Below are 56,419 nucleotides of genomic sequence, written 5' to 3'. Positions count from 1 at the left end.
GCTGCTCTCCACCCTGCTGGCCATCGTGGTGGCGATTCCGCTCGGGGTGATCCAGGCGGTACGCCGCAACCGCTGGCCGGACTACGCCATCACCTCGCTGTCGCTGCTGGCGTACGCCACCCCGATCTTCTTCATGGGGCTGATGCTGATCATCGGATTCTCGCAGGTCTGGCCGATCCTGCCGCCGGAGGCGCCGCAGGGCTTCACCGTCGGCGAGGTGCTGGCCGACCCGGCCGGGCTGGTGCTGCCCACCGTCACCCTGGCGATCGTCACCATCGCGGTCTACTCGCGCTACGTCCGCTCCTCGATGGTCGACAACCTCAACGAGAACTACGTCCGGACGGCCCGCAGCAAGGGACTCTCCGAGCGGCGGGTAGTGGTCCGGCACACCCTGCGCAACGGCCTCTTCCCGGTCATCACCCTGCTCGGCATGTACCTGCCGGCGCTGTTCAGCGGTGCCCTGGTGGTGGAGTCGCTGTTCAACTTCCCGGGCATGGGGCACCTGTTCTGGCAGGCGGCGCTCAAGCGCGACTTCCCGATCCTGCTCGGCGTCACCCTGATCCTCTCGGTGGCGACCGTACTCGGCGCGCTGATCGCCGACCTGCTCTACGCCGCGGTCGACCCGCGGGTACGACTCCGGGGGAGCACCTCGTGACCACCCTGACCGAGCTGGCCGCCACCGGCCCGGTACGCGCACCGCAGCCGGTCGCCCCCGACGACGCCCCGGTACGCGGCCTGTGGCGGCAGGGGGTGGCGGTCTTCTGCGAGAACCGGCTGGCCCTGGTCGGCCTCGGCCTGTTCGTGCTGCTCGCCGGGGTCTGCTTCCTCGGGCCGCTCTTCTACCACACCGACCAGGTGCACACCGACCTTACGCAGGTGCACCTGGCACCCGGCGCCGGGCACCCGCTCGGCACCGACGGGGTCGGCTACGACCAGCTCGGCCGGCTGATGCTCGGCGGGCAGACCTCGATCGTGGTCGGGCTGGCGGCGGGGATCCTGGCCACCTTCCTCGGCACGGTCTGGGGCGCGGTCGCCGGTTTCGCCGGCGGCTGGGTGGACGCCGCGATGATGCGGGTGGTCGACGCGATGATGTCGATCCCGTCGCTCTTCCTCTTCATGCTGCTGGCCGCGATCGTCACGCCGAGCGTGCCGATGCTGATCCTCATCATCGGCGCCTTCGCCTGGCTCGGCCCGGCCCGGCTGGTCCGGGGAGAGGCACTGAGCCTGCGCTCCCGGGAGTACGTCCAGGCGATGCGGGCGATGGGCGGCACCGGCAGCCGGGCGGTACGCCGGCACATCGTGCCGAACGCCATCGGCACGGTGATCGTGAACGCGACCTTCCAGGTCGCCGACGCGATCCTCTACGTCGCCTACCTGTCCTTCCTCGGCCTCGGTGTCCCGCCGCCGGCCGCGAACTGGGGCGGGATGCTCTCCGACGGGCTCGCGGACACCTACAGCGGCCACTGGTGGCTGCTGTATCCGCCCGGAATCGCCATCATCCTCATCGTGCTCGCCTTCAACTTCATGGGCGACGGGCTGAGGGACGCCTTCGAGGTCCGCCTCCGGCGCCGCTAGGGGAGGTAGGGAAATGAGCGCACCGATCAGCTCGACCGCCGGGGCCGCGCAGGCGTCCGACCGGTCCGGATCGCTGCTGGAACTGCGGCACCTGCGTACCGACATCGCGCTGCGACGCGGCACGGTGCACGCCCTGGACGACGTCAGCCTGGCGGTCCGGCCGGGGGAGACCCTCGGCATCGTGGGTGAGTCGGGCAGCGGCAAGACGATGACCGCACTGTCGGTGATGGGCCTGCTGCCATCGGGCGGCGAGGTGGTCGGCGGAGAGATCCTCTTCGAGGGCCGCGACCTGCGGTCGCTGCCAACCGACGAGGTACGCCGGATCCGTGGCGTCCGGATGGGCATGGTCTTCCAGGACCCGTTGACCTCGCTGAATCCGACGATGCGGATCGGCACCCAGGTCGCCGAGCCGCTCCGGGTGCACCAGGGGACCGGCAAGGCGCAGGCCCGGGAACAGGCGATCGACATCCTGCGCCGGGTCGGGATGCCCCGCCCGGACAAGGTGGTCGACAACTATCCGCACGAACTCTCCGGCGGGATGCGGCAGCGGGTCGCCATCGCGATGGCACTGGTCTGCTCGCCCCGGCTGCTGATCGCGGACGAGCCGACGACCGCGCTCGACGTGACCACCCAGCGGCAGATCCTCGAACTCATCGACGACCTGCGGGAAGAGTTCGGGATGGCGGTCGTGCTGGTAACCCACGACCTGGGCGTGATCGCCGGTCGGGCCGACCGGGTCGCGGTGATGTACGCCGGCCGGGTGGTCGAGACCGCCAGCACCGGCGAACTGTTCCGGTCGCCCCGGCACCGCTACACCGAGGCGCTGATGGAGGCGCTGCCGGAGGCGGCGACCCGGGAGCCGGACGCCCGGCTCTACAGCATTCCCGGCCTGCCACCGGACCTGTCCCGGCCGCTCACGGGCTGCAGGTTCGGGCCCCGCTGCCGGCATGCGACCGAGGACTGCCGGAGCACCGAGGTCGCGCTGACCACCGGGCCGCACCAGTACGCCTGCCTGCACCCGGTGACCGTGTCGTCAGCCCCGGTGCCCGGGTCGCCCGCTGCCACCACCACCGCCGCGCCGCCGACCGCCGTCACCGCCGCGCCGCCGACCGCCGTCACCGCCGCGCCGCCGACCGCCGTCACCGCCGCGCCGCCGACCGCCGGCCCTGGCGAGGCGGGTACGTCGGTCGTGGCGGCCCAGCCCCGGACGGGTGCACCGGCACCGGCACCGCGTCCGGTCGGGCCGGTCGGGACAACGGAGTCCCGGCCGGCAGCACCGGCACCTATCCTGTCGATCCGCGAGCTGGTCAAGGACTACCCGGCGAACGGTGGCGGGCTGTTCCGCCGGGCCGCCGGCCGGGTGAGCGCGGTCGCCGGGGTGTCGCTGGACGTCCAGCCGGGCGAGACGTTCGGGCTGGTCGGCGAGTCCGGGTGCGGCAAGTCGACCGTGGGCCGCCTGGTGGTCGGGCTGGAGCGGCCGACCGCCGGGCAGGTCGTGCTGGACGGTACCGACATCGCGAGCCTGGACCGACGGGAACGCCGCCGGATGCACCGGCAGGTCCAGTTGATGTTCCAGGACAGCTACGCGGCCATGAACCCGCGGATGCGGGTCGACGCCATCCTCGCCGAGCCACTGGAGATCCAGCAGGTGGGCGACGGGACGGCTCGGCGGGCCCGGATCGCCACCCTGCTCGACCAGGTGGGGTTGTCACGACGAGTGCTGGAGCGCTATCCGCACGAGTTCTCCGGTGGCCAGTTGCAGCGGATCGGGCTGGCCCGGTCGCTGGCCCTGCAACCCCGGCTGATCGTCGGGGACGAGCCGGTCAGCGCGCTCGACGTGTCGATCCAGGCGCAGGTGCTCAACCTGATGCGGGACCTGCAACGCGAACTCGGCCTGGCGTACGTCTTCATCAGCCATGACCTCTCCGTCGTCGACTACATGTCGGACCGGATCGGGGTGATGTACCTCGGCAAGCTGGTCGAGGTCGGTCCGGCGCACGAGGTGGTCCGGTCCGCCCGGCACCCGTACACCCAGGCGCTGATCGACGCGGTCCCGTCCGCCAGCCCCGATGCCGCCGCCGCTGACCGGGAGACCATGACGATCCGGGGTGAGCTGCCGAGCGCGGTCAACCCGCCCACCGGATGTCGGTTCCGCACCCGCTGCCCGATCGCGGCCGAGATCTGCCGGACGGAACCGCCGTTGACCGGCGGCGTTCACCAGGTCGCGTGCCACTTCCCGCTGCGCCCGGAGTCGAGCGCGGCGACCGCCGGGGCGGGCGCGGCCGGATAGCGAGCCACCCCGAGCTGGTCGGCGTGACCGGGTCGGCGGCGCCCGGACAGCCGGACCCCGACCTGGTCACCGGTGGCCGGGTCGGGCGGCCGGACCGCCCGGCGGCCGGTCAGCGATTGTCCGGATCCGGGCGTAACGATCACGACCCCATGTCAGGCGGTCGGGAAGCCGTACCGGGCGGCGTGCTCGGGGTCGGCGGGGTCGATCTGCCGGATCCCCTCGTCGGCGAGTCGCTTGTTGACCTCGTCGAGGTGGTCCCGCACCAACCGGGCCTCCTCCTCGGTGACCCGGCCCCGGTGCGGCTTGCCGGCGTGCTCCAGGGTGGCGTAGTCGACCCGTTCCCGGCTCGCCTTGGCCGGGCGTACCCGTTCGGCGGTCCGCAGCAGTTGGGCCATTGGCACGTCGGTGGCGAGCGAGTCGAACTCGCTGGCGGTGAGCACGACCCGGCGGGGAGCCTCGCCCGGCTGGCCGTCGTGGATCTCCACCACCGCGACGTCGAGCGCCGCGTCGTCGATGCTCTCGACCTCGGTCGGCTCGGCCTCCAACTGCACCGGCCCGGCGACCAGGTCGGGGTGGTCCAGTACCACGATCCGGACCACCTCGTCGGCGGACTGGACCACCTTGCCACTGAAGTCGGAGACGTGAACCGTCCGCTTACCCATGCCTGCGCTATCTCCTGTCCGGGCGAGGGCCGCCTGACACCAGCTCCTCGGCAGGTGACGGCCAGCAACAGAAATTACCCGACAGGTGTGCGAACCGCCCGGTGGGGCCGGGGCGTGTCCGTAGATGACACCGCGGTGCTGGGCTGAGCAGGGCCACTGGTTGACTATTCGCCCTGCTTGACACCAGAAGGTCGTTCTTCGTTGCCACACGCGCCTGCTTCGCGTGGCGGGCGGACCTCAACTCTTGACGGCTTCTGCGATCAGCAGGGCGGCCTGGGCGGGCGTGAGGTGCGTGGTGTCGATGACCTCGGCCTCGCCAGGCAGCCACGTGCGGGCCGCCTCGGCGTAGGGCTCGAGGTATTTGAGGCGGAACGGGGAGGGGACGGAGTGTTCCCCCGCGATACGCCCGCGGAGGGTGTCCTGGTCGGCGTGGAGGACGAAGTGCCTGACCGGGATGGCATGCTGGGCGAGGCCCGTGCTGATCTCGCGCCAGTACTGCTCGACCAGGACCGTCATGGGCATCACCAGAGTGCCGCCGGTGTAGTCGAGTACGCGGCGGGCGGTCTCGACGACGAGTTGCCGCCACGGCGGCCAGTGCTGGAAGTTGTCCGTCTCGGGCAGCCCTGGCGTGATGTCCATGAGTGTCTCGCCGACCTTCTCGGCGTCGAACACCCGTGAGTCCGGGAGCAGTTGCTGCACGAGTGCACTGGTCGTCGTCTTGCCTGCCCCGTGGGTGCCGTTGAGCCACACGATCACGGGACCCGACACTACATGTAGCGCTTTGCGGGCCGCGAGAACGGGCACGGCAGAAATCCGGTACGGCTTCGGCGTTTCCCGCGGTGGTGCCAACCATCGAGATCAGGTGCGGCCCATCTCGAAAAGTTGCATACGGCTGGTGGGCGGATCGAGTGGCCCGCCGGGTGACCCTCCGGTGGCTAAGATGACGTTGATGACAGCCGCCATTCGCGCCCAGCTCTGCCGATCACTCACGGTGACCCGCGTGGTGGCGATACTGGTCGGGCTCGTCGGGCTGATCTTCATGCATCAACTCGTTGGTACCCCGATCGCGGATGGTCATCACTCATCGCCTGCCGCGGTTGAGGACATGCCTGCCGTGGTTGGGGACCTGGAGGGTGCCGGGCTCCAGTTGGCGGGTCTGGAGACTACGAGTGCCGTTCTCGCCGGCCCGGACACACACTGTCCTCCCGAGGACCCCCACTGCCCAGGGCCGCCGCACGGGCACCCGGGGCAGGTATGCCAGGTCACCACACCGGGTCATGGCCAGGTTGCGCCGGTGCCGGCCCTTCTCCCGGCTCCTGGCACGCTGCCGGTGCCGGTCGCTGTGTTGTCTCCACAGACGGCGGCGAGTGAGGCCGCCGGAGGCAGCGGCTGCGGTCCCCCGTCGCTGGCCGAACTGTCCCTCTGGCGCGTGTAGGCCGACTCCCGGCCCGGTTACCGACCCGCCTGATCAGCAGGCGGGTTTGTCGGGCATCTCGTCGTGACTTTGAACGGCTATCAGGGAGTCGATAACCCATGCGTATCAACCGACCCATCATGCGATCCGTCGTGCTGACGGCCGCCGCGATCGGCGCTGTCGCCGTCACCGCCGCCTGCGGTGGTGACGGGCACGGCAGCGGTCACACCGCCGAACGGCCGGCGGCCACCGCGACCAGCGCACCGGTCTCCACGACCGGACACAACCAGGCGGACATTGCCTTCGCCCAGGGCATGATCCCGCACCACCGGCAGGCCGTGCAGATGGTCGAGCTGGCGGAGCGCCGAGCCGGCGATCCGCAGGTCAAGTCTCTGGCTGGCAAGATCAAGACAGCTCAGCAGCCGGAGATCGACCAGATGACGGCGTGGCTGCGGGAATGGGGAGCGCCGACGGCCTCTCCATCCGTGGGCGGGCACAGCATGCACGGCATCGCTCCCGGCGACGCCATGCCCGGGATGATGACCGCCGAGGACATGACCGCCATGGAGCGGGCCAGCGGAAACGAGTTCGACCGGATGTTCCTGGAGATGATGATCCGTCACCACCAGGGCGCGGTGCAGATGGCCAGCACCGAGATGGAGCAGGGGCAGAACCCGGCGGCGAAGAGCCTCGCGGAGAAGATCAAGGCAGACCAGACGGCGGAGATCAGCCAGATGCGGAACCTGCTCAACAACCGGTAGGGCGGCACGGTCCGGCGTGCCGGTTCGCGGCGCGCCGGACCACCACACCCAACACGCTGCCTCCCTTCCCCGTCGACACTGCCTGGCGGGAATATCCGTACTCCGTACGGCGTACAATGTAAGGAGTTAATTCGACCGCCAGGGAGCCGCTCGTGAAAATCACCTCCTCCGCCGTCTCGCTGAACGTGGCGGACGTCGCCGCCTCCAGCAGTTTCCTCGTCACACACTTCGGGTTCACCGAGGCGATGGCCGCCGACGGCTTCGCGTCGCTGACCAGGGACGACGCCGGGATGAACGTCGTCTTCCTGCGCCAGGGCCTGCCGTCGCTGCCGGCCGACCAGCGCGACGACCACGCGGGTGGCCTGATCCTGGCCTTCGTCGTCGACGACCTGGAGGGCGAACTCGCCCGCCTCCAGGCCGAGGGTGTGACCATCACCATGCCGCTCACCGTCGAGGAGTGGGGCGAGCGAGCCTTCCAGGTGCGCGACCCCAACGGCGTCATCGTCCAGTTGGTCGACTGGAACGGACCCGGACAGTAGACCCGAGCCGCCCGGCCGTGGCCCGCCGGCACCTGTCGGCGGGCCACCGGGTCCTCGGCGGCTCGCCCGTCGGATCGACGGTCAGCTTCCGGTTCCGCCTCGGCTGCGGCCAGCGGGGACGGGACGCGAGCTGTACAGGCCGGCACTGGTGACGCCGTGGAACGGAGGCAGGACGATGAAGGTCACTAGTTAGCCCGGCCAGCGGTGTGACCAGAACACCGAGGAGACCGAAGAACGCCAGCCAACTCGCGCAGAGCAGCGCGCCGCCGCCGGAAGGCGAATCCCGCCAACAGCGCGGCGAGCGCCACGTATATTCCCAGCTCCAACCACTGGAACGTCCAGTACCGGTCGGCGGGTTGTCAAGGACGGTCGGCGTGGGCGGCGCGCGGCGCGGGGCCGGTGGTCCGGCGTACGTCCGGAAACCGCCGTTGGTCCGATAGGCACATCAACCGACGCTGATCTAAGTTCGACGGCAGTTGGCCGCCGCATCCGGATCATCCTGCGCGCGGCGGCGGTGGACGGACGGCGGGGGGCGCTCGTGCGGATTCAGCTGCTCGGTCCGGTGCGGGCCTGGCGCGACGGCGAACCGCTCGACCTGGGGCCCGCCGCCCGCCGGGTGGTGCTGGGCCTGCTGGCGCTGGCCGGCGGCAAGCCGCTGCTGCGCGCCGAACTCATGAGCGGGCTCTGGTACGACCGGGAGCCGCCGACCAGCGCGGCGAACGTCATCCAGACCCACGTCAAGCACCTGCGCCGGCTGCTGGAGCCGGAGCGGCGCCCCCGGGACCAGGGCACCGTGCTGCGGCTGGTCGGCGACGGCTACGCGCTGCACCTGCCCGACGCCGGGCTGGACGTCACGCGGTTCCGGCAGCGGATCGACGCCGCCACGACCGCACAGCGGCGCGGGCAGCTCGACGCGGCGACGGAACTGCTCGGCGAGGCACTGGCGCTGTGGCACGGTCCGCCGCTGGCCGACATCCCCACCCTGGCGAGCCATCCGAAGGTGGTCGCGCTGGCCGGCGAGCGGCAGGCGGCACTCGGCCGGTACGGCGAGGTGATGATCGCCGCCGGTCGGGCCGCCGAGGGTTTGCCGATCCTGGCGGAGGCGGCGGTCGCCGCGCCACTGGACGAGGCGGCGCACGCCCGGCTGATCCGGGCGTACCACGCGGCCGGTCGGCGGGGGCAGGCGTTCGCCGCGTACCACGAGGTGCGCCGGCGGCTCGCCGACGACCTCGGTGTAGCCCCCGGGCCGGCGCTGGCGGCCGCACACACCGCGCTGTTGCACGACGAGGAGCCGACCGACCGCCCGACCGGACCGGAGACCGTGACCGTCGGGGCGGCCCGGGGCGCGCCCAAGCCGGCGCAGCTTCCGGCGGACCTGGCGGAGTTCACCGGCCGGACGGCCGAGCTGTCCCGGCTCGACGGGCTGCTGGACCGGGCGACCCGGCCGCCCGGACCGGCGGCGACCGTGATCGCCGTGGTCTCCGGCACGGCCGGCGTCGGCAAGACCAGCCTGGCGGTGCACTGGGCGCACCAGGTGGCGCACCGGTTTCCCGACGGCCAGCTCTACGTCAACCTGCGCGGCTTCGACCCGGCCGGCCCGGCGGTGGCCCCGGCCGAGGCGGTGCGGCAGTTCCTCGACGCGCTCGGAGTGCCCGCTGAGCGGATCCCGACCGACCTCGACGCGCAGGCCGCGCTCTACCGAAGCCAGATGTTCCACCGGCGGATGCTGGTGCTGCTGGACAACGCCCGGGACGCCGCCCAGCTTCGCCCGCTGCTGCCCGGCGGTCCCGGCTGCCTGGTCGTGGTCACCAGCCGGGCCCGGTTGGCGGACCTGGTGGCGATCGAGGGTGCCGGGCCGGTGCCGGTGGACCCGCTGCCGGCCCGGGAGGCCCGGGAACTGCTGCTGCGGCGGATCGGCGGGCACCGGGCCGGCGACGAGCCGCAGGCGGTGGCCGACATCCTGGCCCGGTGTGCCGGGCTGCCGCTGGCGCTGGCGATCGTGGCCGCCCGGGTCGCCACCAGCCGTGACCTCTCCCTGACTGACCTGGCCGGCCAGCTACGCCGGGGTGCCGACCGGCTCGACGCGTTGAGCACCGGCGACCCGACCACCGACCTGAGGGCGGTCTTCTCCTGGTCGTACCGGTCGCTCAGTCCCGCCGCCGCGCGACTGTTCCGGCTGCTCGGCCTGCATCCCGGGCCGGACCTCTCAGCCGCCGCCGCGGCAAGTCTCGCCGGTCGGCCGCCGGCCGAGACCCGGGAGACGCTGGCCGAACTGACCCGCTCGAACCTGGTCGGGCAGCGGTCCGACGGCCGGTACGCCCCGCACGACCTGCTGCGGGCGTACGCGGCCGAGGTGGCCGAGCGGTTCGACTCGGAGCGGCGGCGTCGGGCCGCCGTCGACCGGCTGCTCGACCACTACGTCTACAGCGCGGACGCCGCCGACGGGCTGCTGCGGACCGAGCCGAGTCCTCTGCCGCTCGGCCGGCCGCGCCCCGGAGTCACCCCGGAGCGTTCCGCCGACCACCAGCGGGCGCTGGACTGGTTCGCCGCCGAACGCGTCGTGCTGCTGGCCGTCCTCGAACACGCCGCCAGCACCGGACGCGACGTGCAGACGTGGCAGCTCGGCTGGGCACTGGGCACCTACCTGGACCGAAGCAGCCACTGGTACGACCTGGTCGGTACCCAGTGCGCCGCGGTCGCCGCCGCCCGCCGGCTGGCCGAACCGGCGGCCCAGGCGGTCGCGCACCGGTTCCTTGCCCGCGCCTACACCCGGCTGGCCCGCCTCGACGACGCGGACACCCAGCTCCGCAACGCCCTGGAACTGTACGGCCGCTCCGGTGACCAGGTAGGGCAGGGCCACACGCACCTGAACCTGTCGCTGATGTGGGAGCGGCGGGGGCAGCTCCCCGAGGCGCTCGACCACGCCCGGCGGGCGCTCGGGCTGCTCCAGGCCGCCGGTAACCGGCACGGGGAGGCGCGGGCGCGCAACGCGGTCGGCTGGTACCACACCCTGCTGGAGGACCACGTCTCGGCGCTGGCCTACTGCGAGCAGGCCCTCGTCCAGCTCCAGGAACTCGACGACCGCAACGGCCAGGCCAACACCTGGGAGAGTCTGGGGCGGGCGCACCACCATCTCGGTCACCGGTCCCGGTCGCTGCGCTGCTACGACCACGCGCTGCGGCTCTACCGGGCGCTCGGTGACCGCCACCTGGAGGGCATCACGCTGTCGCACGTCGGCGACACCCACCACGCCTTCGGAGACCTGCGCGCCGCCGGGGACGTCTGGCGGGAGGCGTTGGAGGTGCTCGGCGAGGTCGACCACGTCGAGGCGGGGAAGGTGCGTACGAAGCTCGCCGCGCTCGACCACCCGGGCCAGGTGGTCGGGACCGGAGTCGGCGCCGACGGCTCCGCGTCCCGCCGGTGGTGAGGGAGGGTCGGGTCAGCGGCTGGCCGGCAGCCCGAACGCCGCGAACAGGTGCGAGTCGAACGCGGTGATCTCGGCGATGAGCTGGTCCGGCACCCGCAGCGCGAGAAGCCGGAGGGCCGGGCCGGCAATCGACCGACCCGGCCCTCGGCCGGTCCCCGCTACTCCTCCGGTCAGCGCGGCGCCGGCAGCGTCGTCGTCCACAGCGCACGGCCGTCCTGGTCCCGCAGGTGCACGGTCAGCGCGCCGGAGGGGCCGTCGATCGCCACCTCGCCGAAGTGCTGGAATCCCTCGGCCGGCGAGGTGTTCGCCCGGGGCGGGGCGTGCACGAAGACCGCCCGGGGGCCGAACGTGCCGTCCAGGGTGTTCGGCCCGAACGCGCCGGCGTGCGCGGGTCCGGAGACGAACTCCCAGAACGGGGTGAAGTCGGCGACCGCCGCCCGGGCCGGGTCGTAGTGGTGCGCCGCCGTGTAGTGCACGTCGGCGGTGAGGAAGACGATCCCGCGTACCCCGGCGCGGTGCGTGGCGCGCAGGATCTCCGCGAACTCCAGTTCGCGGCCGGCCGGTACGCCGCCGTCGCCCTGGGCGACGCCCTCCTGCGCGGTCGCGCCGTCCGGCACCACCAGGCCGATCGGCAGGTCGGCGGCGATCACCTTCCAGGTCGCCGTCGACCGCTTCAGTTCCCGGACCAGCCACTCCCGCTGCTCGCGGCCGAGCAGCCCGCGCAACGGGTCGGCGTACGTGTTGCCGTCGTTGGGATCCTTGTGCGTGCGCATGTCCAGCACGAAGAGGTCCAGCAGCGGCCCGTACGGCAGCCGCCGGTAGAGCCGCCCGTCGGACGGGGTCGGCACCCACTCGTGGAACGCCTGGCGGGCCCGGGCGGCCAGCACGTCGACCCGACGCTCGGTGTACCGGGCGTCGTCCAGGATCTCGCCCGGGTACCAGTTGTTCGTCACCTCGTGGTCGTCCCACTGGTTGACCTGCGGCACCTCGGCGACGAACGCTCGGAAGTGCTCGTCGAGCAGGTTGTAGGCGAACTGTCCCCGGTATTCGGCCAGCGTCTCGGCGACCTTGCTCTTCTCCGGGGTGACGATGTTGCGCCAGACCCGCCCGTCGGGCAGCGTCACCGTCTCGGCGAGTGGGCCGTCGGCGTAGACGGTGTCGCCGCTGCACAGGTAGAAGTCGGGGCGTACCTTCCGGATGGCGCGGAAGATGCCCATGCCGCCGAGGTCGGGCGCGATGCCCCAACCCTGGCCGGCGATGTCACCGGTCCAGACGAACCGGATGTCGTCGCGCCGGTCCCCGGAGCCGGGGGCGGTGCGCAGGCTGCCGTCGAGCGGCTCGCTGAACAGGCCGGGCCGGTCCAGGCTCTCCACCCGGGCCCGGTAGTAGAGCCGTTCTCCGGCGGGCAACCCGGTCAGGCGTACCTTGCCGGTGAAGTCGCCGCGCGGGTCGAGCACCGGGCCGCGGACCCGGCGCGCCCCGCGCAGGTCGGGACGGCGGCCGACCTCGAGGTGCAGCCGCCCGGCCCGGTCCGCCCGGGTCCACACCACGGCGGAGTGCGCGGTCGCGTCGCCGCTCTGCACCCCGTGGGTGAGCACCGGCCGTCCGCCGGGCCGCCAGCCGGGCGCGCCGGACCGGGTGGCCCCGTCGCGGGCGGCGGTCGCGGCGGCGCCGCCGAGCAGCGCGCCGCTGGCGAGTCCGGCTCCGGTGGTCAGGCCGGCGCGGAGCAGGGTACGCCGATCAAGTGCGGTCATCGGTCCTCCGAATCTGGGTGGAAACTCCGATCGGACCGAGGTCTACCGACCGGATGTTGCCTGACCACCCGGCTTCGGTGACCAGCGCCTCAACCGCACGCGAACGGCTGCCCCGGGTGAGGCGGACCCGCACGGCGGGGCAGCGGGGTTTCCGGTGCCGCCGGCCGGGTAGGGAACTGCGGCTCTGCCGCCCGCGCGACCAGCGCCTTCCGGCGGTGGCACAGTGCCCGGCGCATCCGTGGCGGGCAGGATCCGGGCAAGGAGGACCCGTGGCGTCGAAGGAGTACCGCAAGGACCCGGAGGCCGTTTCCCGGCTGTCCCAGCAGCAGTACCACGTCACCCAGGAGAGCGGGACGGAACCGCCGTTCCGGAACGCCTACTGGGACACCAAGGAGCCCGGCATCTACGTCGACGTCGTCTCCGGCGAGCCGCTGTTCGCCTCGGTCGACAAGTACGACAGCGGTACCGGGTGGCCGAGTTTCACCGCGCCGATCGAACCGGCGAACGTGGTGGCGATCGACGACACGACCCTCGGGATGGTCCGTACCGAGGTGCGGTCGGCGCACGGCGACAGCCATCTCGGCCATCTCTTCGACGACGGCCCACGGGACCGGGGCGGGATGCGGTACTGCATGAACTCCGCCGCGCTGCGCTTCGTCCCACTGGCCGACCTCGAACGCGAGGGCTACGGCGAGTACCGCCGACTCTTCGACGGCGCGGACGGAAGCTGACCTGCCGTGGTCAGCCGGTGAGGGTGCCGGTCTTCACTCCGGCGACGAAGGCGGACCAGGCGTACGGCGGAAAGGCGAGCACCGGTCCGGCCTGGTCCTTGCTGCGGTACGCCCTTCCTGCCGCCGGTCACCGAAGACGTTCGGCTAGACCCGGTCGAGACCAGGACGTTCGGCTCGCGCGTGATCCACGAGCGCTACGGCCGCGCCCGCGATGACTCGGACTGACACCGTTCTACCACTTCGTTGGTCGGCTGAGCCTGTCGTCGGGAGAGGGCCAGCCTGCGTCGCTCTCGGTCGATCTCGGTGACGACGACCGTGACCTCGTCGCCGACCTGGACGACATCCGACGGGCCTTCGACGGGCGTCCACGCCAGTTCCCGTGGCGGGACCAGTCCCTCGATTCCGTCGGCGACCTGGACGAAGACGCCGATCGGGACCAGCTTGGTGACCCGTCCATGCAGCTTCTGCCCCACCGCAGCGCCGTCGGCGAATACCTGGAAGGGGTCCGGTCGCGTCGCTCGCAAGGACAGTCTGGCCTCCAGGTTCCATGTGTCGAACTGGAGGAACTCTCCTGAGACACGCTGTCCGACCTGCACGACTTCGGAGGCTGACCGGAAGGGCCGCCAGGACAACTCGGCGAGCGTGATGAACCCGACGCCGGGGAAGACGGGGTGATCGGGGCCGTCGTCCAGCGCCACGAACACGCCGAACCGCTCGATCGCTGCGACGGTGCCGGACAGAAGTTCGCCGCGGTGCAGTGATTCCAGGAACGACCAGAGTTCGGGGTTCTCAGCCGGTCCGTCCATACTGTCCAGCCTTTCACGCCAACCCCGCGAACCTGTTCGCGGCAGCACTATCGACCTCGGCCAGACGGCCGGCGGCGAGCCCGCCAGATGGCGAATCCGCCGACCGCCACCAGGACCAGCAGCGTCACCGCCACCGCACCGACGAAGGCGCCGGTGACGTCCTGGCTCGATTCCGCTGCCCGGCCCCGGTCGAACGGCCTGTCGCCGGGAGTGGCGTGGGTACTGGGCGAGGGGGAGGGCTGCGGCTCCCGATCCGCCAGCGGATAGCGCAGCAGCACGGGATCGGCGGCGGACTCGCCGTCCCCCTTCTCCGAAAGTGTCAGCAGTGCCGTCCCGTCCGGGGCGTACGTGACCGTCTCACCCTGTGGCTCGTCGGGCAGCGGGATGACCCGGGGCGTCCCCTCGGTGACGGCGCGGACCACGTCGCCGTCGGGTACGTCGAACTCCAGGGCGTCGGCGTAGGTGCGCAGGACCACCCGGCCGCCGTCCGGGGCGACCGCGCCGCCGGTGACGAGCTGCCGTCCGAAGATCGAGAAAGGGTTGCTGGTGGTGCTCCTCGGCAGGGTGAACTGCCCGACCCTGCGCAGCGGAGTGGTCTGCCCGGCCCGCAGCGCCCGGGCGGGGGCGTAGAGGCCGGGCGTGCCGGAGTCCTTGGTGACGATGATCGGGGTGCCGTCGCCGGAGAGCAGCAGCGCCTCCGCGTCGTGAGCGCCGTCCGGATAGCTGACCCGGTGCAGCACCGGCGACTGCGCCTCCGGGGCCAGTTTCCAGAGCGCGACGGTCTCGCGTACCCGGTCGTTGTCGCCGATGTCGCCGATCCAGATCGTGCCGTCCGGGGCCCTGGCCAGGTCCTCGGTGTCCCGGGGCCGGGACGGATAGCGGACGGAGCGGGTGACCGCGCAGTCCCGGGCGAGGAAGAAGATCCGCCGTCGGTTGTCCACATCGGAGCTGTCGTTGACCACCACGTAGCCGTCCTCGGTGGCGGCCAGCCCGGAGACCTCGGGTAGCCGCTTGTCGTCGACGGTGCAGACCGGGGTGCCGCCGGCGGCGCGGATGCCGGCCGCCACCTGCCCGGGTGGTTGCCCGGCGGCGGGCCGGCCTGCCGCGCCACCGACCGGAAGGACCAGCACCGCCGCCGCCAGGAGGGTCACCAGGCGCCGCATCCGGCAAGTGTGGCACGGGGTTTCACGTTTCGAGCCGGCTACCCGACGGGGTCAGCCCATCGCGGTACCGTCGTCCGTCATATCGCCTCCTGCGGTATCGGAGGTGCCTTCTCCGGGGGTGCCGGAAGCGGGTCGTCCTGCGGTGCCGGACGCATCTCGCCGGTGCCGCGCAGCGGGCGCCGCACGGCAGGGCCGGTGACCGTGCCGGGTAGCGGTCGCCCGCCGGCAGAACCGGTGCCGGTCGAGCCGTTCGGGGCGGCGCCTGGTATCGGGCCAGTCCTGGCGCTGGTGGCGGTGACGGTGCCGCGATGGGGCCCGGCGTGGGGAGCGGTTCCGGACTCGCGGACGAAGTCGACCGCCCGGCGTACGACCTCGGGGTCGGCCAGGATGCGCCCGTGCCCGAGCCCGTCGGTCCGGTGCAGCCGGCCCGGCCAGGCGGTGGCCATGGTGGCGCCGTCGGCCGGGTACACCTCCCGGTCGTTGCGGTCCTGCACCACCAGCAGCGGCGGCAGTCCGCCGGCTCCGTGGGCTCGTGATCCCAGGTCGTAGTCGGCGATCGGCCGGCCGACCAGCGACTCCATCGCCGCGACGAGCCGGTCACCGACCACCGGGCCGATGCCGAGGGTCCGCCGGAACGCCTGGATGTAGGGGAGGGGGTCGGCCATCGGGGCGATCATCACCAGCCGGCGCACCGGCAGGCCGTCGAGGACGGCGAGCCCGGTCGCGCTGGCGCCGAGCGAGTGGGCGATCACGGCGTGCGCCGGGCCGTGCGCCCGGACGACCGCCGTCAGCGCGTCGGCGAACTCGCTGAGCGTGGCCCGGTGCGGGCCGAGCGCGCCCGGTCCGGACCGGCCGTGGCTGAGCGCGTCCCAGGCGACCACCCGGTAGCCGGCCGCCACCAGCGTGGGGACGAATCCGTGCAGCTGGCTGGCGGAGCCACCCCAACCGTGCGCCAGGTAGACGAAGGGGCCGCTGCCCCAGGCCCGGCCGGTGACCGTACCGCCGTCGACCTCGACGGTGAACGGGGTGCCGTCGTACGGGCCGGTGAAGGTGGTGGCGCCGCCCGGCCCGGCCGGCACCGTGGGGGCGGCGATGCGCCGGCGGGGCGGGGTGCACCAGAGCCGCAGCGCGAGCCGGCCGCCGGCCTCCGGCGCCAGCTGTTCGAGGGTACCGAAGACGGCTCGGAATCCACCGGCCATGGCGGCGCGGCGAATGGAACGAACGATCGTGCTTTTTTTGCGCCGGACGTGTGGACTGGTCATGGCGGCTCCTCGGGTTGTGGTGCGGTCAGTCGGACGTCGGCCGTGCCGCGTCCAGCAGGGCCTCGAAGGCATGTCGGGCCCAGGTCTCGGTGCGCGGATCGTTCAACAGGCGTCGCGCGTGGAAGGCGCCGAGCATGACGCTGTGCAGGTCGTGGGCGAACCGTTCGGGATCGGTGGCCTCGTCGAACTGGCCCTCGGCGATCCCGGTCCGGAAGATCTGTGCGATGACGTCGGAGAGGTCCCGGTGGTCGGCGACCAGCTGGTCCCGGACCGGGCCGGGCTGGTCGTCGAACTCGGTGGAGGCCGAGACGAAGAGGCATGCGCCGGGGACGTTGACGCTGCGCAGCCAGTTCTCGAAGAGGGCCCGCATCCGGGCCTCGCCCCGGGGGGCGCGCAGTGCCGGGCGGACCACCTCGGCGGTGAAGGCGTCCCGGGCGTGATCGAGCACCTGGAGGTGCAGCGCCTCCTTGGAGCGGAAGTGCGCGAAGAGGCCGCTCTTGGACATGTCGAGCCGGGCGGCGAGCGAGCCGATCGTGAGGCCACCGAGACCGAGTCGGCTGGCGACCTCGGTCGCCTCCGCCAGCACCGCCTGCCGGGTGGCCGCACCCTTGCTCACCCGGCATTGATAGCACGACCGTTCGCATCCTGCCAAGAGTCCGCTCCGGCGTGCGGCGACCTCGCCCTACTGATCCATTCCGCCGAGACCGGCGCGTTTCCTGCGTGGCGGGCCGCGCCGGCGAGGGGCGCCGCCCACCTGCCGTGCAACGGCGGCAGTGCTCCGGCCAGTTGGGAGAGGGACGCTCTCCGGCCAGTTGGGAGAGGGACGTCATGACCGTCAGCGATGTCACCTCCCGGCCGGTTCCGCCGGACGGTCGAGCCGATCCGGCCCGGCGCGGCGGCATAATGCGAAGGGTGCGAGCTGACCTGGACGCGCGATGGAGCCGGCGTCCGGCGGGCGTCGGGACGCCGCGCCGGCCGAGGCGGTTCCCGGCGCGGCGTACGGCGCCGGTGGCGGCCGCGCTGGTGGCCGGCCTGGTCGCCGCGGCCGGCAGCCCGGCAGCGGCCACTCCGTCGATCCGGTACGCCGCCGCGCGCTGCGGCCCGGCCGTCACCGACCCGCTCTCCGCCGCGCCCTGGCCGCTGACCAGACTCCGCCCCGACCTGGCCTGGCCGTTGAGCACCGGGGTGGGAGTCAGGGTCGCGGTCGTCGACTCCGGCGTCTCCGCCGACCACCCCACGCTGGCCGGCAAGGTGCTCCCCGGCCGGGACCTGCTCTCCTCCTCCGACGGCGGTGACGGCCGGTGCGACGAGAACGGGCACGGCACCCTGATCGCCGGGATCATCGCCGGCCGGGAGGCGGTCAGCGCCGGCTTCCGCTTCTACGGCGTCGCTCCCGGAGCCGAGATCGTGCCGGTACGCGTGCTCCGCGACCAGCGCAGGTCAGAGGAGGCCGACCTGTCGGGGCGGATCGCCGAGGCGATCCGGTGGGCGGTCGACGAGGCCGACGCCGACGTGGTCAACCTGTCGCTGACCACCCCGCCGACCCGGCAGTTGCAGTCGGCCATCGCGCACGCCGTCGCGCGGCGGGTCGTGGTCGTCGCCGCCGCCGGCAACACCGGCGAGTCGGGTGTGGAGGCGGGGCAGCCGACCTTTCCGGCGGCCTATCCGGGGGTGATCGCGGTCGCCGGGGTCAACGCCGCCGACGCGCACGTGCAGACGTCGACCAGCGGCGACTTCGTGGACGTGGCGGCACCGGGCGAGCGGATAGCCGGGCCGGCGGCGGCCGGCGGGGGCTATCTGTTCACCGTCGAGGGGGGCACCAGCTTCGCCACCGGGTACGTCTCCGGGCTGGCCGCCCTGATCCGGGCGTACGACCCGACGCTCTCGCCCGGCCAGGTGGCCGACCGGATCACCCAGACCGCCGACCACCCCGACGGGCTGTGGGACTCGCAGGTCGGCCACGGGGTGATCAACCCGGTACGGGCGGTCGGCGCCCTTCGCCCGGCCGGCGTACCGGAACCCGGGGCCGCCGTCAGCGTGCCACGCCCGGCCGCCCACCCGTCCCCGCTGCGCACCGTCAGCGTCGCCTCCGGGGTGATCGCCGTGGTCGGCGTCGCCCTGGCGCTGCTGCTGCTGGCCGCGGTACCGGTCATCCGGCGGGGCCGCCGGCGCGGCTGGCGTACGGCACGCAGGTGACGGCTACCCGCCCGAGGATCGTCCACATCCGACCGATCGGCCGCCGGATGTTTTGACCGGCGGGACCCGCGCACCTCCCCGAGACACCGTCGCGGTGATACTGTCCCGGCATCGTTGACACGGAGGTTGAGGCGTGGCCAGTGGGTTCAGCCGGGTCACGGTGGTAGCTCCACGCAGTCGTGTCGATCTCGCCCTGCCCGCCGACGTACCCCTGGCAGACCTGCTGCCCACGGTGCTCAGCTACGCCGGCGATGCCCTGGCCGACGACCCGGCGGCGCGCAACGGCTGGACGCTGTCCCGGATGGGCGGTGCGGCGCTGGACAGTTCACGCAGCCCCGCCCAGCTCGAGGTGCGCGACGGCGAACTGCTCTACCTGCGCCCCCGGGGCGAGGAGGCGCCGCTACCGGTCTTCGACGACGTGGTGGACGCCGTCGCGACCGCCGCCCGGGAGCGCACCGGCCGGTGGAGCCCGGCGGCCACCCGGGTGCTCGGCCTCACGCTCGGGGCGGTGGCCCTGCTCGGTGGCGCGGTGGCGGTGCTGCTCGCCGGCCCACCACAGCTGCCCGGCGGCCTGGCCGGGCTCGGCCTCGCCGCCGCACTGCTGCTCGGCGCGGTGGTGCTGGCCCGGGCGGTGGGCGATGCGCAGAGCGCCACCGTGTTCGCGCTGGTCGCGCTCGCCTACGCGGCCGCCGGCGGCCTGCTGGTGCTCGCCGGGGACCGGACCGTCGGCCAGCTCGCCCCGCCGCACGTGCTCGTCGCCGCGACCGCGGTGGTGCTGGTGGCGGCGGCAGCCGCGATCGGGGTCGGCGACGCCGGGCCGGTCTTCCTGTGCGGTGGCGTCTGCGCGGTGGCGCTGCTCGTCGCCGCCGCGATCCGGGTACTCTTCGAGGTGGGTACCCCGGCCGCGGCGGCGGTCACCGTGACGCTGGTCTTCGCCACGCTCCCGCTGCTGCCGATGTTCGCCTACCGGCTCGGCCGGCTGCCGGACCCGTCGGTGCCGACCGACCCCGAGCACCTCCGCCAGGACGAGCACTCGGTCGACGGCCTCCAGACGTTCGTCCGCTCCGACCGTGCCGACGCGTACCTGGCCGGGATGTTGAGCGCGCTGGCCGTCATCGGTGCGGTGGCCGCCGTCGCGGTCTCCTCCGACGGCGTCGGGGGTCTGGCCCTCGGCGTTGTGCTCGGGCTGACGATGATGGCCCGGGCCCGCTGGTTCCTCAGCCGGGCACAGCGGCTGCCGCTGCTGGGCGCCGGTGCCGTGGCCCTGGCCGCTGCCGTGGTCGCCGCCTACGACGACCTCGGACTCGCGTGGCGGCTGACGCTGCTGCTCGGGTCGCTGCTGCTGGTCGCCGCGATCAGCGTCGGCTTCGCGCTGGCCGGCGGGCGCCGGCCGAGTTCGCCGGTCTGGGGACGGACCCTGGACATCATCGAGGTGGTCCTGATCCTCGCCATCTTCCCGCTGGCGGTCTGGGTGAGCGGCCTGCTCGGCTGGATCCGCGCCATCCGCGGCTGACCCGCGAGGAGCGCCCGGAGAACCGCCGGGAAGCGCTGGGAGGGCCCGCTACCGCCGGGAAACGATGGGCGGAGCCCGTGACGCACAGTGGTGCGGGCGGTCGCACAGTCAGCCGAAGAGATGCCGTTCGAAGCGGGTCGGCGTGAGCCAGACGTACCGGGCGGAGCCGCCACCGAACGCGGCGACCATCTCGTTGTGCATCGCGGACACCGGCGACCAGGACTCCCGGGGCAGGTCGAGCGCCGAGCCGACCAGCGCCGCCTCCGGCTGGGTCAGCCGTTGCACCAGCACCACGTCGGCGCTGGCCAGCACGGGTACGCCGGCCGGGGTCAGCCGGGGCAGCACGGTGAGCTGAGTCTCCCAGGCCCGGGTCGGTCGCCGCCGCTCCGGCCCGTGCAGGCCGACGTCGCGGAGCCGGAGTAGCGGCCGGGTCGGGTCGGCCGGCTCGTCGCCGCCCGGATAGGCGGAGCGCCACACGCGGTCACCGGCGCCACCGGCGGCCCGGTCCAGCGCCAGCCAGTGCGCCATCGTGGCGATCGTGCCGGCCGCCGCCGGATTGACCCCGTGCACGGCCTCGACCGCCACCCGAGCACCATGGCCGAGACAGCGGAAGAGCAGCACCTGGGCGGTCCACCAGTCACCGACGAACGTCACGGTCACCGGTTCCGGGCGGAACAGGCGCAGCAGCACCGGTCGGTTCGCGACGTCCCGGCCCAGCACCACGCCGATGGCGTCGACGTCGAGGGTGAGCCGGCCGAGCAGGTCGCCGACGAGCCGGCGTTCCGGCGCGACGGTCTTCGGATCACCGGTCGGCATCGGTCGACCCCCTTCCTGTCGTACCCGGCCGGTGCGATCGGCGGGCCGCGCTCACCGGGCGACCAGTCCCAGGGTCGCCCCGGTCGGCGCGGTCGCGTACACCCCGGTGGCGTGCTCGCCGTTGAGCCGGACGAGTCGGACTCCCGCAGCGGTGGCGCTGGCCCGCAACTGTTGTACGCAGGTGTTGACCAACTCGGGGGTCGTGGTGACGCGTACCAGGGTCCGGGCCGCCGCCCTGCCGTCCGGGGCACCTGAACCGTCCCGCCGCCCGAACAGCACCGCGACGCTCACGTCGAGTGCCGACGGCACCTGCGTCAGCGCCCTGAGCGGATCCGCGGTGGCGGTGGCCGGCCAGGCCCGTACCGCGAAACAGACCTGCACCCGGTGCTGGTCCTGCCAGCGAGACCACCGCTCCCGGCCCAGCCCGGCAGCGGTGTCGACGCCGCAGGAGTACGCCAGTGCCTGCCGCAGGCCGTCCCCGTCCAGCACGGTGTGTTCGACGTCGAGGTTGGTCAACCCGGTGCCGACCCGGGCGATCGCGGCGGTGAGCGCCCGGTGTACGCCGGCCAGCCCGCCCCCGCGATCCGCCGCCACCGTCGCCGCGTCCCGGGTCGAGAGCCGGGCGGCGATCCAGACGTCGTGGTGTACCGGGACCGAGAGCACGCGGCACAGTTCCAGATAGGACTGTGCCGCCGCGGTGCGCGGGTCGACGGCGGCGATCGGCAGCGACGAGTGGCGGAGCACGACCTGGAGGGTGCTGGCCGGCAGCGCCGGGTCGGCCGCCAGGCCGGCGAGCCAGTCCAGCCGGAGCGCCGTGTGGTGGCCGCCGGAGAGTCCGTCGGGGTGCCGTACCGCGATCGCGGCGAACCAGCCCAGCGTGTCCTGCCCCACCCCGATCGAGCCGGACCGGTCGGTGATGGTGGTCGTGCGCGGCCCGGGCGGAAGCACGGCCAGCAGCGGATCGTCCGCACCGGAGCGGCGCTGTGCGCGCAGGCCGGCGCGACGGCGGCGGGCCAGCCGCAGCCGGGCACCGAGAACCTCGTACCACCAGCGGCCGCCGGACCGGCCGAAGGTGGCGACGAGCAGGACGGCGGCGGCCGTCCCGGCCAGCACACCCGGCACCGGGGAGAGCGCGTAGACGGCGGCGCCGGTCGCGAACAGCGCCAACTCGACGGCGACGAGCTGGACCGTGCCGAACCGGCCGGTGGGTCGGCCGACAGCCATCAACTCCGGCATGGTCCACACCATACGTGCCGACTGTATGATGTCGCATCGGGCGAAGGCGGGGTGAGGATGCGCAGTCGTCGTGAACAGGTCCAGGCCTACCGGTTTCTCATCCGGCGGATCGTCTCCGCGCTGCTGGCCGGCGAGCCCGAGACGAACGAGCTGCCGATGCGGCGGTTCGCCCTCGCGATGCTCGGTGGCCTACTGGTCGGGGTGCTGCTGATCGCCGGATTCGGCGTCTACGGGCTGCTTCGGCCGGGCGGTCGCCAGCCGGTCGAAAACGCGATCATCGTGCAGCGGGACACCGGAGCGAAGTTCATCTACAGCCAGGGCCGGCTGCATCCGGTGCTCAACTGGACGTCCGCGCTGCTGATCATCGGGCAGCCGGAACCGGCGGTACGGACCATGTCGGAGAGTTCGCTGCGCGCGGTGCCGCGCGGGCTGCCGATCGGGATCCCCGACGCGCCCGACTCACTGCCGTCGAGGTCGGCCCTGCTGGGCCTGCCGATCAGCGTGTGCAGCGCACCCCGGTCGCTGACCTCGGTCGCTCGCGCCACCCACGTGCTGCTGGGCCGGGCGCCGTCCGGCGGCACGGCCGTCGGTCGGCAGGGGCTGCTGGTGAGTGTGGACGGTGGCGACCGCTTTCTGCTCTGGGCCGAGCATCGGCTGCGGATCCGTGGCAACGCCGTCCTCGCCGCCCTGGGCTGGGCCGGGATCCCGCCGGTCGCGGTCGGCGAGGCGTTCCTCAACTCGGTGCCACCGGGTCCCGACCTGGTGCCGCTCGCGCTGCCCGGCGCCGGCTCGTCCGCCCGGCCGACTATCGGCGGCCAGCGGACCCGGATCGGGCAGTTGTTCCGGGCGGCGGGCAAGTCGTACGTGATGCTGTCCGACGGGCTTGCCCCGATCGGCGCGGTCACCGCCCGGCTGCTCGAGGCCGCCGGTCGTACGGTCAACGAGATCTCGGCCCAGCAGGCCGGCGAGTTGATCGTGGACAGCGCGGCCGAGCCGCCCGGCCTCCCCGACGAGGTGCCCGAGGTTCGGGGCGCGCAGAACCCGGTCCCGATGGTGTGTGCGAGCTACCACGACGACGGCGGTGCGGCGGAGCACCCGGTCATCATCGAGACCTTCGGCAGTGTGCCCGGCGACGTCCCGCCCGTCGAGCAGCCGGCGACGGCGGCCGGGGCGGACGGGATCCGACCGGCCGACCGGGTCGCGCTGCCGGGCGGGCACGCGGCTCTGGTCCGCGCCGCCAACCCGATCGGCGCGAACGCCGCCGGCAACGTCTATCTCGTCACCGACCAGGGGCTGAAGTTCCCACTGTCTCGCCCGAACCTGGAAAAGGTGCAGAGTTCGCTCGGCTACGCGGGTGTCCGGCCGGTGCAGGTACCGGCGAGCATCCTGGCGCTGGTGCCGACCGGGGTGGCGCTCGATCCGGAGGCCGCGGTACGACTCTCTCCGTTGCCGACCGTCGCCCCGGCCGACCCCGGTGGCAGACCCGCCGGTGGCCCCGGCGCCCCGGCACCGGGCCCGAGCTGACCGGGCCGGAGTCGACCGGGCCGGAGTCGACCGGGCCTGATGAGTCCGGATCTGATGAGTCGGTCGAGCCTGAGCCGACCGGGCGCCCGAGTTGACGGGCCTGGAACTGGGTGCCCGGGCCGGCCCCGCCGGCTGGTCGCCGGACCGCCCGCCGGCCCGGGTGGGTCAGTCGGTGCCGCGCGGCCTGGGCCCTCTCGCGGGCGGCGGTGGCGGTGGAGCCGCCGGCGTCTCGTTTATCGACAGCGGCTCGCCGCCGTCGAGCTCGACCCGGCCGTGCTGGAGCCGGGCACGCATGTACAGCCGGTCGTTGAACGGGTTCGGCCAATGGCCGTCGTCGCCGTGGTGCCCCGACATGTGCTGGTGCGGCTGGGTCAGCCCCTGCCGGCCCGTGACCAGCGAGCCGAGGTTGGCCGTCGCCCGGTCGATGAGCAGTTCGGCCTGCCGGTCGGCCAGCAGCGCGGAGCCGTAGAGCTGGGTGATCAGCAGATACTGGCCGGAGTCCTGGTAGATCCGCGGCTTTGTCGTGAGGAACTGCAGGAAGAACGCGGCGATCCAGTACACCAGGATGAACCACGCCTGATACCGCTGCAACGCCGCCGCCAGGCAGAGGCCGAGCATCCCGGCCGACTCCTTGGCGGTCGTGGCCGCCTGCACCACCGCCTCGTACTGCCGCCCGATCTGGGACCGGTAGGCGTCGTTGAACCTGCCCTCCCAGGTCCGGTTCGCCGCCTCTCCCACGTAGTCCATCTCGCGGTCGATCGCCCTGGGATGCATGCTGTCCCGGACGGACTCGAGCCGCCGCTGGATGAGCAGCCAGTTCTCGATGTCGGCGATCAGGTCGAAGGGGACCGTCGACAGCTCCTCCAGAAAGGGCCGGAAGCGGCGCAGGGCCTTGTCCGCCGTCGCCAGGATCCGGCCGACCACCGGATAATCCAACCAGCCGTCGGCTATCAGGCTGGCGACCCGTTCCTCGGCGCGCCGGAACCACTCGACGAGTCGATCCACCATCGCCCGCCAGTCGGCGGCGGTGCGGGGCAGGTCGGGCAGCAGATCGGTGTCGCTGGGCGGCGGGTCGATCGGCGGCACCATCGGCCAGGAGTGGTGGGGTCCGGGGTCGGGAAGCGCACCGGTGGTGGCGGGGGGCGGGGGGATTCGACCACCCGCGGCGTCCGGCGCCGTCATCTGGCCATCCCCAGCGCGCCCCGGAGCGGGTGGCCGCGGTCGGCCGCCGCGGCGTCGCGCAGCTTGACGAACTCCGCCACCGCCTGCTCCTCGTCGTCCACGAACTTCTGGTATGAGATCCGGAGCATCTGGGCGATCGCCGACCAGACCTCCGCACCCTCCGACAGCCGGGTGCCCGTGACGTCGACGAGCGCGTCGTGCTGCTGCACCACCCGGGCGAACATGCCAGCCCGGCTCACGTCGCGCAACCTGAACCCCTCGAGTAGCTGTACGACCTCGCGCAGGTCGTCCGACTGGGCCTGCCAGATGTTGGCGTGCCGGTCCACCGTGACCGCGTTGATCGCGAACCGCTCGGATGCCATCGCGTCGCTCTCTCCCTTTCGGCGTGACGAGGGGTGGGGCGGCGGCTGTTCAGGCCAGCCGACGCATCCCGGCCAGCAGTTCGGCGCTCAACTCCGCGAGCCGCGCCCCGGTCGACGGCAGCGCCGAGCCGGTGGCCAGTTCGGCCCGTGCCGAGGTCAGGGACCGGTTGAGTGCGTCGGCCAGCTCGTCCGGCCGCAGGTCGGCGGCCCAGTGCGGGTCGACCGTGCAGGACACCGTCCCGCCGGGATGCAGCTCCAGCGTCACCTTGCCGTACGCGGTCACCCCGGTCGCGGTCGCCGGCGCCGTCCGCTCCGGCTCGTGCGGGTCGCCGGTGATGTCGAGCAGCTCCTCGATCACCTGGTGCAGGGGGCGAGGGGCGCCCGGCGACCGGCCCGCCGTCGCGGGGACGAGTTCGTCGAGCAGTGCCCGGTAGTCCGGTTCGGGCCCGACGCGTACGCCGGTGCCGCTTCCGGCAGCACCCCAGCCGGTTCCGGGCGCGGCTATGCCGGTGCTGAATGCGGCTGTGCCGAATCCGGGTGCCGGCCGGTCCGCGTCGGCTCCGCCGTGCCGTCGCAGCGCCTCGGCCCAGGCTTCCGACCGGAGCTCGACGGCGGCCTGGCACGCCTCGGCGACCGCGCCGCCCAGCCGCTCCGAGCCCAGCGTGCGTTGCCAGTCCGGGGCGACGTGCAGCGACTCGGGCAGACCGTCCGGGTCGAGGACGGCCCGGATCGCGCCGCTGCGGTCGGTCGCGGCGACCTCCCGGGGTGCCGTGGCGTCGAGGGCGGCCCCCGTCGATCTCAGCTCCGCCAGGTCACGCAGCGCCTCGCGCAGCTCGGGCGTGAGGTGGTCGGCCATCGCGTCTCCTCGTGGTTGATCGCAACCTACCGGACGGGTACCGGCAAGCTGAAGACACGGAGAGTCCGTGTCATAAGACGGGGGAGTCCACGTCGCGGACGGTGCTGCCGAACCGGCGCCGGACCGTCCGGGAATCCGCCACCGTCCGGCGCGCCGGCCGGTGGCACGGCACTACCATCCCGGTTCGCGCGATCTCCGCGCCTGCCGGATCAGCCGCTCGCACTCGGCCACCTCGGGCGGGGTGAGTTCGTCGACCGCCTGCTCGTACGCCGCGCGGGCCCGCTGCTGGGTGGCCCGCAGCACCCGGGTCACCACCTCGCCGAGCTTGACGTGGTTGTAGTGCTGCAACGCCGCACCACGCAACCGGACCTCGGTGACCACGCCGGCACCGGTCACCCGGACACCCACCCGGCCGTCCCGGCTGTGCCCCTCGACCTGTGCGGCCGCCAGGCGTTGCAGTTCTCCGTCCATGGTGTCGAGTGCGGACAGCGCCCGGCGGGCCAGTTCCTCGTACCGTGCCTCGTCGTGCGGTGAGTAGACCAGGGGTGCGAAGTCGTCCGGGCCGTCCCAGCGGGTCATCGGTCGTCCCTTCCCAGCACGCCGCCGCGCAGGTCCGGCAGCTCCGTTCCGATCGCGGGCTCCGACCCGGCGGTACGCCAGCCGTCCGCGCCGGTGCGGTCTCCGGCCGGCCCGCCGGCTCCGGGTGCGGTCGGGGCAACCTCGGCGGCCAGCGCGGCGAGCGCGTCGCCGAGGCGCTGCTGGGCGGCGGTGACCGCGGCCCGGACCGCCTCCTCGACGACGGCCGGATCGTGCCTGGCGATCGTCGCCGCGAACGTAACCCTGACCACGACGCCCTGGCCGTCGACCACGGAGGTGACGAGCCGGCCCGGGTCACTGCCCTCGTAGGTGGCGGCCTGGAGCCGTTGCCACTCGGCCTCGGTCCGCGCGATCGACGCCTCCAGCGCGACCAGGTCGGCCGGGGCGGCGGGCGGGTCGTCCATCGGCATCGCAACCTCCGCAGCATTGGGACCTCGGCCCGGCAGGCACTATATTTTACGAAGACCGAACTCGATGGTCCTCCGTGGCAGGCACAAGCGACAACTGGGAGGATGGCGTTGAGCATTCCCGACGGTTCCGTCTCCAGCAGCGCGCCCGAGTTCCAGGCACATCTGCCGGAGATGCGGGCGGCGGCCAACCAGATCGCGGGCCTGGCCGAGGACTACCGCGGTTCCTTCACCCCGATCACCGGCGCGGTCGAGGGCACGGTGGCGGGCAACGCCGGTCTGCCCAGCTTCAGCACGATGGCGCACTTCTTCACCGTCGCCGTCGAAGCGGCGATCCGGGCCGTCGCCGACGAGATGGACACCCAGGCGGTGCGGGTGCGGCAGGCGGCTCAGCACTTCGAGGACGTCGATCTGCAACTGCAGCAGCGGGTCGCCACGGTGCACTTCGACGACCGTCTTCCCCCGGGATCGGGGGTGGCGTGATGGGCGCGGTGACCTTCATGGGCCTGAAACTGTCGGAGCCGGGCGTGGCGCAGTCGCTTCTCGCCCCGGTCGTGCAGTCCTTCGTGCAGAGCATGACGAGCACCAGGACCAACTTCGGCACGGCCGCGACCCTGCCGAATCTCGTCGGCGCGACCGGCACCGCCCAGCAGGATCGCCGGACCATCGCACTGAACGCGTTACAGCAGGTCATCGGCACGGTCGCCCAGGCACAGCTGACCACCAGCACCGGCAGTGCGCAGTTGCAGGCCACCAAGACACAGCTCGACGCGATCGTCGCCAGCGCGAGTGCGGGCGGCTATCAGGTGCTGCCGACCGGGCAGGTGACGCCGAGCGCCGCGCAGCGGGCGTACTGCAAGGCGACCTGGTCGCACGGCGGCGCCGCCAGGTGGGCGATGTACGAGGCGAGGGCGGCGCAGTACACGGCACAGATCGCCGCCACCACCAGCCAGGCGTCGACGGTGGACGCCCAGTTGACCGCGGCGCTGGTGAAACTGGCCACCGACTATCTCACCAGCCTGTTCCAGAAGCAGTCGGACGTGGGCACCACCTCGCTGCCCACGATTCCCGACGTGCAGGCGCCCCCACCGCTGCCGACGCCGACCATCCCGTCGCCGAGTACCGGTGTGCCGGCCGGTCCGGCTCCGACGACGCTGCCCGCGGGCAGCGGGGCTGATCTCGGCGCCGGGGCCGAGCTGACGGGCGCGACCGCGCTGGCCGGTGCGGGCGGTGCGGGGGGTTCGCTCGGTGGGGCCGGCGCACTCGGCACCGGCGCGGCGGCGTTGGGCCTGAGCGGAGCGCCGGCCGGCAGCACCGCCACCATGCAGGGCGGTGCCGCCGGTGTCGGGGTGGCCGGGCTCGGCGCACCGGGAGCCACCGGGGCGGCCGGGGCCGGCCGGTCGGTCGGCGGCGCGTCCGTGATGGGTGTCGGTGGCTTCGGCGGCCACGCCGGCGCGGGGAGTGACTCGGGCGAACACGAGGTCGCGAGCTGGCTGGTCGAGGATGACGGGCCGTGGGCCTCCGGCGAGGCGCCGGACGGGGTGATCGGCTGATGGTCGCCGGCCAGTCGGGTTTCGACACGGCGATGCGCCGGGCCGGCGAGTTGCAGGTCGACGTCGCACACCTGGAGCGTGTCGGCGACTATCTCCAGATCCTCGCCGACCGGATGCCGGAGCTGCGGGCGGCGGTCCAGGCGGCGCACGATGCGGCCGCTGCCGGCGGCCAGCATCGGCACAGTGCGCTCGGCAGCCTGAACATCGACGAGGTGAACCATCCCGAGCTGGACGGGCTTGCCCGGCGACTGCGGCGGGTGCACGACGCGGTCGCCGACAACCTCGCCGACCTGGAGACCTGCCTGCGGGACACGACCCGGGCGGTCGCGACGATCGCCCGGCTCTACGACACCGTGGAGGAACGCAATCGGCTCACCGCGGCCGAGGTTCTGAAGCGGCTTCCGCGCTGAGGGGGTCCAGGTGTCGAAGCCCGCACCGAGCTGGGAAGAGATCGTCAGTTGGGTTACCGTCGCCAGTAACTACGCCAAGGTCAGCGAGGCGCAGCAGCGCTGGGAGGCGGCGTTCACGCAGGTCGAGGCGGTACGTGACCGGCTCAAGGACCTGTCCGGCAAGACGTCCGACTGGAAGGGCAGCGGCGGCGACGCGTTCCGGGCCCATCTGGCGGAGATGGTCGCCGCGCTGACGGTGACGAGCGACCGGCACCGCAGCATCGTGCACGGGCTGAACGAGTCTGCCGCCTATCTGCGGCAGGCGGTCCGGACGATCCCCATTCCCAGTTGGATGTACGACACGGTGCAGGCCGAGCGGCAGAGCTTCGACTCCGGCGGTGTCTTCGCGGACGTGGCGCCGGGAGCGTTCTGGCAGGGCCTGGAACGGTTGGTCTCGGGCGGCTACCCGATCGCCAACGAGCTCAGGAAGGACGTCGAGGAGTTCGTCCGAAACCACGAGGAGCAGGCCCAGCAGGCATACCGGGTGCTGCGCCAGGGCTACGGCAGCGCGATGACGCACTTCCCGGAGAGTGGCGCCAGGGCGACGGTGCCCGGCGCGAGATCCGCGCCGGGTGCCGCACCGAAGACAGGCCAGGATGCCGGCGCGGCCCGGACCACCGGCGACCCGTCGACCACCGGCCAGCCGGCGGCGCAGAACCCGCTGGCCCAGCAGCCGGCGGCGGCCGCCGCGACCACACCGACCATACCGACCGCGACCACGCCGCAACTGCCGTCGGTAACCACCCCGGACCTGGAACTGCCTGATTCCGGTGCCGGCCACCTCCCTGACCCGCTGCCCGGCATCGAGCCCGGCGACGGCTTCGAGTCAGACGACCCGGGCTTCGGCCTCGCCGGAATCGGTGTCGACCTCGGTTCCGGCGTCGGGGCCGGCAGCCTCGGCGGTGCCGGGGGGATCGGTGGGGGCGGCGTCGCCGGCATCGGCGGGGTGGGTGGTGCCAAGCTGCCGCCGATCGGGCCGGCGGTGACCCTGCCGGAGGGGGTCATGGCCGCCGCCGCGGCGGCCCGGGACCGTCGGGTCGCAGCCCCGGGTGCCGGGGGCGCCGGTGCCGGTGCCGTGCCGGGGATGATGCCGATGATGGGCGGCATGGGTCCGGGGCAGCGTGAGGACCGCCGGACGGCGGACAACGAGTGGCTCACGGATGAGCCCGAGGAGACGTTCGCCCCCGACCGGTCCACCCCGCCCGGCGTCATCGCCTGACGGCTCGGCCGGAATTCCGTCGGCTCGGCCGGACGCTGCCCTGCTCGGCCAGGGGTGCTGCGAACGTCCGGCAGCACCGGGTGTTGCCGGACGCCGAAGGAGCCTCAGCGGCCTCTTTCACCCATGATCGTGGCAGCCCGGCCGTCGGCTCCCCGGAGCGTCGTGCTCGCATCCGAGACCACCGTGCCGGCCTTCAGCACGACCTGGTGGAACTCGGTCCACATCTGCTCCATCTGGCGTTTCCAGATCTCGAACTCGGCCCGCGCGTCGCTGTCCCACGGAATCTTCGCGATGTCCGCCACGAAGTTCTTGGTGATGTTCTCGATGTTGGTGCCCTGCTTCTTGAGCTCCATGGCCGCGGACTCTGCTGCGCCGTGGTCCATCCGGATCTGGCTGCTCATGGGGTTCCTCCGCTTGCACCGTTCCGCAGTGGCATGGGATGGCAGAGGTGGGATACGACCCACCCGCCGATTCGACCGGTCGAGTGGAGCTAGGCGATGTTGTAGACGTTGATCGTGCCGACCGAGTCGGTCATGGCGTCGCTCGCGTCGGCGTACGTGCGGTTCACGTCTTCCAGACCGCCGCGCATCTCGTCCATCTTGTTCTGGAGGCGGCGGGCTCCGTCGACCATCTCGGCCGCGACGGTGTAGAACTTGGTCGCCGCCGGACCCTCCCAGCCCCGGTTCTTGAGCCGCTGCACCGATTGGTCGATGTTCTTGACCTGAAATTCGATCATGCCACGGGCCTGGTCGACGAGCTGAGCCGCGCGCTGGGCGTTGCCCTCGTCGTGGGTGAATGTCTGTGCCACGCTACCCTCCGGGGAACTAGGCAGAGGCGGGACGCCCCAATCGCCGGCGTCTCTATGCGGCCAGGGTAGCCGATCCCCGCGCCGAACCGCACCGTCCACTCGACACAGAGTGCCCGGCGGTCGGGGTGGTCGCGGACGATGATCGACGCGTTCGGCCGGATGACCGACGACGCCTTCGGTCGCTGCGCGCCGCGCATGCCCACCTGGCCGGATGACCGAGGTCTTCGGCGCGTCGAGCCGCCCGGCGGCCCCGGCCCTCACTCCGCGTCGAGCCACGCCGTCTGGACCAGGTTGATCCCGTCGCTGCGCCGCACCAGGGTGCCCCGGCCCGGCGGCTGTGGGCTGGGCCGGACGTGCCCGAGCACGGCACCCTCGTCGGGGTTGCCGGACATCAGCAGCCCCGGGGTGTTCAGGTCGGTGAGCTGTTGCAGCACCGGCTCGTACAGTGCCCGGCCGACGCCGCCGCACCGGCGGGCCAGGATCAGGTGCAGCCCGATGTCCCGGGCCGGTGACAGCAGGTCCACCAGCCCGTCCAGCGGGTTTCCGCTGCTGGTCGCGACCATGTCGTAGTCGTCGACCAGGATGTAGATCTCCGGCCCCTGCCACCAGGAACGGTTGCGGAGCTGTTCGGTCGTCACGTCCGGGCCGGGCAGCCGCCCGGTCAACGCCTGGGCGATCCCGCCGACCATCGCCGTCGCCGTCTGCGCGGACGGGGTGTAGTCGAGCAGGTGCTCGCCCTCGACCACGCCGAGCAGCGTACGCCGGTAGTCGACGATCACCAGCTTGGCCTCGTCCGGCGGATGGCGCTGCATGATGGTCCGGGCGATCAGCCGGAGCAGGCTCGTCTTGCCGCACTGCGCGTCACCCAGCACGATCAGGTGCGGCTCGGAGTCGAACGCCAATCGCACCGGGGCCAGGTAGGTCTCGTTCAGCCCGATCGGGAGACCCGGCCCGGCGACGTCGCGCAGTTCGGCTGCGGGCAGCATCCGGGGGAGCAGGCGTACCGCCGGGGCCGGCTCGTGCCGCCACCCGGCCCGGACCCGCGCCACCAGGTTCGCGGCGCCGATCGCCAGTTCGTCGGCGCTGGCGCGGCCGTCGATGCGCGGCACGGCGGCCAGGAACTGGAGCTTGTCGCGGGTGACGCCACGCCCCGGGGTGTTCTCGGGTACGTTCGCCGCGGCCCGCCGGTCGATCTCGGAGTCGCTCGGGTCGCCGAGCCGCAGCTCGAGCCGGGTACCGAACAGCTCGCGGACGTTGTAGCGGATCTCCGACCAGCGGGTGGCGGTGAGCACCACGTGGATGCCGAACCCGAGGCAGCGGGCGGCGAGTCGGGTGATGATCTCCTCCTGCTGCTCGAACTCCTCGCGTACCGTGCCCCAGCCGTCAACGACGAGGAAGACGTCGCCGAACGGGTCGTCGGTGATCTCGCCGCTGGCCCGCAAGGCCCGGTAGGCGTCGATCGACTCGACGCCGAGTTCGGCGAAGCGCGCCTCCCGTTCGTCCAGCAGCACGCTCACCTCGGCGACCGTGCGGCGGATCGCCTCGTGGTTGCGGCGCACGGCCACCCCGGACAGGTGCGGCAGCCCTTCGAGGGAGCGGAGCGTGCCGCCGCCGAAGTCCAGGCAGAAGAACTGCACCTCGCGCGGGCTGTGGGTGAGCGCCAGCGCGCAGAGCATCGAGCGGAGCAGCGTGCTCTTTCCGGTACGCGGCCCGCCGACGATCACCACGTTGCCACCGGCACCGGCCAACTCCACCAGGAGCGGGTCGCGGCGCTGCTCGAAGGGGCGGTCCTCGATGCCGACCGGTACCACCAGCCGCCCGACGCCGGGCCAGGTGGCGCTGACCAGGCCACGGTGCTCGTCGACGACCGGCTCGCCGAGCAGCGCGTCGAGGCTCGGCGCCACGTCCAGCGGAGGCAGCCAGACCTGGTGCGCCGGTGGGCCGTGCCGCAGCTTGTCCACGATCACGTCGAGCATGGTGGTCTGCCGGCCGGCGTCGGTCGGGCTCCCGGCCGGCTCGGCCGGCTCGTCGGGCACCGCCGGCAGCTCGGGCGGGACCGGCACGTGCAGGGTGCCGTACGGCATGATGCGGCGGCGTACCAGGGCCTGGGCCCGGGTGCCGGTCACCGCGGCCGCCCGGTAGGGGCCGGAGACGTACGCGGCCCGGAAGCGCAGCATGGTCAGCGTGCCGGCCTTCAGGTAGCCGTGCCCGGGAGCGTTCGGCAGCTCGTACGCGTCCGGCACGCCGAGCACCACCCGGCTCTCCATCGCGGAGAAGGTCCGCAACCCGATCCGGTACGACAGGTGGGTGTCCAGCCCGCGCAGCCGCCCCTCCTCCAGGCGCTGGCTGGCCAGCAGCAGGTGTACGCCGAGCGAGCGGCCGAGCCGGCCGATCGTCACGAAGAGGTCGATGAAGTCGGGCTTGGCCGCCAGCAGCTCGCTGAACTCGTCGCAGATGATCAGCAGGCTGGGCAGCGGGGCGAGCGGTTCACCGGCCCGGCGCGCCTTCTCGTACTCGTACCGGGAGACGTAGTTGCCGGCGGCCCGCAGCAACTCCTGCCGGCGGACCAGCTCGCCCGCGACGGCGTCCTCCATCCGGTCCACCATGGCCAGTTCGTCGGCCAGGTTGGTGATCACCGCACTGGTGTGCGGCAGCACGTCCAGGGAGGCGAAGGTGGCACCGCCCTTGAAGTCCACCAGGACCAGGTTGAGGTCCTCGGAGGAGTGGGTGACGGCCAGCGAGACCACGATCGTCCGGAGCAGTTCGCTCTTGCCGGACCCGGTCGCTCCGATGATCAGCCCGTGCGGACCCATGCCGTCCTGGGCGGCCTCCTTGAAGTCCAGCTCCACCACCGAGCCGTCCGCCCCGATGCCGAGCGGAATGCGCAGCCGGTCCCGTTCCGGGCGGGGCCGCCAGCTCCGGGCCGGGTCGACCGCGCCGGCGTCGCCGAAGCCGAGCAGCTCGGGCAGTTCGGTGACCCGCGACGTCGCCTCCTCGGTCTCGACGTGCCGGGACAGCCGGTGCGGGGCGAGCTGCCGGGCCAGGCCGGTGGCCTGCTCGACGCTGAGCCGGTCCGGTACGCCGAGCGTCATGCTCCGGTCGCCCCGGTCCGCCGACAGGGCGTCGGAGGTGACGTCGAGGCAGAGCAACCAGCGGCCGGCGTCCCGGGGCACCATCCCGGACAGGTCCAGTACGGTGCTGCCGAGTACGCCCGCGCCGTGCAGCGCAGAGGCGGCCGGCACCTCGCCGCCGTCGAGTACGACGAGCAGGTGCGCCGCCGTGGTCAACGGCCGGGCGTCCGGCGAGTGTCGCGGCCGGACGGTGAACTCCTCGCGGAACGCCTCCTCCAGCGCGGCTGTCGACTCGAAGACCAGCCGGGTGGCCCCGGCGCCGTCGGTGACCCGGTCGTCCTGGGCGTGCGGCAGCCACTTGACCCAGTCCCAGTCGGGCCGCCGCTCCGGCGCCGTCACCACCGCGATCCGGACGTCGTCCGGCGAGTGGAACGTGGCGAGCTGGCAGAGCAGCGCCCGGGCCAGACCGAGCACCGGATCCCGGTCGCCGCGCAGCACCAGCCGGCTGAACGAGCGGAGTTGGATCGCCAGCGGCAGGTCCGGCACCACGGACTGGGCCCGGACGAAGCGTCGCAGGGCGATCGCGGTCAGCGGTTCCAGGTCCTCGACCGGCCGGGTTCCGGGCGGGACGATGGTCACCGACAGCTTCTGGGTCCCGGCCGCGACCCGTACCTCGGCGAAGTCGTCGTCGGTGCTCCGCCGCTCCCACATCCGCCGGGAGGCGCAGACCGACCAGAGCGCCGTCGGGGCCGGATGCCGCCACAGCAGTGCGGTGCGCTGCTGGGCGGCGGCGCTGCGCGCCTTCCGCCGGGCCTGGGTCAGATAGCGCAGGTAGTCGCGGCGTTGTGCGTCCACCTCGGCGCGGCTGTTGCCGTGCCCGCCGCCCATCGAGGTGGCCGCCATGCCCAGCATGGAGAGTCCGAACAGGCCGCCGACCACGTAGGTGAGCACGCCGCCGCCCCGGCCGGAGTAGAGGATGGCCATCGCGGCGACCCCGGCCACCATGGGGACCAGCATCATGACCTGGAGGAGGCTGCGGGGCAGCGGCTCCGACAGCTCCGGCGGCGACTCCAGGACGAGCTCTCCCCGGGGCAGCGGCGGTGACGGCCGGCGGGGCGGTCGGCGGAACAGGACGGTGCCCCCGGCACTCTCCCGGCCGCCCGGAAGGCGAGACTGGGCCTCGGTGACCTCCACGAACCGGGATACTATACGGAGAGCTTCTCAGCACCGTACGCATCGTTGGCTACACTTGCCGTCACCCCGGTTCGGCGCTTGGAAGGTTGCGATGGCCGCCGATGAGTTCGCCGTCAATCTCCTGTCGCTGCAGGACTTCCAGCAGAGGCTTCAGCCTCGCATCGAGGCGGCGCTCGCCGCGCTGACCGCGCTGACCACCGCGCCCGGCAGTGACCGTCCGGCGCTGGGCGGGTTCCACGACGCGCAGAAGACCGCCGATCGGCACCAGGAGCTGCACGACGAGTACGTTGCCCGGCTGCGCCGGCTGGTCACCGCGTTGACGGTGGCGCAGGCGGCCACGGCCCGGATGATCGAGAGCTACCGGGACGTCGACGAGTTGAGTGAGACGAATGCCCGACAGATCGCAGGCGCCCTCGGCGCGGTGAGTGAGGCTCTGCATGGTGGCCGACGCAATGGTTGACGAATATCACGAGCGCTATCGGCAGCAGTCCCACGAGGAGCTCTACCGGCTGTTGATGGCCGGCCTGCCGGCGCAGGTCGACAGCATCGCCGACACCTGGCACACCGTCGAGGGGACCGTCGGGTCGGTCGCGACCGGGCTGCATGAGGACCTCACCCGGCTGCTGCCCACCTGGACCGGGCCGGGCAGCCGGGAGTTCCAGTACCGGTTGGGTCTGATCATCAGTTTCGCCGGGAGGTTGGCCGAGGAGGCGGCGGCGATGCGTAGCGGGCTCACCGTGATGTCGGGTTCGCTCGCCGGGGTGCAGCGTCAGGTGGAGGCGGACCGGCCCGAGCTGGCCCAGGCGCGGTACGACGAACTGTCCCCGGTGCTCGGACACACCCTGTCCGAAGAGGAGCGTGCCAAGGCCCGGGAACGGGTCTCGGCCCAGGTGGCCCGACTGGCCGCCGAGTACGCGGTCACCGACCACCGGAGCTGGCCGGCGACGATTCCGGTCGAACCGAGCGACCTGCCGGTGGTCGGCGGGCTGGTCGGCGACCTCGACCTGCCTGCGGCGATCACGGTTCCCGAACCGCCGCGGGTCGGGCCGGAGGTGCCGACCGCCACCACCGCGCTCGCCGGTGCCGGCGCCTTCGGCGACGCGCCCGGCACGGGCGCGCTGGCCGCCGCGCCGTCGTCGTCACCCGCCCAGCCGACCAGTTCGCTGAGTGGGGCCGGGCCGGCCCTGGCCGGGCTCGGCAACCACCTGATCACCCGTGCGGCCGGCGCCGAGGGTCGCCCCGGCTCGGCCACCGCCGGCCCGGGCGCGGCGACGGGCATGGGGGTGGGAGCGGGCGCGGCGCCGATGATGGGTGCGGCGGGTGCCGCCGGTCTCGCCGGGCGGCCCGCCGACGGCTATCCGATCCCGGATCCGCGGCTGGCCGGCGACGACAGCACCTGGTCCGCCGACGGGAAGCTGGACTGGAGCGGTGAGGCTGACGCGCCGCCGTCGATCCTCGGGCACGACGACGCGTAGCGCCGGCCGGTCGTCGGTCCGGGGCGGCAGTCGTCGGCGACGTCCCTGCCGGGCGACGCCGGCGGTGCCCGCGCGCCACCGCTGATCTGCGGTCGGTCGTCAGCGCTTGCCTGCCTGCCGCTCGGTCGTCGCTGCCTGCCGCCGGTGCGGGCAGCCAGCCGTTTCGGAGAGCACCTTCGGTATCACGGTCGGTGCGCCGGTGGTGGCGGTCGGGCCGAAGAACGGGACGGATCGCCCGCTTGCGGATGCCGGTGCAGGTCGCGGCGGTGAGATCCGTCATCCCGGTTAGGTGTGGCGAATCGCGGGTCGTAAGGTTAGCCGACCCTAATTCGAGGAGTACGGGAAAGATCGTGACGACGGTAGCGGCCGGAGTGACCGGGCCCGGCACCCGGCCGAGTCGCCGGGGCGGCCGGCGCGTCGCGGTGACCGCCGCGGTGGCCGTGGTGCTGGTGCTGACCGTGCTGGCCAGTCTCGCACTCGGCAGCAAACCGCTCGCGCCCATCCAGGTCTGGCACGCACTGGTCGCACCGGACGGTGCCGAGGCGAGCACCATCGTCCGGGAACTGCGGGTGCCGCGTACCCTGCTCGGGCTCGTCGTCGGGCCGGCGCTGGCGCTGGCCGGGGTACTGCTGCAGGCGCTGACCCGCAACCCGCTGGCCGAGCCCCGGATCCTCGGGGTCAGTGCCGGTGCCTCCCTGGGCGTGGTGCTCGCGATCGCGGTCTTCGGGATCGGCACGCTGGCCGGGTACGTCTGGTTCGGTGTCGTCGGTGCCCTCCTCGCCGGCCTGCTCGTCTTCGGCATCGCCAACCGGGCCCGCGAGGGCGCCAGCCCGGTGACGCTGGCACTGGTCGGTGTCGCCCTGGACGCGAGCCTCGGCGCGACGGTCATCGCCCTGCTCACCATCGACGCCCGCACCTTCGAGGAGTACCGGTTCTGGGTGGTCGGCGGCCTGACCGGCCGGGACGCCGCGGTCGCCGCCCAGGTCGCGCCCTTCGTGCTGGCCGGGCTGCTGCTGGCCGGCTTCGCCGCCCGTGGCCTGGACGCGCTCGCCCTCGGCGACGACGTCGCGCGCGGGTTGGGCCACCGGATCGGGCTGGTCCGGCTCGCCGGGGGAGCGGGCGCGGTGCTGCTCATCGGGGCGGCGGTCGCGGCGGCCGGGCCGATCGCGTTCGTCGGGCTCGCCGTGCCGCACCTGGCCCGCGCCCTGGTCGGTGCCGATCACCGCTGGACCCTCGCGGTGGCCGCGCTGCTCGGCCCGGCGCTGCTGCTCGCCGCCGACATCATCGGCCGGCTGGTCGCGCCGCCCGGCGAGGTGCCGGCCGGCATCGTCACCGCGCTGCTCGGGGCGCCGCTGCTGGTCCTGCTGATCCGTCGCGCCCGGGTGGTGACCGCATGACCGGCCGGAGCGGGATGATGCCGGCGGTGCCGATGGGCCGCACCCTGGTCCGGCTCGGCCCCACCCGGCTGGTGGTGCGGCACCGGCCGCTGCTGGTCGGCGGGGTACTGGTCCTCCTGCTCGCCGCCGCCGTGGTGCTGGCGCTGTCGCTGGGCACCCCGTACGTCGCCCCGCAGGACGTGCTCGCCTCGCTGCTCGGCGCCGGCACCCGGTACGACCTCGTCGTACTCGAACTGCGGCTGCCCCGGGTGGTCCTGGCGGTGGCGGTCGGGGCGATCTTCGGCATCGCCGGCACGCTGATCCAGAGCGTCGCCCGCAACCCGCTGGCCAGTCCCGACGTCGTCGGCGTCAGCCAGGGTGCCGGACTCGCCGCCACCGTGGCGCTGACCACCGGGGCGAGTGCCGTGCTGATCGCCCCGGCCGCGCTCGCCGGTGGCCTTCTCGCGGCGGTCGCGGTGCTGCTGCTCGGCCTGCGGCACGGCCTGGCCGCACAGCGGTTCGTGCTGGCCGGGGTCGCCGTCGCGGTGGCGCTGCGGGCGTTGACCGAGGTGGTGATGCTGTCGGCGGACCCGATCGACGGGATCCGGGCGCAGCTCTGGCTGGTCGGCACGCTGGCCGGCAAGGGCTGGCGGGAGACGGCGTACCTCGGGGTGACCCTGCTGGTGCTGCTGCCGGTGCTGCTCTGGGCCGGCTGGGCGCTGAACGGCAGCGCCCTGGACGACGACACCGCACGGGGAGTCGGGCTGCGTCCGGTCGCCCGCCGGGTCGGCCTGGCCACCACCGGGGTACTGGCCGCCGCGATGGTCACCGCGCAGGTTGGTGCGGTGGACTTCGTCGCCCTCGCCGCCCCGCAGATGGCCCGGCGGCTGGTCCGGGCCGAACGGCCGCCGCTGTTCTGCGCCGCCCTGGTCGGCGCCCTGCTGGTGGTCCTCGCCGACCTCGCCGGCCGTCGGCTCTTCGCCCCCACCCAGCTTCCGGCCGGGGTACTGACCGCCGCCCTCGGCGGGCCGTACCTGATCTACCTGCTGCTCCGTGGCCGACGGAAGGTCTCCTAGATGCTCTCCACCCGCGATCTCGCGGTCGGGTACGAGGACCGCACGGTCATCGACGGTCTCGACCTGGAACTGCCGTCCGACGCGTTCACCGTCATCGTCGGGCCGAACGCCTGCGGCAAGTCGACCCTGTTGCGGACCATGGCCCGGCTGCTCACCCCGCGCCGGGGCACCGTGCTGCTCGACGGGGAGGCCATCCGGGACCTGCCGACCCGCGCGGTCGCCCGCCGGCTGGGCGTACTGCCGCAGAGCCCGCTGGTGCCCGAGGGGGTGACCGTGGCCGACCTGGTCGGTCGGGGGCGGCAGCCGTACCAGCGGTGGTGGCGGCAGTGGTCGCCGGAGGACGAGACAGCGGTCCGCGAGGCGATGCTGCTGGCCGACGTCGCGGCGCTGGCCGAGCGTCCCGTCGACACCCTCTCCGGCGGGCAGCGGCAGCGGGTCTGGATCGCCATGACGCTGGCCCAGGACACCGAGGCGCTGCTGCTCGACGAGCCGACCACCTTTCTCGACCTGGCCCACCAGGTGGAGGTGCTCGACCTGCTGCACCGGCTGCGTACCGAACGCGGCCGGACCGTCGTCGCCGTCCTGCACGACCTCAACCAGGCCGCCCGGTACGCCGACCACCTGATCGCGATGCGGGACGGCGCGGTGGTCGCGGCCGGGCCGCCCCGACAGATTCTCACCGCGGACCTGGTCCGTGACGTGTTCGGGCTCGACTGCGTCGTCGTGCCCTGCCCGGTGACCGGGGCGCCACTGGTCGTCCCGGCGCTGGGCATGCTCTCCCTGGAGAAAGGTTCCCCATGCGCCGCACAGTCATAACCCTGCTCGCCGTCGCCGCCCTCGGTGCCGGCCTGGCCGGCTGCACCAGCAGCGATCCGGTGGTCGGGGAGGAGGCCGGGGGAGGCACCCGGACCATCACCCACGCGATGGGCAGCACCGAGGTGCCGGCGCAGCCGAAGCGGGTGGTCGTACTCGACTCCGACAAGATCGACACTGCCCTCTCGCTCGGTGTGGTGCCCATCGGCGCCGCACAGGCCGGCGAGGTGGCCGGCTGGCCGTCGTACTTCGGCGCGGACAAGGTCGCCGGGATCAAGCAGGTCGGCCTGCTCACCGAGCCGGACCTGGAGGCGATCACCGCGCTGCAGCCGGACCTGATCCTGGGCAGCAAGTTCCGCCAGGAGAAGTTCTACGACGAGCTGTCCGCCATCGCCCCCACCGTCTTCACCGAGCGGGTCGGCATCACCTGGAAGGAGAACTTCCTCCTCGACGGGCAGGCGCTCGGCAAGGAGCAGGAGGCCAAGGACCTGCTGGCCGCGTACGAGAAGCGGGCCAAGGACCTCGGCGCCACACTCGGCGACGCCGCCGCCCGGAAGATCTCGATCGTCCGCTTCCGGCCCACCGAAATCCGGGTGTACGGTCCGGAGTCCTTCTCCGGCCTGGTGCTCGGTGACGTCGGGCTGGGCCGGCCGGAGCGCCAACTGCTGGCGAACAAGGAGGACAAGCGGTTCGACAAGGTGAGCCCGGAGCGGATCTCCGAGGTCGACGGCGACATCATCTTCGTCACCGCGTTCGGCGAGAAGGCCGCCGCTGAGCAGGCCAGGGTGACCGGCGGCAGCCTCTGGAAGAACCTCACCGCGGTCAAGGCCGGCAAGGCGTACGTGGTCGCCGACGAGACCTGGATGACCGGGATCGGTGTCACCGCGGCCGGCAAGATCCTCGACGACCTGGAGAAGTACGTCCCGGCCGCCTGACCCACCCGCCCGGCCGGCACCGGCTCCGCTGCCCAGGCGCGCTCGCGATTCGCGGGTCGCCTGGGCAGCCCGCTGTCCGGGGCTCGGCGGGGTTCAGCAGTTGCGCAGCGGCAGGTTGGTCAGCATGTCGTCGCGGACCCAGCCGCCTGCTCCGCCGTGGGTAGCGGGGCCCTGTCGAAGCACGCGTACGATCGGCGACGTCGACAAGCTTCAGGACGTCCTCCGCCACGCGCCCGACCCAATGGCGTCGGCGAAGGGCAGGCGCCCCGGCGTACACCCGCCGGAGTGACCCGGACCCCGGCCGACGGATGGGATCGATGTGGCTCGTGACGCTCGCGGTGCTGGCCGGTGGGTGCACCGGCGCGGGTCTGATGGCGCTGCGCGGCCGCCGCACCCGCGCCAGGCTTCGGGCCGAACTCGTCGAGCTGGAGCGGTCGGTGCAGCGGCGGGCCGACCAGGTGACCTCGCTCAGCCACGAACTGCGGACCCCGCTCAGCATGATCAAAGGGGCGGTGGACCTGCTCCGGGAGGGGATGCCGGGTCCGCTGACTCCGGCGCAGGGCCGGCTGCTCCAGGTGCTCGACCACCAGTCCACCCAGGTGATCGGGCTCTGTGAGAGCCTGCTGATCCAGGCGAAGATCGAGGCGGGGCTCTTCGTCCCGAAACTGGAACGGGTGGACCTGTCGGTGGTCGCCCGGGACGTCGTCACCGCGATGCGTCCACTCTGCGCGCAGCGGCAGCAGCGGATCAGTCTGGACGCCCCGCAGGTGACGCCGAGGATCGAGGCCGACCCGATGCTGCTGGCCCAGGCCATGACCAATCTGCTCTCCAACGCCAGCCGGTTCACCACCACCGGTGGCAGCATCGACGTCAGGGTGACGCCGATCGACACCGGGATCGCGGTCTACGTGACCGACGACGGGGCCGGGATGAGCCGGGAGGAGCGGCACCGGCTGTTCCACCGGTTCGCCACCGGCCGACCGCTGGCCGACGGGACCGGGCTCGGCCTGGTCATCACCAAGACGATAGTGGAGCTACACGGAGGCGAGATCATGGTGCACACCGCGTCGCAGCGGGGAACCACGTTCCTCTTCACCCTGCCCCGGACCGCTCCGGCCGGTACCGGGTCGTGACCGGTCCGGTCGACGCCCGGGCCGACCGTTCCGGTCCGACGGCCCTGGTCGTGGACGACGAACCGCAGATGACGGTGATCATCGAGTTCGCCCTGCAGACCCAGGGGTTCTCCGTGCTCGTCGCGCACGACGGCGCGACCGCGCTGCACCTGCTGCGGACCCGGCCGATCGACCTGGTCGTGCTGGACGTGCTCATGCCGACCATGGACGGGTTGAGCCTGTGCCAGCGGATCCGCGCCCGGTCCGAGGTCCCGATCATGCTGCTCACCGCGCTGTCCCAACAGGACGACGTGATCGCCGGGCTGGAGCACGGGGCCGACGACTACGTGACGAAGCCGTTCCACCCCCGCGAGGTGGCGCTGCGGGCCCAGGCGCTGGTACGCCGGCGCCGCGACACCGGCTCCGCGATCCGAGTCGGCAAGCTGGTGATCGACCTGACCAACCAGACCGTCGTGCTCGCCGGTCGTCAGCTCAACCTGCCGTACACCGAGTTCAAGCTGCTCGCCCACCTCGCGGCCCGACGCGGCACCCCGCAGTCCTGGCGGGACCTGCTCCGCGAGGTGTGGGGGACGACCGACCTGATCGGCGGCCGGGACGTGGTCAAGTCCACCGTCTACCGGCTGCGCTCCCGGTTGGCGGCGACCCCGGACGGAGCGGGCTACATCCGCACCCTGCGCGGTGTCGGCTATCTCATGCCCGACTCCCTCGGCGACGCCGCGGAGGGCGAATCCAGGTAACGGCGGTGTCACCAGGGCTCACGGATGTGTTACCGGAGCACCCGTCACCCGGCTCTAACCTGGCCGCAACATTGCGACGACCTGGGAGGTCGGGATTCGATGACGAGTCGATTTCGGCGCGGCGTGAGCTGGCTGGGGTGCGCGGCGGTCCTCGTCCTGGCCGCCGGCTGCGCTCGGGAGCCGGGCAACGGCTCCGGTGGTACGGCCGACGGCGGCGTCGTGCACGTCGTGTGCGGCGGGACGGAGGAGTGGTGCGCGGCGACCACGGCCCAGTTCAGCAAGACGACCGGGCTCAGGGCCGACTTCGTACGGCTCTCCAGCGGCGAGGCGCTGGCCCGGATCAAGGCCGGTAAGGGCAATGCGGAGTTCGACGTCTGGTACGGCGGCCCGGCCGACGGCTACGCCGCCGGCGCTGCGGAGGGGATGCTGGAGGCGTACGTCTCGCCGAACGCCGGTGCGATCCCGGCCAGGTACAAGGACGCGTCCGGGCTCTGGACCGGCGTCTACGTCGGGGCGCTCGGGTTCTGCGGCAACTCGAAGCTGCTGCGGGAGGCCGGGGTCGAGGTGCCGGACTCCTGGGCCGACCTGCTCGATCCGTTGCTCGCCAAGGACATCGGCATCGCCCATCCGTCCACCTCGGGCACCGCGTACACGGCGCTCTGGACCCAGGTGCTGCTCGCCGGCGGCGACCAGGGCAAGGCGCTGGAGTACATGCGCCGGCTGCATCCGAACGTCTTGCAGTACACCAAGTCCGGTGCGGCACCCGCCCAGATGACGGCCCGTGGCGAGGTGGCGGTCGGGGTGATCTTCTCCCACGACTGCGTGGCCGCCAAGGAAGCGGGCTTCCCCGACCTGGTGGTCTCCTTCCCGACCGAGGGAACCGGCTACGAGACCGGCGGGGTGGCGCTGGTCAGCGGCGCCAAGAACCCGGAGAGCGGCCGGAAGTTCATCGACTGGGCGTTGACCGTCGAGGCACAGGAGGTCGGGCCGACGGTGAAGTCGTACCAGTTCCCGACCAACCCGGGCGCGAAGGTCTCGGACAAGGTCGTGGACCTCAGCACGATCAAGCTGATCGATTACGACGCGGTCGCGGCGGGTGCGGCGAAGACCGCGCTGAACCGGCGGTTCGACGCTGAAGTGGCTCAGGCGCCGAAGTCATGACCACCGTGATCCACGAACCGGAGTTGGCCCCCGGCCCGGCGGCGCCACCGCGCCGCCGGCGCCGGCGGCGGCTCGACCTCGGCATCCGACTGCTGCTCCTCGCCTGCGTCGGGCTGGTGACGATCGGCAGCGTCGTCCCGCTCGTCGCCGTCCTCGCGGCGGCGTTCGGCCCGGAGGCGTTGCCGCGCTACGCACGCTTCCTCAGCTCCCCGGTCGACCTGACCATCCTGCGCAACACGCTGGTCCTGGGCGTGCTGGTCGGGTTCTGCGGGACGGCGCTCGGCTTCCTCTTCGCCTTCGTCCAGACCCGCCTCGCCGTGCCCGGCAAGCGGATCCTGCACGTGGTGGCGCTGGTGCCGATCGTCAGCCCGCCGTTCGCGGTCGCCACCGCGACCGTCGTGCTCTACGGCCGGCGGGGCGTGATCAGCAACGGCCTCCTCGGCCTGGAGTACGACATCTACGGGCTCGACGGACTGGTCTTCGTGCTCTCCCTGTCGCTCTTCCCGGTGGCGTACCTCGGCCTGCTCGGCATGCTCCGCGGGTTGGACCCGGCGCTGGAGGAGGCCGCGATGAACCTCGGGGCCAGCCGGTGGCGCACCCTGCGCACGGTCATCCTGCCGCTGCTGGCACCGGGGCTGGTGGCGCCATTCCTGCTGCTCTTCGTGGAGGCGATCGCCGACCTGGCCAACCCGCTCGTCCTCGGCGGCGACCACACGGTACTGGCCAGCCGGGCCTACCTGGCGGTCACCGGCGAGTACGACACCACCAGCGCCGCCGTCTACTGCGTCATCCTGCTCGTGCCCTCGTTCGGGTTGTACGTCGCGCAACGGTACTGGCTGAACCGCAAGGTCCGGACCACCATCACCGGGCGGCCCTCGGGCAGCGTGCACCTGATCGACAACTGGGTACGGTGGCCGATCTTCGGTCTCGCGCTGCTGGCCGCGGCCCTCATCATCAGCGTCTACGGCACGGTGCTGCTCGGTTCGGTGACCCGGGTCTTCGGGGTGGACAACACGTTGACCCTGGAGTATCTGCGGGAGGTGGTCGCCGGGGTGGGACGGGAAGCCGTGCTCGACACCGTCCTGTTCGCGGCGATCGCCACCCCGGTCGCGGCGGTCTTCGGGCTGGTCATCTCCTGGCTCGTGGTCCGGCACCTGCGCCGGACCGCCGGATTGCTGGACTTCGCCGGCACGCTCGGGGTCGCCGTACCGGGCACGGTGCTGGGCATCGGTTTCGTGCTCGCGTACCGGCCGGAGCGGTGGCTCGGGCCGGTCGAGGTCTTCCCCAGCCTGGTCGGCGGCAGCGCCATCGCCGGCGGGGCGGCGGCGATCGTCGTCGCGTACGTCGTCCGGAGCCTCCCCGCCGGCCAGCGCACCGCGGTCGCGGCCCTGAGCCAGATCCACCCGCAGATCGAGCAGGCCTCGACGGACCTCGGAGCGGGTCCGCTGCACACCTTCCGGCGGGTCACCCTGCCGCTGATCCGGCCGGCGCTGCTGACCGGCCTGAGCTACAGCTTCGCCCGCAGCATGACCTCGATCTCGACGATCGTCCTGCTGGTCACGCCGGAGACGAAGATCATCACCTCCCAGGTGCTGAGCGCCGCCAGCACCGGCCGGTACGGGGTGGCATTCGCCTACTGCACCGTGCTGACCGCCATCGTGCTGGCGGCCTTCGCGCTCATCCGTCTCGTCGTCGGCGCGGGCGCCAACCTGAACCGCGTCGCCACCGACACCGAAAGGCCGAAACGATGACCGTAGTGGTGCCCGACCTGGCCGTCGCCGCGTCCGCCGGTGCCGGCACCGGACGCCTGCGCCTGGAGGCGTTGACCAAGACGTTCGCCAGCCGTACCGGCCTGGTCACCGCCGTCGACGCGGTCGGCCTCGACGTCGCCCCGGGCGAGTTCATCACGCTGCTCGGGCCGTCCGGGTGCGGCAAGACCACCACGCTGCGGATGGTCGCGGGCTTCGAGGACGCCACCAGCGGACGGATCCGGCTCGACGACAAGGTGATCGACTCGATGCCACCGCAGCGGCGTCCGATGGCGATGGTGTTCCAGAGCTACGCGCTCTTTCCGCACCTCACCGTCGGCGAGAACATCGCGTACGGGCTCAGGCTGCGGCGACGTAGCCGGGAGGAGGTCGCCACCAGCATGCGGATGGCGCTGACCAGTATGAATCTGGTCGGTCTGGAGGATCGGAGCCCGCACGAACTCTCCGGCGGTCAGCAGCAGCGGGTCGCCCTGGCCAGGGCCCTGGTCGTGCAGCCGAAGGTACTGCTCTTCGACGAGCCGCTGTCCAATCTGGATGCCAAGTTGCGGGGCTCGATGCGCGCGGAGATCCGGCGCATCCAGCGGATGTTCGGGATCACCAGCATCTACGTCACGCACGACCAGGACGAGGCGATGAGCATGTCGGACCGGATCGTGGTGATGAACCGGGGACGGGTCGAGCAGGTCGCCACGCCGGGGGAGATCTACCTGCGCCCGGCGAGCGTCTTCGTCGCGGACTTCATCGGGCGGGCCAACTTCATCGAGGTGGTGCCGGAGCGTGTCGGCGACGGCCGGGCCGTGGTGCACGCCCTCGGGCAGCGGTTGACCGCGGCGGCCCACCCGGGGGTGCCGGCGAACGACGACAACACCTACCTGATGGCCCGGCCGGAGACCATGAAGCTGACGCCGGTCACCGACGGCGGGACCGGCATCGGCGTGGTGCTCCGCTCGACGTTCCATGGACCGGCCGTGGACTACGAGATCGAGACCACCAGCGGCACGTTGACCGTGACCGACCCCGGCGTTGATCCCCGGGAGGCTCTCGCCGAGGGCACCAGCGTCAACGTGCGGATCGACCCGGATCGGGCCTACCTGCTGACCCGGGACTGACGGGTGGCCGACCGGGCCGCCGGCCAGGGATGCCCCCGTCGTCGGCCCGGGCGCACCGGGTGGGTGCCGAGCCGTCGCCGTTCGCGGCCCACCGGGCGGTGCGGCGGATGATGGCTCATGGCCGTACCCGACCCGATCCCGATCAGCCGCCGCCCCGGCGACCTGGTGACCAGCCTCGACCCGGTCTGGTACGCCGCGTACGGGTCGAACCTGGATGCCGACCGGTTCGGTTGCTATCTCGGTGGCGGCCGGCCGGTGGGCGGTCACCGGGACCATCCCGGGTGCCGGGACAGCAGCCCGCCCCGGGACGATCGACCGGTCCTGCTCTCCGGCGGTCTCCACTTCGCGCTCGAATCACGGACCTGGTCCGGTGGGATGGCGTTCTACGACCCGGGGCTGCCCGGTGTGGTCGCGGCGCGGGCGTACCTGCTCTCCGCCGACCAGTTCGCGGACGTCGCCGCGCAGGAGATGCACCGGTTGCCGAGCGGTCCGCTGGACCTGATCGCCGCCGCGGTCGCCGCCGGCCGGGCAAGCACCGGTCCGGGCCGGTACGAGACGGTGGTCTGCGCCGGAATCCTCGACGGGCATCCGGTGCTCACCCTCACCGCGCCGTGGCGGGCCGGGGACGTCCGGCCGAACCCGCCGGCACCGGCGTACCTCGCCACCATTGCCCGTGGTCTGCGGGCCAGCCACGGCTGGACCGACGAGCAGATCGCCGGCTACCTGGCCGGCTGGACCCCGGTGGCGCGGCCGTGAACCTCGTCCGGCCTGGAGCAGCAGTCGGCCGTCGGCGGTGGCCTCGAGGCTGGCGGACTCGGGGACGGCGGGACCGGTTGCGGCTCCGCGGTCCGCACCTGGCCGGCGGCCCGGCGGATGCGCCCCGATCACCGTGGCCGCGACGATCCGCGGTGGAGGTCGAGACGGGATCGGTGCGACGTCGGGTCAGTCCGGCTCGGGGCCACCGACGCGCCACCGGTCGTTCTCCGCACCGCCCCGGGCCGCCGAGATCGCCGTCCGGCTCGGCGGGCTCGTGCTCCGGCCGGCGTATCTCCGCCGGCTCCGGAACCTGGACCGGGCGGGCACCCGAACGCGGGTCGGGCCGGTGCGCCTCGGCCGCGCCGGCACCTCAGGCCCCGGCCGGCGCCAGTCGTTCGTCCCGGGCCGCGCCGGAGCCGGGAGGCAGTACCCCGGCCAGTTCCTGGGGCGGTTCGGTGGCCCGTTGCGGCAGGTCCCGGCCGAGGTTGGCGACCAGGGGCCCGTACTTGACGTCGAGCGCGGGGCGTTCGGAGCGGATCCGGGGGGACCGGCGGTCGTGGCAGCGTACCCAGCCTCGCCCGTGACCGGGAGGTCCGCCGCTTGCCCGTGACCCGGCTCAGCTGGCCCGTGGCCGGCTCAGCCGGGGGACCGGCGTCGGTTCAGCGGTGCCACCAGCTCACCCGTACCGGGACGCCGGGGGATGCGTGCACGAGGGGATCGCCCGGCTGCGCCGGCAGGCCGGCACCGGCGAGCACGGTCTGGTCCAGGTGCCGCAGGTCCGCCCGGTGCAGCGGCCACGGTGGATGCTCGACCTCGGCGCTGACGAGCCGACCGGCGACGACCGTGAACAACCGGTAGCGCGCGGTCAGGAACTGGGCCAACTCGTCTCCGGGACGGTCCAGCGGTGGCCCCAGCCGGACCTCCGCGTCGGCGCGCAGGCCGGCCGGGCCCGGCCAGCGGCGCCGACAGCGGTAGCTGACCAGGCCGTCGTCGACCTGTACCCGCATGTCGGACCAGTAGTAGGGCAGCGCGTAACCGGCCCTGGCGGCCAGCACGGCCGGCAGCCTTGCGGCGTCGAGAGAGAAGAACCAGATTCCGTCGCGTCCGTGCCGGTCTCGGACGTAGGTGCGGACGTTGGTCTCGGGGAACTCGGAGAGCCAGGGCAGCGCCGGAACTCCGGGTGCCCGGACATCCTGCATGAGGAACGGGGTCAGTCCGACCCATGCCGACCCGTCCCGGGTCTGCACGCTGAGCCCGGCCGGAAGCTTCGGCTGGATGGCCTCCGGGGGATACCGCCAGTGGATGAAGGTGATCCAGTTCCACCGGTGGTACATCACCGGCCGGGACACCCGGGGTGGCGGCGGGATCGGCATCGTCGGCTCCCTCCGCCTGCGGCGCCTGCCTGCCCCCGTGCGGAGCCCGGTCGCCGAATCTCCGTGCCGTGGTCGGTATCCCTTCCCCGCCCGGTCGCGCCGAAACCTCCGGTTCGGCGTCGGGGTGAAATCTCGGCGGTTGAGGCTGGAAAGTGCCCGGATGGCCCGTCCAGGTGGTTTGGGCGCGACCGTCGTCGCGTGGAGTCGGAGCAGGGAATCACTGCCGATCCGGCGCGACGGTGCATATCGCACCGTCCGGGCGGTGACCGTCGACCGGCCCGCGAGCGCGGTCCGGGAGTTGTTGGCGGACGCGGAGCGAATGTCGGTGGTGCTGGACCGGCCCGTCGTCGTACGCGAGCGCGAACCCGCGCGCCGCTGGACGGTCTCGGGCGGCACCGGTGACCAGGGCTGGCTGGTCGAGGTCAGTGCCGAGTCCGACGCCGGGTCGGGGCGGTCCGGCGGAGCGGCTCACCCGGACCCTTCGGGACAAGCTCGCGACGGGAGGGCGACCGTGAAGGCACTGTGCTGGGAGGGTGTCGGGAAGCTGGGCGTGCAGGAGGTACCCGACCCGGCGATCCAGGGCCCGCGCGACGCGATCGTCCGGGTACGGGCGAGCAGCGTGTGCGGTTCGGACCTGCACCTGATCAACGGCTATCTGCCGGCGATGCGCGAGGGTGACATCCTCGGCCACGAGTTCATGGGCGAGGTCGTCGAGGTCGGTCCCGCGGTGCGGGAGCTTGCCGTCGGTGACCGGGTGGTCGTCGGATCGGTGTTGGCCTGCGGCGGTTGTTGGTACTGCCGCATCGGGCAGTACTCGCTGTGCGACAACTCGAACCCGCAGCCGGACTTCACCGAGAAGCTGTGGGGGCACGCTCCGGCCGGGATCATCGGATATTCGCACGCGGCCGGCGGGTTCGCCGGCAGTCACGCCGAGTACGTCCGGGTGCCGTTCGCCGACGTCGGCGCGTTCAAGATTCCCGACGGAGTGCCCGACGACGCCGCGGTGTTCGCGTCCGACGCCATGCCCACCGGCTGGATGGCCGCCGACTTCTGTCAGCTCACCGGCGGCGAGGTGGTCGCGGTCTGGGGCGCCGGTGGGGTGGGGCAGATGGCGGCCCGGTCGGCCCAGCTCCTCGGCGCCGAACGGGTTATCGTGATCGACCGGCTGCCGGACCGGCTTTCCGTGGCAGCCGACCGGCTCAGCGTCGAGACCGTGGACTACGGCCGGGTCGACGTGCTGGAGGCGCTGCGGGAGATGACCGGAGGGCGGGGCCCGGACGCCTGCATCGAGGCGGTCGGGATGGAGGCCCACGACACCGGACCGGGATACGCGTACGACCGGGTCAAGCAGGCCGTACGCCTGCAGACCGACCGGCCGACCGCAGTCCGGCAGGCGATCATGGCGTGCCGCAAGGGTGGCACCGTGAGCATCGTCGGAGTCTTCGCCGGTTACGTCGACAAGTTCCCGCTCGGCGCGGCGATGAACAAGGCACTGGTGCTGCGGATGGGCCAGATGCACGCCCAGCGCTACATTCCGATGCTGTTGCGCCGGTTGACCGACGGCGAGATCGATCCCGGCTATCTCGCCACCCACCCGCTCCCGCTCACCGACGGCGTGCGCGGGTACCAGATCTTCGAGAAGAAGCAGGACGGCTGCCTCCGATCCGTGCTGCACCCGGCCTGACCCACCACTCGGCGGTGCTCATGCCGGTTCGGCGGCGCGTCGGCCGGCGGTGGCCGGCGGGGCCGGAGCGCGGCCCCGCCGGCCCCGGCGCCGGTACCAGGCGGCGAAGAGGAGTACGGCCAGGCACACTTCGGCGACGTCGCCGCCGTAGTACATCAACCGGGCGGCGTCCTCGATGTCGTCGGTAGGCGCTCCCGTACCCGGCGGCCAGCGGTCCGGGTACGCGTAGAGCAGCTTCGCCAGCACTGCGTGCGCGCCCGCGGCGACGACCAGTACGGCGGTGCGTACCGCCAGCCCGGCGCGCCGGGGCGCGGGGTCGGGGCCGGCGATCGACCAGGTCAGCAGGTAGCCGGCGAGCAGCAGGTGTACCTGCACCGCGAGGTGCCAGCCGGGGCTTGCCTGCGTGAACCCGTACAGCGGGGTCAGGTAGAGCAGGTAGAGGCCGCCCGTGTTCAGGACCAGGGCGGTGGCGGGATGTCCGCACAGGTGCGCGGCCCGGCTCCGGAGAACCGCGGCCACCGGCCCGCGGGACCGGGTCGGCAGGCTGCGCAGCACGAGGGTGGCCGGCCTGCCGGAGACGAGCAGCAGCGGCGCGTACATCCCGACCAGCAGGTGCTGCACCATGTGGATCCGGAGGTCGTGGTGGGCCCGGGCGGTCAGCCCCGGCGACAGCGCGACGGCCACCAGCACGATGCCGGTGAGGAAGGCCGCGACGCGCCGACCTCCCCAGCCGACGGGCGTCTGCCGGGCCCGGACGGCGGCGACGAGGTAACCGGCCCCCACGGCGAGCACCAGCAGGACCGGCAGCCAACCGCTCCCGCCCGCCGCCGCGGCCGAGTGCGCCACGCCACCGGTCATCCGGGTCCGCGCCGTCGCCAGGTCTTCACCAGAAGCACGATCCCGATCGCGAGCAGCACCACCGCGCCGGCGTTCCAGGCCAGGTCGTACGGGGTCAGATCGACGCCGTACCGGATCTGGTGCACCCGCAGCAGTTTGTGGTCCACGACCCCGTCGAAGAGTTGGAAGCCGCCGAGCCCGAGGAACAGCCCCGACCATGCCGCACCTCGGACCAGCCGGCCGTGCCGCCGCAGGTCGGCGAGGAGGAACAGGCCGGCCACCAGCGCGATCAACTCGGCGGCGTGCAGCAGCCCGTCCGAGAACAACCCGACCGCCGGGGTGGACCGGTCGTAGAAGTGGTGCCAACCCAGCAGTTGGTGGAAGACGATCTCGTCAACCGCCGCCATCAGCCCGACGCCGACCAGGGCGCCGGCCGCCGCGGCCCGACGCGGCGTACCGGCACCCTGTCTCTGCGTAACCACCGTCTCATCCTGCCGTGACCCTCGCGGTTCCCGCCCGACAGACGCGCCGCCGCCGCCCGTACGGTTGACGACCGGTCGATGCCCGCGGCGGGCCCCCTCGGTGCGGGCCGTCCCTTCCCGGAGGTTGACCGCCGCCGGTGTCGGACGCTCGGTCAGTCACGGGTCGCGTCGCGGATCGCGTTGCGGACCGCGTCGACGACCGCGACGGGCGGACCGAGCAGTAGATTCGCGGTGGCCGACTCCACCCCGGGATGCGGCCGGGTCGGGGCGACCGCCTCGGCGGCCCGGACCGCCGCGGCGAGCGCCACCAGCCGCCGCGCGGGCTGCGCGGCGCGCAGCTGGACGAACTCGTATCGTTCCTCCCGGGTGGCGTGCTCCAGCACGGCGGTCTTCAGCCGGCTCAGCCGGACGTCGAAGTCCGGCGCGTCGATGCCGTCGTCGACCAGATCCTTCAGCAGTTCCTTGGCCTGCCGTTCCTCTGCCAGCCGGGCGTCGACGACGTCGTTGCCGGCGTCGATGCTGCCCCGGGCCAGCGGGTGCACGATCTCCTCCTCGGCGGTCTCGTGTACCGCAAGCAGCGTCACGAGTTCCTGCCAGGCGTCGCGCCTGGCGGTGCCGTCGCTGGAGGCGACCGTGCGGAACAACTCCTCGATCCGGGCGTGCTGGGCGAGCAGCAGGTCGACGACGTCCATCCCTTCGGTCGCGCCGTCGGTCCCGGCGGCGGTCACCGGTCACGCTCCTCGGGTCGGCGCAGCGACTCCACCGGATGCGGGCCCTCGGTCTCGATCCGGTACTCGTCGCCGAAGCGTTCCCGGTGCATGTCGATCACCTGTTCGCTCGGCGGCTCCGCCCCGCCGTGGATCTGTTCCTGCAACTTCTCGAACCGTTCGTGTGCGTCACGGACGTAGCCGGCACCCAGTGTGGTCAGGTCGATCTGCGTGTCCAGCAGGTGCCGCAGATATTCCTTGTTCGGTTCGAAGGTCACCGGGGCGGGAAGTTTCGCCGGCAGCACCTCGGCCGGATCCCGGCCGTCGAAGCGGCGCATCAGGTCGCAGGCGAGCCGCAACTGCGCCAGTTCCATGTTCAGGTGCAGTTCCCAGATCGCCCGGACTCTCGGATCCGGCTCCTGCGTCATGAAGGAGTGGTACAGGTAGACCTCGTTGTACTCGTGGGTGACCAGCCGCTCCCACCAGGTCTCCCCGGGATCCACCAGCGACTCGTAGTGGGTCACGTGCTCCTGTTCGATCATGCCTATCTCGACGTAGAGCTGCCGGGCGATCGGCTCCATGTACTGCGGTCCGACGTTCATGTAGAAGTTCATCGTCTGCTGCTCGGCCGACATCACGGTGAGGGCGTGCAACCTGGACAGCGGGTCGACGGTGTGCCGGTCGTACGGGTCGCGCACGTTGTCGTGCGGGTGCCGGTGGTGGGCCTTGGTCGGCCGCCCGGGCATCACCTCGGTCAGCCCGTCCACCACCTTCTCCGCCTTGCGCCGTTCGACCATCTCGAACAGGTTGGCGTACCGGTACAGGTGGTCGAAGTCCTCCAGCACCCCGAACTGGTACGCCTGCTTCAGGTACGGGTCGGGCTCCATCCGGGCGATCCAGGCGGTCAGGTCGACCGCCACCTGCTCGTACGCGATGGTCGTCTCCAGCGTGCTGGCGATCGGCGGCAGCAGCCAGTTGACGACCTTCTGCTGCTGCGCCTCGATGTACCTGGTGTACGCCAGCTGCCGTTTCACCTCCGGGTCCGGGCAGGTGCGGGCCAGGTGGTGGCTGAACATGATCGACTCGATCTCGATGCCGTTCATGACGATGACCCGGCACCGGGTGTACGGGTCCGTGCCGTCCGGGTCCAGCGGCTCGACGTCCAGTTCACGCCAGTTCCTGAGCTGTTGCTCCAGTGGGATTCCCGGTTCGGTCAGGGGGTTGAAGGTCATGGTTACCTCGCCTCGCGTCGGTTGAGCCCCCCAGTACCCGCCGAGAACGCCCTAAACCATTCCGGACCGACTGACCGCTGCCCGTCCCCCTTCCTCGATGACCTCGGTCAGATCGAAGAGAATTCGGGTCGGGTGTTGCGGCCTACCTGGTCCTCTGGCTGTACGGGCTGGTCATCGGCCACGACAGCCCGGCCAACTTCGTACCGCTCAACACCGCGGACGACTGGCTGCACTTCGGTCTCGGCCTCGGCATGATCGGGCTGGGCCTGCTCGCCGGCAACCGGCGCTGACGACCAGAACGGGGCGGGGGCGCCCCCCCCCCCCTACCCGGTCGCACCCGCGCCCGCCTACCCGCTCCCCCTACCGTTCGAGGGCCGCCCAGACCACCTTTCCGCCGTCGAAGGGCAGGCTTCCCCACCGGTGCGCGATCCTGTCGACGAGCAACAGACCGCGTCCGGTTGCCGGGTCCAGTGGGGAGGAGGTCACGGCCAGCCGGGGGTGAGCATCGCTGCCGTCGCGTACCGCGACCAGCAGGTACCGGCGCAGGGAGACGCTGAGGCCGATCATCGTCCGTGCGTGGGTGATCGCGTTGGCGACCAGTTCTGTCGCCACGAAGTTCGCCGGGCCGACCAGATCTGGAAGATCCCACCGCAGGCAGCACTCGGTGACGAGATGTCGGGCTCGGCGGGCCGCTCCACTTACCGGTAGCAGGACCTCGCTGATCGAGGGCCCCAACTGGTCGGGCTCGGCCGTCAGGGCGGAGGCGACGGAATCGAAAATGCGCAGTGGGCCGTACACGCCACTGGCCAGCATCTCGGCGGTGGCGGAATTGGGGGCGCACAGCGACAGCGGCGTATCCGGCCAGAGGGACGCCTGACATGCCACCACGGTGAACACCGACAGCGCCGTGCCGTCCACGACGGTCAGCAAGGTGAGGTCAACCACCAGCGCGTCGGGTTGCTCCGCCAGACACCTCAGCAGCTTGAGTCGGACCGAGATCGCCGTCCCCAGCGTCAACTCGCCGGCGAAGTGAACCACCGTTGCTGTCCCGACCTGCTCGACGTCGCACCGCAGGGCAGCGTCCGTCCGCCGATTCTCGCCGCAGTCGATCCGGTTCGCACACCCTGCCGAGCACCGGGAGGGGGCTGGCGCCTTTCCTCAGCCACGACGCGGCGCACGGGGAGGTCCAACGGGGTTCACCGGTCACGGAGCAGTGGCGTCAGGCCGGAGAGTCGCAGGACCCGGGCCAGCGGAGTTGCCCGACTGGACTGGGCGAGGTTCGGCTTCGGACGGTCCGGGCCCTGACTTACCCGCACCGGGGAGCGTCGGATCGGCCATCTGGAGCGACCGGGCGGCTCAGGAATTCTCGGCGGGTTCGATGCCGAGCAGCGCCGTCACCCCGGTGAGCTCGAACACCCTCCGGACGAAGGGGCGAGGGGCGACCGCGACGAACTGGCAGCCGACGCAGTTATCCATCTGAATGTCCGTTCGGTGCGGTGAGGTGGAATCCTCTGAAGTCAGGGTTGACGTCGGTGTGTCGGCTCGGGCTGCCCGCTCGACCGGCGGCGCTCCAGGGCCACCGAATCGCGGCGCTGCCGGCATTCGCCGAAGATCGGCTGCTGCCATGAACGTCGGCGCCGGGCTGACTGCCCCGAAGGAGCCCGGTCACCCGCGAGGACGTGACGCGGGTACGGCCAGGTCGCGGACGACCATTGGTCACCGGACGGGACGAGCGCGATCCGCGAGATGGCAGAGCCTGAGGTCATGGCTGGCGAAGAAGGTCACCTGCGAGGGGCCGGTGACAAGTCGAGTGTTCCGCGGCGATGCGCGCCAGGAACGGCTGATGTTGCTCACGTCGCTCCCGCCACGCACGGCGAAGAGGAGGTCCACCGCCCGGGCCGGCGGTGCGATCCGGATGAGGGGATCGTCGCGAAGCAGTGCGGTAGGTGCCGGGGCAGACTTGTCGGTGTTGACCGGTGAGTCGGGAGGAGTTTCGGCATGTGGAACAACGAGGCGGAACTCGACGCGGCCCTGCGCCGGGTGGACGCCTGGCAGGCCTCGTTCGCCGACCGTGCGGAGCGGGTCGCCGAGCTGTCCCGCCGGCTGGCCGGGCTGCGGGTGACGACGCGTGGCGCCGACGGGCTGGTCGAGGTGACGCTCGACACGTCCGGGATGCTCGTCGACCTCTGGCTGGACGAGCGGACCAGGCAGCAGCCGGCCGCTCAGGTGGCCGTGGAGATCGTGGCCACCGTCCGGGCGGCCCGGACGGAACTGCTGCACCGGATGACCGAGGCGACGGTGGAGTCGCTGGGCGCCGGCGACCCGGCCGGTCAGGCGCTGGTCGACTCGTACGCCAGCCGGCTGGCGGCGCCGGAGACCGAGGCGTCCGGCCGGGGC

55 protein-coding genes and 1 pseudogene (1 of these 56 cut by a window edge) are annotated in these 56,419 nt (G+C 72.6%); 30 read left to right on the top strand and 26 right to left on the bottom strand.

Annotated features, from left to right (window positions below; translation table 11 throughout):
- The 3 genes in view from R6Y94_RS29680 to R6Y94_RS29670 are tightly spaced (at most 13 nt apart) and all read left to right on the top strand, a layout consistent with a single transcriptional unit that may run on beyond the window.
- Positions 1-655: the 3' portion of an ABC transporter permease gene (locus R6Y94_RS29680; protein WP_318399152.1), read on the top strand. Its footprint begins 305 nt before the window's first position; the window shows 655 of its 960 coding nt (coding positions 306-960); its start codon lies off the left edge, out of view; it ends in the stop codon at positions 653-655.
- A 5-nt stretch (positions 656-660) separates the two neighbouring features.
- A complete protein-coding gene (locus R6Y94_RS29675) occupies positions 661-1,575 on the top strand; it encodes an ABC transporter permease (RefSeq protein ID WP_318399261.1) in 915 nt (304 codons plus the stop codon).
- 13 nt (positions 1,576-1,588) lie between these two features.
- Positions 1,589-3,865 carry a dipeptide ABC transporter ATP-binding protein gene (locus R6Y94_RS29670; RefSeq protein WP_412102915.1) on the top strand — a complete coding sequence of 759 codons (2,277 nt, stop codon included), beginning with the start codon at positions 1,589-1,591 and terminating at the stop codon, positions 3,863-3,865.
- 152 nt (positions 3,866-4,017) lie between these two features.
- Here the strand turns inward: R6Y94_RS29670 and R6Y94_RS29665 are convergent, their stop codons facing one another.
- The 3 genes from R6Y94_RS29665 to R6Y94_RS29655 form a co-directional block, all read right to left on the bottom strand.
- Complete coding sequence (locus R6Y94_RS29665; RefSeq protein ID WP_318399151.1) at positions 4,018-4,527, bottom strand: hypothetical protein; 510 nt, start codon at positions 4,525-4,527, stop codon at positions 4,018-4,020.
- A 237-nt stretch (positions 4,528-4,764) separates the two neighbouring features.
- A complete protein-coding gene (locus tag R6Y94_RS29660) occupies positions 4,765-5,283 on the bottom strand; it encodes an AAA family ATPase (protein ID WP_318399150.1) in 519 nt (172 codons plus the stop codon).
- Between the two features lie 102 nt (positions 5,284-5,385).
- On the bottom strand, positions 5,386-5,568 hold the full coding sequence (locus tag R6Y94_RS29655; protein WP_318399149.1) for a hypothetical protein: 183 nt from the start codon (positions 5,566-5,568) through the stop codon (positions 5,386-5,388).
- Here R6Y94_RS29655 and R6Y94_RS45345 point away from each other — a divergent pair.
- From R6Y94_RS45345 to R6Y94_RS29640, 4 genes are all read left to right on the top strand, one after another.
- Positions 5,567-5,962: a hypothetical protein gene (locus tag R6Y94_RS45345; RefSeq protein ID WP_412102918.1), complete on the top strand. Its 396-nt coding sequence runs from the start codon at positions 5,567-5,569 to the stop codon at positions 5,960-5,962. The two genes, R6Y94_RS29655 and R6Y94_RS45345, sit on opposite strands and share 2 nt — an antisense overlap.
- Positions 5,963-6,081: 119 nt before the next feature.
- Entirely contained in the window at positions 6,082-6,702 is a 621-nt protein-coding gene (locus tag R6Y94_RS29650) for a DUF305 domain-containing protein (protein ID WP_318399148.1), read from the top strand.
- Between the two features lie 152 nt (positions 6,703-6,854).
- Entirely contained in the window at positions 6,855-7,241 is a 387-nt protein-coding gene (locus R6Y94_RS29645; RefSeq protein ID WP_318399147.1) for a VOC family protein, read from the top strand.
- 538 nt (positions 7,242-7,779) lie between these two features.
- Positions 7,780-10,668 carry an AfsR/SARP family transcriptional regulator gene (locus R6Y94_RS29640; protein WP_318399146.1) on the top strand — a complete coding sequence of 963 codons (2,889 nt, stop codon included), beginning with the start codon at positions 7,780-7,782 and terminating at the stop codon, positions 10,666-10,668.
- Positions 10,669-10,680: 12 nt separating this feature from the next.
- Here the strand turns inward: R6Y94_RS29640 and R6Y94_RS29635 are convergent, their stop codons facing one another.
- Positions 10,681-10,869, bottom strand: a complete 189-nt coding sequence (locus R6Y94_RS29635; protein WP_318399145.1) for a hypothetical protein — start codon at positions 10,867-10,869, stop codon at positions 10,681-10,683.
- Positions 10,839-12,422, bottom strand: a complete 1,584-nt coding sequence (locus R6Y94_RS29630; RefSeq protein ID WP_318399144.1) for an alkaline phosphatase D family protein — start codon at positions 12,420-12,422, stop codon at positions 10,839-10,841. The genes R6Y94_RS29635 and R6Y94_RS29630 overlap by 31 nt, the downstream gene beginning before the upstream one ends.
- 269 nt (positions 12,423-12,691) lie before the next feature.
- On the opposite strand from R6Y94_RS29630, the gene msrB reads away from it, so the two are divergent.
- Positions 12,692-13,153, top strand: coding sequence for a peptide-methionine (R)-S-oxide reductase MsrB (gene msrB, locus R6Y94_RS29625; protein ID WP_318399143.1), 462 nt, complete (start codon positions 12,692-12,694; stop codon positions 13,151-13,153).
- A 10-nt stretch (positions 13,154-13,163) separates the two neighbouring features.
- On the opposite strand, the pseudogene R6Y94_RS29620 reads toward msrB, so the two are convergent.
- The 5 genes and pseudogenes from R6Y94_RS29620 to R6Y94_RS29600 form a co-directional block, all read right to left on the bottom strand.
- Positions 13,164-13,247: pseudogene (locus R6Y94_RS29620) on the bottom strand (DUF397 domain-containing protein); the annotation flags it as partial.
- A 100-nt stretch (positions 13,248-13,347) separates the two neighbouring features.
- Positions 13,348-13,959, bottom strand: a complete 612-nt coding sequence (locus tag R6Y94_RS29615; RefSeq protein WP_318399142.1) for a S1 RNA-binding domain-containing protein — start codon at positions 13,957-13,959, stop codon at positions 13,348-13,350.
- 47 nt (positions 13,960-14,006) lie between these two features.
- Positions 14,007-15,122, bottom strand: coding sequence for a hypothetical protein (locus R6Y94_RS29610; protein WP_318399141.1), 1,116 nt, complete (start codon positions 15,120-15,122; stop codon positions 14,007-14,009).
- A 77-nt stretch (positions 15,123-15,199) separates the two neighbouring features.
- Positions 15,200-16,384 carry an alpha/beta fold hydrolase gene (locus R6Y94_RS29605; RefSeq protein WP_318399140.1) on the bottom strand — a complete coding sequence of 395 codons (1,185 nt, stop codon included), beginning with the start codon at positions 16,382-16,384 and terminating at the stop codon, positions 15,200-15,202.
- A 25-nt stretch (positions 16,385-16,409) separates the two neighbouring features.
- On the bottom strand, positions 16,410-17,000 hold the full coding sequence (locus tag R6Y94_RS29600) for a TetR/AcrR family transcriptional regulator (protein WP_318399139.1): 591 nt from the start codon (positions 16,998-17,000) through the stop codon (positions 16,410-16,412).
- 296 nt (positions 17,001-17,296) lie between these two features.
- On the opposite strand from R6Y94_RS29600, the gene mycP reads away from it, so the two are divergent.
- Together mycP and eccD are read left to right on the top strand one after the other, a co-directional pair.
- Entirely contained in the window at positions 17,297-18,580 is a 1,284-nt protein-coding gene (mycP, locus tag R6Y94_RS29595; protein ID WP_318399138.1) for a type VII secretion-associated serine protease mycosin, read from the top strand.
- A gap of 133 nt (positions 18,581-18,713) precedes the next feature.
- On the top strand, positions 18,714-20,093 hold the full coding sequence (eccD, locus tag R6Y94_RS29590; protein WP_318399137.1) for a type VII secretion integral membrane protein EccD: 1,380 nt from the start codon (positions 18,714-18,716) through the stop codon (positions 20,091-20,093).
- Between the two features lie 108 nt (positions 20,094-20,201).
- Here the strand turns inward: eccD and R6Y94_RS29585 are convergent, their stop codons facing one another.
- Complete coding sequence (locus R6Y94_RS29585; protein ID WP_318399136.1) at positions 20,202-20,909, bottom strand: hypothetical protein; 708 nt, start codon at positions 20,907-20,909, stop codon at positions 20,202-20,204.
- 51 nt (positions 20,910-20,960) lie between these two features.
- Positions 20,961-22,145, bottom strand: coding sequence for a type VII secretion protein EccE (locus tag R6Y94_RS29580; RefSeq protein ID WP_318399135.1), 1,185 nt, complete (start codon positions 22,143-22,145; stop codon positions 20,961-20,963).
- A gap of 57 nt (positions 22,146-22,202) precedes the next feature.
- Between R6Y94_RS29580 and eccB the strand changes: the two genes are divergently transcribed.
- The gene (gene eccB, locus R6Y94_RS29575; protein ID WP_318399134.1) at positions 22,203-23,669 is read left to right on the top strand and encodes a type VII secretion protein EccB; all 1,467 of its coding nucleotides are present in this window, start codon (positions 22,203-22,205) and stop codon (positions 23,667-23,669) included.
- A 165-nt stretch (positions 23,670-23,834) separates the two neighbouring features.
- On the opposite strand, the gene R6Y94_RS29570 is transcribed toward eccB, so the two are convergent.
- From R6Y94_RS29570 to R6Y94_RS29550, 5 genes are all read right to left on the bottom strand, one after another.
- Entirely contained in the window at positions 23,835-24,851 is a 1,017-nt protein-coding gene (locus tag R6Y94_RS29570) for a hypothetical protein (protein ID WP_318399133.1), read from the bottom strand.
- Positions 24,848-25,213 carry a hypothetical protein gene (locus tag R6Y94_RS29565; RefSeq protein ID WP_318399132.1) on the bottom strand — a complete coding sequence of 122 codons (366 nt, stop codon included), beginning with the start codon at positions 25,211-25,213 and terminating at the stop codon, positions 24,848-24,850. Before R6Y94_RS29565 ends, R6Y94_RS29570 begins: the two co-directional genes overlap by 4 nt.
- A 49-nt stretch (positions 25,214-25,262) precedes the next feature.
- A complete protein-coding gene (locus tag R6Y94_RS29560) occupies positions 25,263-26,069 on the bottom strand; it encodes a hypothetical protein (protein WP_318399131.1) in 807 nt (268 codons plus the stop codon).
- Between the two features lie 171 nt (positions 26,070-26,240).
- Entirely contained in the window at positions 26,241-26,648 is a 408-nt protein-coding gene (locus R6Y94_RS29555) for a YbaB/EbfC family nucleoid-associated protein (RefSeq protein ID WP_318399130.1), read from the bottom strand.
- Positions 26,645-27,076 (bottom strand): YbaB/EbfC family nucleoid-associated protein, encoded by a 432-nt coding sequence (locus R6Y94_RS29550; protein WP_318399129.1) that lies wholly within the window; start codon positions 27,074-27,076, stop codon positions 26,645-26,647. The genes R6Y94_RS29555 and R6Y94_RS29550 overlap by 4 nt, the downstream gene beginning before the upstream one ends.
- Before the next feature lie 108 nt (positions 27,077-27,184).
- Between R6Y94_RS29550 and R6Y94_RS29545 the strand changes: the two genes are divergently transcribed.
- The 4 genes from R6Y94_RS29545 to R6Y94_RS29530 are packed head-to-tail and all read left to right on the top strand — an operon-like array spanning position 27,185 to position 30,294.
- The gene (locus tag R6Y94_RS29545) at positions 27,185-27,556 is read left to right on the top strand and encodes a hypothetical protein (RefSeq protein ID WP_318399128.1); all 372 of its coding nucleotides are present in this window, start codon (positions 27,185-27,187) and stop codon (positions 27,554-27,556) included.
- A complete protein-coding gene (locus R6Y94_RS29540) occupies positions 27,556-28,626 on the top strand; it encodes a hypothetical protein (protein WP_318399127.1) in 1,071 nt (356 codons plus the stop codon). The genes R6Y94_RS29545 and R6Y94_RS29540 overlap by 1 nt, the downstream gene beginning before the upstream one ends.
- Positions 28,626-29,036, top strand: coding sequence for a hypothetical protein (locus tag R6Y94_RS29535; RefSeq protein ID WP_318399126.1), 411 nt, complete (start codon positions 28,626-28,628; stop codon positions 29,034-29,036). Before R6Y94_RS29540 ends, R6Y94_RS29535 begins: the two co-directional genes overlap by 1 nt.
- Before the next feature lie 10 nt (positions 29,037-29,046).
- Complete coding sequence (locus tag R6Y94_RS29530; protein WP_318399125.1) at positions 29,047-30,294, top strand: hypothetical protein; 1,248 nt, start codon at positions 29,047-29,049, stop codon at positions 30,292-30,294.
- 104 nt (positions 30,295-30,398) lie between these two features.
- On the opposite strand, the gene R6Y94_RS29525 is transcribed toward R6Y94_RS29530, so the two are convergent.
- The 3 genes from R6Y94_RS29525 to eccCa all read right to left on the bottom strand — a co-directional run bounded on the left by R6Y94_RS29525 (position 30,399) and on the right by eccCa (position 35,367).
- The gene (locus R6Y94_RS29525; RefSeq protein ID WP_318399124.1) at positions 30,399-30,695 is read right to left on the bottom strand and encodes a hypothetical protein; all 297 of its coding nucleotides are present in this window, start codon (positions 30,693-30,695) and stop codon (positions 30,399-30,401) included.
- A gap of 89 nt (positions 30,696-30,784) precedes the next feature.
- A complete protein-coding gene (locus R6Y94_RS29520) occupies positions 30,785-31,102 on the bottom strand; it encodes a WXG100 family type VII secretion target (RefSeq protein ID WP_318399123.1) in 318 nt (105 codons plus the stop codon).
- A gap of 257 nt (positions 31,103-31,359) precedes the next feature.
- The gene (gene eccCa, locus R6Y94_RS29515; protein ID WP_318399122.1) at positions 31,360-35,367 is read right to left on the bottom strand and encodes a type VII secretion protein EccCa; all 4,008 of its coding nucleotides are present in this window, start codon (positions 35,365-35,367) and stop codon (positions 31,360-31,362) included.
- 91 nt (positions 35,368-35,458) lie between these two features.
- On the opposite strand from eccCa, the gene R6Y94_RS29510 reads away from it, so the two are divergent.
- The 12 genes from R6Y94_RS29510 to R6Y94_RS29455 all read left to right on the top strand — a co-directional run bounded on the left by R6Y94_RS29510 (position 35,459) and on the right by R6Y94_RS29455 (position 47,707).
- On the top strand, positions 35,459-35,827 hold the full coding sequence (locus R6Y94_RS29510; RefSeq protein ID WP_318399121.1) for a hypothetical protein: 369 nt from the start codon (positions 35,459-35,461) through the stop codon (positions 35,825-35,827).
- Positions 35,820-36,842 carry a hypothetical protein gene (locus R6Y94_RS29505; protein ID WP_318399120.1) on the top strand — a complete coding sequence of 341 codons (1,023 nt, stop codon included), beginning with the start codon at positions 35,820-35,822 and terminating at the stop codon, positions 36,840-36,842. Before R6Y94_RS29510 ends, R6Y94_RS29505 begins: the two co-directional genes overlap by 8 nt.
- Positions 36,843-37,192: 350 nt before the next feature.
- On the top strand, positions 37,193-38,239 hold the full coding sequence (locus tag R6Y94_RS29500) for an iron ABC transporter permease (RefSeq protein WP_318399119.1): 1,047 nt from the start codon (positions 37,193-37,195) through the stop codon (positions 38,237-38,239).
- Positions 38,236-39,294, top strand: a complete 1,059-nt coding sequence (locus R6Y94_RS29495) for an iron ABC transporter permease (protein ID WP_318399118.1) — start codon at positions 38,236-38,238, stop codon at positions 39,292-39,294. Before R6Y94_RS29500 ends, R6Y94_RS29495 begins: the two co-directional genes overlap by 4 nt.
- Entirely contained in the window at positions 39,295-40,110 is an 816-nt protein-coding gene (locus R6Y94_RS29490; protein WP_318399117.1) for an ABC transporter ATP-binding protein, read from the top strand.
- Positions 40,092-41,042: an iron-siderophore ABC transporter substrate-binding protein gene (locus tag R6Y94_RS29485; RefSeq protein WP_318399116.1), complete on the top strand. Its 951-nt coding sequence runs from the start codon at positions 40,092-40,094 to the stop codon at positions 41,040-41,042. The genes R6Y94_RS29490 and R6Y94_RS29485 overlap by 19 nt, the downstream gene beginning before the upstream one ends.
- A gap of 317 nt (positions 41,043-41,359) precedes the next feature.
- A complete protein-coding gene (locus R6Y94_RS29480; protein WP_318399115.1) occupies positions 41,360-42,175 on the top strand; it encodes a HAMP domain-containing sensor histidine kinase in 816 nt (271 codons plus the stop codon).
- Complete coding sequence (locus R6Y94_RS29475) at positions 42,172-42,912, top strand: response regulator transcription factor (RefSeq protein ID WP_318399114.1); 741 nt, start codon at positions 42,172-42,174, stop codon at positions 42,910-42,912. Before R6Y94_RS29480 ends, R6Y94_RS29475 begins: the two co-directional genes overlap by 4 nt.
- Positions 42,913-43,011: 99 nt before the next feature.
- On the top strand, positions 43,012-44,073 hold the full coding sequence (locus R6Y94_RS29470; RefSeq protein ID WP_318399113.1) for an ABC transporter substrate-binding protein: 1,062 nt from the start codon (positions 43,012-43,014) through the stop codon (positions 44,071-44,073).
- Positions 44,070-45,824 (top strand): iron ABC transporter permease, encoded by a 1,755-nt coding sequence (locus tag R6Y94_RS29465; protein ID WP_318399112.1) that lies wholly within the window; start codon positions 44,070-44,072, stop codon positions 45,822-45,824. Before R6Y94_RS29470 ends, R6Y94_RS29465 begins: the two co-directional genes overlap by 4 nt.
- Positions 45,821-46,951, top strand: coding sequence for an ABC transporter ATP-binding protein (locus R6Y94_RS29460; protein WP_318399111.1), 1,131 nt, complete (start codon positions 45,821-45,823; stop codon positions 46,949-46,951). Before R6Y94_RS29465 ends, R6Y94_RS29460 begins: the two co-directional genes overlap by 4 nt.
- Positions 46,952-47,068: 117 nt before the next feature.
- Positions 47,069-47,707, top strand: coding sequence for a histone deacetylase (locus tag R6Y94_RS29455; protein ID WP_318399110.1), 639 nt, complete (start codon positions 47,069-47,071; stop codon positions 47,705-47,707).
- 659 nt (positions 47,708-48,366) lie between these two features.
- Here the strand turns inward: R6Y94_RS29455 and R6Y94_RS29445 are convergent.
- Positions 48,367-49,080 carry a DUF2071 domain-containing protein gene (locus tag R6Y94_RS29445; RefSeq protein WP_318399109.1) on the bottom strand — a complete coding sequence of 238 codons (714 nt, stop codon included), beginning with the start codon at positions 49,078-49,080 and terminating at the stop codon, positions 48,367-48,369.
- Between the two features lie 511 nt (positions 49,081-49,591).
- Between R6Y94_RS29445 and R6Y94_RS29440 the strand changes: the two genes are divergently transcribed.
- The gene (locus R6Y94_RS29440; protein WP_318399260.1) at positions 49,592-50,764 is read left to right on the top strand and encodes a zinc-dependent alcohol dehydrogenase; all 1,173 of its coding nucleotides are present in this window, start codon (positions 49,592-49,594) and stop codon (positions 50,762-50,764) included.
- Between the two features lie 18 nt (positions 50,765-50,782).
- On the opposite strand, the gene R6Y94_RS29435 is transcribed toward R6Y94_RS29440, so the two are convergent.
- From R6Y94_RS29435 to R6Y94_RS29420, 4 genes are all read right to left on the bottom strand, one after another.
- Positions 50,783-51,622, bottom strand: coding sequence for a cytochrome c oxidase assembly protein (locus R6Y94_RS29435; RefSeq protein ID WP_318399108.1), 840 nt, complete (start codon positions 51,620-51,622; stop codon positions 50,783-50,785).
- Complete coding sequence (locus R6Y94_RS29430) at positions 51,619-52,083, bottom strand: DUF2243 domain-containing protein (protein WP_318399107.1); 465 nt, start codon at positions 52,081-52,083, stop codon at positions 51,619-51,621. Before R6Y94_RS29430 ends, R6Y94_RS29435 begins: the two co-directional genes overlap by 4 nt.
- A gap of 152 nt (positions 52,084-52,235) precedes the next feature.
- Positions 52,236-52,811 (bottom strand): hemerythrin domain-containing protein, encoded by a 576-nt coding sequence (locus R6Y94_RS29425; RefSeq protein WP_318399106.1) that lies wholly within the window; start codon positions 52,809-52,811, stop codon positions 52,236-52,238.
- A complete protein-coding gene (locus tag R6Y94_RS29420; protein WP_318399105.1) occupies positions 52,808-54,022 on the bottom strand; it encodes a hypothetical protein in 1,215 nt (404 codons plus the stop codon). The genes R6Y94_RS29425 and R6Y94_RS29420 overlap by 4 nt, the downstream gene beginning before the upstream one ends.
- Positions 54,023-54,168: 146 nt before the next feature.
- Between R6Y94_RS29420 and R6Y94_RS29415 the strand changes: the two genes are divergently transcribed.
- Complete coding sequence (locus tag R6Y94_RS29415; RefSeq protein WP_412102917.1) at positions 54,169-54,312, top strand: DUF4383 domain-containing protein; 144 nt, start codon at positions 54,169-54,171, stop codon at positions 54,310-54,312.
- A 70-nt stretch (positions 54,313-54,382) separates the two neighbouring features.
- On the opposite strand, the gene R6Y94_RS29410 is transcribed toward R6Y94_RS29415, so the two are convergent.
- A complete protein-coding gene (locus R6Y94_RS29410; RefSeq protein WP_318399259.1) occupies positions 54,383-55,096 on the bottom strand; it encodes an STAS domain-containing protein in 714 nt (237 codons plus the stop codon).
- Between the two features lie 924 nt (positions 55,097-56,020).
- On the opposite strand from R6Y94_RS29410, the gene R6Y94_RS29405 reads away from it, so the two are divergent.
- The coding region (locus tag R6Y94_RS29405; protein WP_318399104.1) for a YbaB/EbfC family nucleoid-associated protein at positions 56,021-56,419 on the top strand (399 nt) is incomplete at its 3' end.

The organism is Plantactinospora sp. KLBMP9567 (genome assembly GCF_033446045.1).
GTDB lineage: Bacteria > Actinomycetota > Actinomycetes > Mycobacteriales > Micromonosporaceae > Plantactinospora.
This window is presented reverse-complemented; position numbering and strand designations above follow the sequence as displayed.

Coding starts and splice junctions, on each gene's coding strand:
- R6Y94_RS29670 (WP_412102915.1), top strand. CDS start 1,589: ATGAGCGCACCGATCAGCTCGACCGCCGGGGCCGCGCAGGCGTCCGAC.
- R6Y94_RS29665 (WP_318399151.1), bottom strand. CDS start 4,527: ATGGGTAAGCGGACGGTTCACGTCTCCGACTTCAGTGGCAAGGTGGTC.
- R6Y94_RS45345 (WP_412102918.1), top strand. CDS start 5,567: ATGCATCAACTCGTTGGTACCCCGATCGCGGATGGTCATCACTCATCG.
- R6Y94_RS29655 (WP_318399149.1), bottom strand. CDS start 5,568: ATGAAGATCAGCCCGACGAGCCCGACCAGTATCGCCACCACGCGGGTC.
- R6Y94_RS29650 (WP_318399148.1), top strand. CDS start 6,082: ATGCGATCCGTCGTGCTGACGGCCGCCGCGATCGGCGCTGTCGCCGTC.
- R6Y94_RS29630 (WP_318399144.1), bottom strand. CDS start 12,422: ATGACCGCACTTGATCGGCGTACCCTGCTCCGCGCCGGCCTGACCACC.
- R6Y94_RS29615 (WP_318399142.1), bottom strand. CDS start 13,959: ATGGACGGACCGGCTGAGAACCCCGAACTCTGGTCGTTCCTGGAATCA.
- R6Y94_RS29610 (WP_318399141.1), bottom strand. CDS start 15,122: ATGCGGCGCCTGGTGACCCTCCTGGCGGCGGCGGTGCTGGTCCTTCCG.
- R6Y94_RS29605 (WP_318399140.1), bottom strand. CDS start 16,384: ATGACCAGTCCACACGTCCGGCGCAAAAAAAGCACGATCGTTCGTTCC.
- R6Y94_RS29585 (WP_318399136.1), bottom strand. CDS start 20,909: ATGCCGACCGGTGATCCGAAGACCGTCGCGCCGGAACGCCGGCTCGTC.
- R6Y94_RS29580 (WP_318399135.1), bottom strand. CDS start 22,145: ATGCCGGAGTTGATGGCTGTCGGCCGACCCACCGGCCGGTTCGGCACG.
- eccB (WP_318399134.1), top strand. CDS start 22,203: ATGCGCAGTCGTCGTGAACAGGTCCAGGCCTACCGGTTTCTCATCCGG.
- R6Y94_RS29570 (WP_318399133.1), bottom strand. CDS start 24,851: ATGACGGCGCCGGACGCCGCGGGTGGTCGAATCCCCCCGCCCCCCGCC.
- R6Y94_RS29565 (WP_318399132.1), bottom strand. CDS start 25,213: ATGGCATCCGAGCGGTTCGCGATCAACGCGGTCACGGTGGACCGGCAC.
- R6Y94_RS29560 (WP_318399131.1), bottom strand. CDS start 26,069: ATGGCCGACCACCTCACGCCCGAGCTGCGCGAGGCGCTGCGTGACCTG.
- R6Y94_RS29555 (WP_318399130.1), bottom strand. CDS start 26,648: ATGACCCGCTGGGACGGCCCGGACGACTTCGCACCCCTGGTCTACTCA.
- R6Y94_RS29550 (WP_318399129.1), bottom strand. CDS start 27,076: ATGCCGATGGACGACCCGCCCGCCGCCCCGGCCGACCTGGTCGCGCTG.
- R6Y94_RS29540 (WP_318399127.1), top strand. CDS start 27,556: ATGGGCGCGGTGACCTTCATGGGCCTGAAACTGTCGGAGCCGGGCGTG.
- R6Y94_RS29535 (WP_318399126.1), top strand. CDS start 28,626: ATGGTCGCCGGCCAGTCGGGTTTCGACACGGCGATGCGCCGGGCCGGC.
- R6Y94_RS29525 (WP_318399124.1), bottom strand. CDS start 30,695: ATGAGCAGCCAGATCCGGATGGACCACGGCGCAGCAGAGTCCGCGGCC.
- R6Y94_RS29510 (WP_318399121.1), top strand. CDS start 35,459: ATGGCCGCCGATGAGTTCGCCGTCAATCTCCTGTCGCTGCAGGACTTC.
- R6Y94_RS29505 (WP_318399120.1), top strand. CDS start 35,820: ATGGTTGACGAATATCACGAGCGCTATCGGCAGCAGTCCCACGAGGAG.
- R6Y94_RS29495 (WP_318399118.1), top strand. CDS start 38,236: ATGACCGGCCGGAGCGGGATGATGCCGGCGGTGCCGATGGGCCGCACC.
- R6Y94_RS29490 (WP_318399117.1), top strand. CDS start 39,295: ATGCTCTCCACCCGCGATCTCGCGGTCGGGTACGAGGACCGCACGGTC.
- R6Y94_RS29485 (WP_318399116.1), top strand. CDS start 40,092: ATGCGCCGCACAGTCATAACCCTGCTCGCCGTCGCCGCCCTCGGTGCC.
- R6Y94_RS29480 (WP_318399115.1), top strand. CDS start 41,360: ATGTGGCTCGTGACGCTCGCGGTGCTGGCCGGTGGGTGCACCGGCGCG.
- R6Y94_RS29470 (WP_318399113.1), top strand. CDS start 43,012: ATGACGAGTCGATTTCGGCGCGGCGTGAGCTGGCTGGGGTGCGCGGCG.
- R6Y94_RS29465 (WP_318399112.1), top strand. CDS start 44,070: ATGACCACCGTGATCCACGAACCGGAGTTGGCCCCCGGCCCGGCGGCG.
- R6Y94_RS29460 (WP_318399111.1), top strand. CDS start 45,821: ATGACCGTAGTGGTGCCCGACCTGGCCGTCGCCGCGTCCGCCGGTGCC.
- R6Y94_RS29455 (WP_318399110.1), top strand. CDS start 47,069: ATGGCCGTACCCGACCCGATCCCGATCAGCCGCCGCCCCGGCGACCTG.
- R6Y94_RS29445 (WP_318399109.1), bottom strand. CDS start 49,080: ATGCCGATCCCGCCGCCACCCCGGGTGTCCCGGCCGGTGATGTACCAC.
- R6Y94_RS29435 (WP_318399108.1), bottom strand. CDS start 51,622: ATGACCGGTGGCGTGGCGCACTCGGCCGCGGCGGCGGGCGGGAGCGGT.
- R6Y94_RS29420 (WP_318399105.1), bottom strand. CDS start 54,022: ATGACCTTCAACCCCCTGACCGAACCGGGAATCCCACTGGAGCAACAG.